At 40.2% G+C, this 57671-nt stretch carries 50 protein-coding genes and 1 riboswitch (1 of these 51 running past the window's edge); of the genes, 10 read left to right on the top strand and 40 right to left on the bottom strand.

Annotation, left to right across the window (positions count from 1 at the left end; all coding sequences use genetic code 11):
• A protein-coding gene (locus tag A4245_RS02330; RefSeq protein ID WP_067725296.1) for a DmpA family aminopeptidase crosses the window boundary here: on the top strand, nt 1-434 show its final stretch. It extends 553 nt beyond the left edge of the window; only the last 434 of its 987 coding nucleotides appear in the window; the start codon falls outside the window, past its left edge; it ends in the stop codon at nt 432-434.
• A gap of 648 nt (nt 435-1082) precedes the next feature.
• On the opposite strand, the gene A4245_RS02325 is transcribed toward A4245_RS02330, so the two are convergent.
• The 3 genes from A4245_RS02325 to A4245_RS02315 all read right to left on the bottom strand — a co-directional run bounded on the left by A4245_RS02325 (nt 1083) and on the right by A4245_RS02315 (nt 2657).
• Nucleotides 1083-1994 (bottom strand): RluA family pseudouridine synthase, encoded by a 912-nt coding sequence (locus tag A4245_RS02325; protein ID WP_067725294.1) that lies wholly within the window; start codon nt 1992-1994, stop codon nt 1083-1085.
• A 104-nt stretch (nt 1995-2098) separates the two neighbouring features.
• Nucleotides 2099-2329, bottom strand: a complete 231-nt coding sequence (locus A4245_RS02320) for an excisionase family DNA-binding protein (RefSeq protein WP_067725292.1) — start codon at nt 2327-2329, stop codon at nt 2099-2101.
• A gap of 49 nt (nt 2330-2378) precedes the next feature.
• Nucleotides 2379-2657, bottom strand: a complete 279-nt coding sequence (locus A4245_RS02315) for a GNAT family N-acetyltransferase (protein ID WP_067725290.1) — start codon at nt 2655-2657, stop codon at nt 2379-2381.
• A 208-nt stretch (nt 2658-2865) separates the two neighbouring features.
• Between A4245_RS02315 and A4245_RS02310 the strand changes: the two genes are divergently transcribed.
• Complete coding sequence (locus A4245_RS02310) at nt 2866-4551, top strand: methyl-accepting chemotaxis protein (protein ID WP_067725288.1); 1686 nt, start codon at nt 2866-2868, stop codon at nt 4549-4551.
• Nucleotides 4552-4732: 181 nt separating this feature from the next.
• On the opposite strand, the gene A4245_RS02305 is transcribed toward A4245_RS02310, so the two are convergent.
• Nucleotides 4733-5569: an alpha/beta fold hydrolase gene (locus tag A4245_RS02305; RefSeq protein ID WP_067725286.1), complete on the bottom strand. Its 837-nt coding sequence runs from the start codon at nt 5567-5569 to the stop codon at nt 4733-4735.
• A 1118-nt stretch (nt 5570-6687) separates the two neighbouring features.
• Here A4245_RS02305 and A4245_RS02300 point away from each other — a divergent pair.
• Nucleotides 6688-7563 (top strand): ATP-binding protein, encoded by an 876-nt coding sequence (locus A4245_RS02300; protein WP_067725284.1) that lies wholly within the window; start codon nt 6688-6690, stop codon nt 7561-7563.
• A 15-nt stretch (nt 7564-7578) separates the two neighbouring features.
• A complete protein-coding gene (locus A4245_RS02295) occupies nt 7579-9492 on the top strand; it encodes a vWA domain-containing protein (protein WP_067725283.1) in 1914 nt (637 codons plus the stop codon).
• A gap of 117 nt (nt 9493-9609) precedes the next feature.
• On the opposite strand, the gene A4245_RS02290 is transcribed toward A4245_RS02295, so the two are convergent.
• The gene (locus tag A4245_RS02290; RefSeq protein WP_067725280.1) at nt 9610-9825 is read right to left on the bottom strand and encodes a DUF2187 family protein; all 216 of its coding nucleotides are present in this window, start codon (nt 9823-9825) and stop codon (nt 9610-9612) included.
• A 266-nt stretch (nt 9826-10091) separates the two neighbouring features.
• Between A4245_RS02290 and A4245_RS02285 the strand changes: the two genes are divergently transcribed.
• From A4245_RS02285 to A4245_RS02270, 4 genes are all read left to right on the top strand, one after another.
• Entirely contained in the window at nt 10092-10550 is a 459-nt protein-coding gene (locus A4245_RS02285) for an SLAP domain-containing protein (protein ID WP_067725278.1), read from the top strand.
• A 179-nt stretch (nt 10551-10729) separates the two neighbouring features.
• A complete protein-coding gene (locus A4245_RS02280; protein WP_067725276.1) occupies nt 10730-11434 on the top strand; it encodes a hypothetical protein in 705 nt (234 codons plus the stop codon).
• Nucleotides 11435-11766: 332 nt separating this feature from the next.
• Nucleotides 11767-12399, top strand: a complete 633-nt coding sequence (locus A4245_RS02275; RefSeq protein ID WP_067725274.1) for a response regulator transcription factor — start codon at nt 11767-11769, stop codon at nt 12397-12399.
• 253 nt (nt 12400-12652) lie between these two features.
• Nucleotides 12653-13900, top strand: a complete 1248-nt coding sequence (locus tag A4245_RS02270) for a TraB/GumN family protein (RefSeq protein WP_067725272.1) — start codon at nt 12653-12655, stop codon at nt 13898-13900.
• A gap of 96 nt (nt 13901-13996) precedes the next feature.
• Here the strand turns inward: A4245_RS02270 and A4245_RS02265 are convergent, their stop codons facing one another.
• Nucleotides 13997-14971 (bottom strand): N-acetylmuramoyl-L-alanine amidase, encoded by a 975-nt coding sequence (locus tag A4245_RS02265; RefSeq protein ID WP_234402328.1) that lies wholly within the window; start codon nt 14969-14971, stop codon nt 13997-13999.
• A gap of 196 nt (nt 14972-15167) precedes the next feature.
• Between A4245_RS02265 and A4245_RS02260 the strand changes: the two genes are divergently transcribed.
• Nucleotides 15168-15572, top strand: a complete 405-nt coding sequence (locus A4245_RS02260; RefSeq protein WP_067725271.1) for a DoxX family protein — start codon at nt 15168-15170, stop codon at nt 15570-15572.
• Between the two features lie 107 nt (nt 15573-15679).
• Here A4245_RS02260 and A4245_RS02255 read toward each other — a convergent pair whose 3' ends face one another.
• The 5 genes from A4245_RS02255 to A4245_RS02235 form a co-directional block, all read right to left on the bottom strand.
• The gene (locus tag A4245_RS02255) at nt 15680-16465 is read right to left on the bottom strand and encodes an SDR family oxidoreductase (protein ID WP_067725269.1); all 786 of its coding nucleotides are present in this window, start codon (nt 16463-16465) and stop codon (nt 15680-15682) included.
• A 206-nt stretch (nt 16466-16671) separates the two neighbouring features.
• On the bottom strand, nt 16672-16806 hold the full coding sequence (locus A4245_RS20735; protein WP_267886889.1) for a hypothetical protein: 135 nt from the start codon (nt 16804-16806) through the stop codon (nt 16672-16674).
• Between the two features lie 288 nt (nt 16807-17094).
• Entirely contained in the window at nt 17095-17871 is a 777-nt protein-coding gene (locus A4245_RS02245; protein ID WP_067725268.1) for an STAS domain-containing protein, read from the bottom strand.
• Nucleotides 17872-18397: 526 nt separating this feature from the next.
• Nucleotides 18398-18844: an SRPBCC family protein gene (locus A4245_RS02240; RefSeq protein WP_067725267.1), complete on the bottom strand. Its 447-nt coding sequence runs from the start codon at nt 18842-18844 to the stop codon at nt 18398-18400.
• Nucleotides 18845-18865: 21 nt separating this feature from the next.
• A complete protein-coding gene (locus tag A4245_RS02235) occupies nt 18866-19186 on the bottom strand; it encodes an ArsR/SmtB family transcription factor (RefSeq protein ID WP_067725265.1) in 321 nt (106 codons plus the stop codon).
• 311 nt (nt 19187-19497) lie between these two features.
• Here A4245_RS02235 and A4245_RS02230 point away from each other — a divergent pair, with 311 nt between their 5' ends.
• Complete coding sequence (locus A4245_RS02230) at nt 19498-20283, top strand: CPBP family intramembrane glutamic endopeptidase (RefSeq protein WP_067725263.1); 786 nt, start codon at nt 19498-19500, stop codon at nt 20281-20283.
• Between the two features lie 546 nt (nt 20284-20829).
• Here the strand turns inward: A4245_RS02230 and A4245_RS02225 are convergent.
• From A4245_RS02225 to A4245_RS02090, 29 genes are all read right to left on the bottom strand, one after another.
• A complete protein-coding gene (locus A4245_RS02225) occupies nt 20830-21813 on the bottom strand; it encodes a tRNA dihydrouridine synthase (protein WP_067725315.1) in 984 nt (327 codons plus the stop codon).
• Between the two features lie 301 nt (nt 21814-22114).
• The gene (gene rlmD / locus A4245_RS02220; RefSeq protein ID WP_067725261.1) at nt 22115-23494 is read right to left on the bottom strand and encodes a 23S rRNA (uracil(1939)-C(5))-methyltransferase RlmD; all 1380 of its coding nucleotides are present in this window, start codon (nt 23492-23494) and stop codon (nt 22115-22117) included.
• A 179-nt stretch (nt 23495-23673) separates the two neighbouring features.
• Nucleotides 23674-24582, bottom strand: coding sequence for a diacylglycerol kinase (locus A4245_RS02215; protein WP_067725259.1), 909 nt, complete (start codon nt 24580-24582; stop codon nt 23674-23676).
• 154 nt (nt 24583-24736) lie between these two features.
• Entirely contained in the window at nt 24737-26167 is a 1431-nt protein-coding gene (gatB, locus tag A4245_RS02210) for an Asp-tRNA(Asn)/Glu-tRNA(Gln) amidotransferase subunit GatB (RefSeq protein ID WP_067725257.1), read from the bottom strand.
• Nucleotides 26167-27633 carry an Asp-tRNA(Asn)/Glu-tRNA(Gln) amidotransferase subunit GatA gene (gatA, locus tag A4245_RS02205; RefSeq protein ID WP_067725255.1) on the bottom strand — a complete coding sequence of 489 codons (1467 nt, stop codon included), beginning with the start codon at nt 27631-27633 and terminating at the stop codon, nt 26167-26169. Before gatA ends, gatB begins: the two co-directional genes overlap by 1 nt.
• A gap of 83 nt (nt 27634-27716) precedes the next feature.
• Nucleotides 27717-28013: an Asp-tRNA(Asn)/Glu-tRNA(Gln) amidotransferase subunit GatC gene (gatC, locus tag A4245_RS02200; protein ID WP_067725252.1), complete on the bottom strand. Its 297-nt coding sequence runs from the start codon at nt 28011-28013 to the stop codon at nt 27717-27719.
• Nucleotides 28014-28193: 180 nt separating this feature from the next.
• Nucleotides 28194-29717 carry a sodium/proline symporter PutP gene (gene putP / locus A4245_RS02195; protein ID WP_067725250.1) on the bottom strand — a complete coding sequence of 508 codons (1524 nt, stop codon included), beginning with the start codon at nt 29715-29717 and terminating at the stop codon, nt 28194-28196.
• 535 nt (nt 29718-30252) lie between these two features.
• On the bottom strand, nt 30253-30396 hold the full coding sequence (locus A4245_RS19990) for a hypothetical protein (RefSeq protein ID WP_157087638.1): 144 nt from the start codon (nt 30394-30396) through the stop codon (nt 30253-30255).
• Nucleotides 30397-30421: 25 nt separating this feature from the next.
• A complete protein-coding gene (locus A4245_RS02190; RefSeq protein WP_324609836.1) occupies nt 30422-31699 on the bottom strand; it encodes a helix-turn-helix domain-containing protein in 1278 nt (425 codons plus the stop codon).
• Nucleotides 31700-32145: 446 nt separating this feature from the next.
• A complete protein-coding gene (locus A4245_RS02185; RefSeq protein ID WP_067725246.1) occupies nt 32146-33249 on the bottom strand; it encodes a CamS family sex pheromone protein in 1104 nt (367 codons plus the stop codon).
• A gap of 12 nt (nt 33250-33261) precedes the next feature.
• A complete protein-coding gene (gene ligA, locus A4245_RS02180; protein WP_067725244.1) occupies nt 33262-35265 on the bottom strand; it encodes an NAD-dependent DNA ligase LigA in 2004 nt (667 codons plus the stop codon).
• Nucleotides 35266-35280: 15 nt separating this feature from the next.
• On the bottom strand, nt 35281-37500 hold the full coding sequence (pcrA, locus tag A4245_RS02175) for a DNA helicase PcrA (protein WP_067725242.1): 2220 nt from the start codon (nt 37498-37500) through the stop codon (nt 35281-35283).
• 19 nt (nt 37501-37519) lie between these two features.
• A complete protein-coding gene (gene pcrB / locus A4245_RS02170; protein ID WP_067725240.1) occupies nt 37520-38203 on the bottom strand; it encodes a heptaprenylglyceryl phosphate synthase in 684 nt (227 codons plus the stop codon).
• A gap of 338 nt (nt 38204-38541) precedes the next feature.
• A complete protein-coding gene (locus A4245_RS02165) occupies nt 38542-38838 on the bottom strand; it encodes a YerC/YecD family TrpR-related protein (protein ID WP_067725238.1) in 297 nt (98 codons plus the stop codon).
• Between the two features lie 23 nt (nt 38839-38861).
• A complete protein-coding gene (locus A4245_RS02160; protein WP_067725236.1) occupies nt 38862-39929 on the bottom strand; it encodes a DUF3048 domain-containing protein in 1068 nt (355 codons plus the stop codon).
• A gap of 88 nt (nt 39930-40017) precedes the next feature.
• Complete coding sequence (locus A4245_RS02155; RefSeq protein WP_199860638.1) at nt 40018-41760, bottom strand: adenine deaminase C-terminal domain-containing protein; 1743 nt, start codon at nt 41758-41760, stop codon at nt 40018-40020.
• 274 nt (nt 41761-42034) lie between these two features.
• Nucleotides 42035-43282 carry a phosphoribosylamine--glycine ligase gene (gene purD / locus A4245_RS02150; protein WP_067725234.1) on the bottom strand — a complete coding sequence of 416 codons (1248 nt, stop codon included), beginning with the start codon at nt 43280-43282 and terminating at the stop codon, nt 42035-42037.
• 61 nt (nt 43283-43343) lie between these two features.
• Nucleotides 43344-44876, bottom strand: a complete 1533-nt coding sequence (gene purH, locus A4245_RS02145) for a bifunctional phosphoribosylaminoimidazolecarboxamide formyltransferase/IMP cyclohydrolase (protein ID WP_067725232.1) — start codon at nt 44874-44876, stop codon at nt 43344-43346.
• Nucleotides 44877-44886: 10 nt separating this feature from the next.
• Complete coding sequence (purN, locus tag A4245_RS02140) at nt 44887-45453, bottom strand: phosphoribosylglycinamide formyltransferase (protein WP_067725230.1); 567 nt, start codon at nt 45451-45453, stop codon at nt 44887-44889.
• Nucleotides 45450-46469: a phosphoribosylformylglycinamidine cyclo-ligase gene (gene purM, locus A4245_RS02135; protein WP_067725228.1), complete on the bottom strand. Its 1020-nt coding sequence runs from the start codon at nt 46467-46469 to the stop codon at nt 45450-45452. The genes purN and purM overlap by 4 nt, the downstream gene beginning before the upstream one ends.
• A 539-nt stretch (nt 46470-47008) precedes the next feature.
• Nucleotides 47009-48418: an amidophosphoribosyltransferase gene (gene purF / locus A4245_RS02130; RefSeq protein ID WP_067725226.1), complete on the bottom strand. Its 1410-nt coding sequence runs from the start codon at nt 48416-48418 to the stop codon at nt 47009-47011.
• Nucleotides 48394-50622: a phosphoribosylformylglycinamidine synthase subunit PurL gene (gene purL, locus A4245_RS02125; RefSeq protein WP_067725224.1), complete on the bottom strand. Its 2229-nt coding sequence runs from the start codon at nt 50620-50622 to the stop codon at nt 48394-48396. The genes purF and purL overlap by 25 nt, the downstream gene beginning before the upstream one ends.
• Nucleotides 50606-51286, bottom strand: a complete 681-nt coding sequence (purQ, locus tag A4245_RS02120; protein ID WP_067725222.1) for a phosphoribosylformylglycinamidine synthase subunit PurQ — start codon at nt 51284-51286, stop codon at nt 50606-50608. Before purQ ends, purL begins: the two co-directional genes overlap by 17 nt.
• Nucleotides 51283-51534 carry a phosphoribosylformylglycinamidine synthase subunit PurS gene (gene purS, locus A4245_RS02115; RefSeq protein WP_067725220.1) on the bottom strand — a complete coding sequence of 84 codons (252 nt, stop codon included), beginning with the start codon at nt 51532-51534 and terminating at the stop codon, nt 51283-51285. The genes purQ and purS overlap by 4 nt, the downstream gene beginning before the upstream one ends.
• Entirely contained in the window at nt 51531-52244 is a 714-nt protein-coding gene (purC, locus tag A4245_RS02110) for a phosphoribosylaminoimidazolesuccinocarboxamide synthase (RefSeq protein WP_067725218.1), read from the bottom strand. Before purC ends, purS begins: the two co-directional genes overlap by 4 nt.
• A gap of 14 nt (nt 52245-52258) precedes the next feature.
• Entirely contained in the window at nt 52259-53551 is a 1293-nt protein-coding gene (gene purB / locus A4245_RS02105; RefSeq protein ID WP_067725216.1) for an adenylosuccinate lyase, read from the bottom strand.
• A complete protein-coding gene (purK, locus tag A4245_RS02100; protein WP_067725214.1) occupies nt 53548-54678 on the bottom strand; it encodes a 5-(carboxyamino)imidazole ribonucleotide synthase in 1131 nt (376 codons plus the stop codon). Before purK ends, purB begins: the two co-directional genes overlap by 4 nt.
• A complete protein-coding gene (gene purE / locus A4245_RS02095; RefSeq protein ID WP_067725212.1) occupies nt 54665-55156 on the bottom strand; it encodes a 5-(carboxyamino)imidazole ribonucleotide mutase in 492 nt (163 codons plus the stop codon). The genes purK and purE overlap by 14 nt, the downstream gene beginning before the upstream one ends.
• 286 nt (nt 55157-55442) lie before the next feature.
• A riboswitch (purine riboswitch) is annotated at nt 55443-55544 on the bottom strand.
• Nucleotides 55545-55714: 170 nt separating this feature from the next.
• Complete coding sequence (locus A4245_RS02090; RefSeq protein WP_067725210.1) at nt 55715-57223, bottom strand: class I adenylate-forming enzyme family protein; 1509 nt, start codon at nt 57221-57223, stop codon at nt 55715-55717.
• Between the last annotated feature and the right edge of the window lie 448 nt (nt 57224-57671).

The raw sequence follows: 57671 nt of genomic DNA, 5'->3' as shown, positions 1-57671 counted from the left end.
GTTATACAGTAGGCTGCCTTGTTTTAAGTAATTTCGGCAAAAGCGATGATGCCTTATTTGCAGACTTGGGCAAGAAAAATCAGGACACGCCTGAGGGCTCCATCATGATGATCATCGCTACCGACGCTCCGCTATATGATCGCCAGTTAAACCGGCTCGCCAAGCGTTGTGCTGCAGGACTTGCCAGAACCGGAAGCAATATTGATCATGGTAGTGGGGATATTGCAATTGCCTTTTCGTCAGCAAACAAGTACGATCACCATTCTTCTACAGTTTTGGAATCTTTATCCTTTGTACGCGATGACCACCCTATCATGAATCAATTATTTCAAGCAGTCGCAGAATCAACAGAAGAAGCAATTATCAGTTCAATGAAACATGCTGATACAACCAAGGGCAGAAAAGGAAGAGTGCTCGAAAAAGCTCCATTATAACGGACTGGGACAAAAGTGGTCAGTTATAGAAAAATCCGAAACTATGGTTAGAATTCTTGAGTCAGAATTCGAATTAGTTCCGGATTTTTCTTTTAATAACTCAGCTTTTGCAACATTAAAAAAATCAAACGGCGTAATTATTTTACTATATAAGCCTTGCATTTTGTGTAAACTTTAAGTAACTGCTGGTTGATTTCCGCTGCGGACAGTTGCGCACCTTAGGGCACGGCCTCAGCCTCCTCGAGAAAACCACTCTGCGGGGTCTTCGGACACGTGCTATTCCCGCAGGAGTCAACTGTCCTCCGCTCCTATGAACTGCCATAAAAGAGCGAATTCATTATTTGGACAATATAACAGCTCTGGGAAATACACGGAGACTCCTCGAAAATGCATCCGCATTTTCTGCGTGCGATGTAAAGCTGCCGAAGCTTTCCTTGTCCTACGGGAAGAAAGGTATAGGTGAGACACTGAAATGCGTGATTCTTGAAGGGGTTCACCAGCCGCCTTAGGATGCGCGCAGTGTATTTCCCCGAGAGATCGCCGAAGCCACTTGTCTTAGCTTTGCTCGCACTTTATCTCAAATGCGAAGTAAGCCTAACGGTTAATTCAAAGTCAACTTAGGCCGTTTATCTCCAAGCCTCGTTTTAATTATCTTGATTTAGCCAAAAACGACGAAGGAACATCCGCTTCAAACCGCATAAATTTATTTGTCGCCGGATGATTAAATGACAATACTTTTGCATGCAGTCCAAGTCTTCCAATAGCATTACGCCGCTTCGATCCATATTTTTTATCACCGACAACAGGATGGCCCATATCTTGCATATGAACTCGAATTTGATTCTTGCGTCCTGTTTCAAGCTGCACTTCCAACAGAGAGAATTCCTCATTTGACTGGATACGTGTATAATGCGTTATTGCGTGCATTCCATCATTAGGTGTTTGACTCGAATACATCAAACGCGTCTTGCTTTCTCTCAGCCAGGAAGAAATATAACCTTTTTCCTTCATTACCTGACCTTCAACCAATGCAACATAAGTGCGTTCTTTAACAATCTCTTTCCAGTTATCCTGCAATTTCCTTTTAACCTGTTCACTCTTGGCAAACATCATTACACCTGAAGTATCCTTATCCAACCGATGAACGACGAATACTCTGTTTTCCGGATTTTCTCTTCTTACATACTCCATTAATTGGTGAAGTGCTGTCTGCTTCTTTTCTTTTTCCGTCGCAATCGATAATAAACCAGCTTCTTTATTAATAACAATGATATCCTCATCTTCGTATAATATCGACATACCAATTAAAACGTTTTCCTTAATAGCTGCTTTATTCTTCAGAATGTTTACAGTCTGACCAGGCCGCAGCCTATAATTGTATTTCGTTTCTATGTGATCATCAATAGTCACTTGACCCCTTGCCAAGATAGACTTTACTGAATTTCTGCTTCTATTGGACATTACCTTCAATAAAAACGTCAGCAGTTCAACCGGTTCATCTACTTCATATTTTAATGACTTTGCTTCTTTTCTGTAGTTTGTGTATTTTTTCTTAACCATACTAGTTAGCTCCTTAAAAAAATGTTAAGATTATGCCGGTATTATGTCCAGCTTAACCTTAACATTAGATGGAATTTATTTGAAATGCAAATGTTACTCTATCATCAATCTTCGTCTTTCACATCGATATCATCAGGTATCGGCTCACTCAAGAACTCTTCAATCATCAGTCGATACTTTTCCACTTGTTCAAAGTGGGTGGTAAATTGTGATTTATTGATAAGGTACTGTTCACCATCATGAATCGCGCGAATACGCCCCTGCAATACTAAAGCAGATACTTTCGTTTCGTCCATGGATAAATATTCTGCGGTTTCCTGAACAGTTAGGTACATGACCTTCAGCACCTTTCATCATTTTTTTGTAATTTTGGATTCAAAACTATTATTTGCTTAAAACATCATGATATTCTTCATTTTTTTCTATCTTTTCCTTAGCATAAGGACATAAAGGCAGTATTTTTTTTCCTGCTTCTCTTGCATAATGTACGACATTTTCCACTAGACGCCCTGCTATACCTTGGCCGCGAAGATCATTCGATACATAGGTGTGATCGATGACTATTCTTTTCTCTCCAGATTCCACAAAAGTTATTTCTGCCAATGGATTCTTTATGTTATCCCCTACATAGAATTTATTTGCCCCTTTGTTTATAATAGTCATGTTATTCCTCCTAATAATTGAGAATCATCTATATATTATACTCTTTTTTTTCTATTATTGGAATGGGTGTAAATTATCTTGTATTTCCTTTTTTCTCCAACCACCTATTCAAATAGTTTAAAAACTTAACAGTAATTTAATATTTCTTCTGATATAATTAATTAGTAACAGTACAAATGAACTACTCAAAAAGGAGAAAACGGCAATTATGAAACGATTTTCCAGTAACTTTCTTTCAAAGGCAACATTGCGTACTCGATTATTAATCCTATTTATTTCTTTAATTGTTATCTCAATTGTCTCAGTGGGGACCGTTACATACATACAGGCAAAAAATCTCACATTGAATACTATGGAGGACAGATTGACGAGAGAGACACAATTAATGGGATATATAGCAGAGAATCTGCAATTTTTATATGTTAGCGATCCCGATTATTTAGTTCAACAGCTAAATGTAAATATCCGGACACAGCAAAAAGAACTGGAAGAGGATGGAATCGAGTCCGAGTTTTTATATATTGTTGAAAACGAGGCGATCCCGTTTACAGTCAGTACAGATTCATTACCCCAGATATCAGAACAGCTTGTTGCAGATATTGCAGAAATCGAAAATGGGCAGATCACCAGAGAGATTGAAGGCGAACAATATACCATATCCTTCCAGGAAATGGAGGAAGTCGGTGGTATTTATGTGCTGCTTGTACCTAACAGTTCTTTCATGGCACCAGTAGATAATATGGGCTATTTTATCATTTCAATCATTATTGCAAGTGTGCTTATCTCAACTTTACTGCTTACGCTTTTCGTCAGAACATTGACGAAACCGCTCACCGTCTTGAGGAACACGATGCGCGAGGTACGCGATGGCAATCTGAAGCAAGCACCAAAACCCAAAACTACCCTGCCGGAATTCATTTCCTTACATAAAAGCTATGATGCCATGATTGATCAAATGCGATCTATGTTAAATGAACTGAAGGGTACAACGGTTGAATTAAACCATACAGGGGAAGAGTTAAAAACTTCCTCAAATGGCGCCCTTCAGTCAAGTCTAGATCTGACCGAATCGATTAATGTTGTCAAGCAAGGTGCAGAACAAACCGCAAGCAGTTCCGAAAGCAATGTCACCAGTTCCATGGCGATGAAACATAAAACAGAGATTATGATGGAAAATATGGACAGCGTTTTTGCAAATGCAGAGAACATGAGTACTTATGCAGAGAGTGGCGATAAAAACATATCGAAATTAATCAGTACCTTTCAAACATTTGAAAAAGACTTCAATGATCTGACTGCAACAGTCCAGCAGGTAAATGATTACTCTTTATCGATATCAAAGCTGGTTGGATTGATTCAGGGGATTGCTGAACAAACAAAACTATTATCACTTAATGCGGCCATAGAGGCAGCACGGGCCGGAGAGGCTGGTAAAGGTTTTTCAGTTGTGGCAAATGAAGTTGGAAAGCTGGCTGAACAGTCTTCAACTGCGGCGTATGAAATTACCAGTGCGATCACCAATATGGAAGAAATTACTCAAGACGCAACCAAAGAATTTAAGCAAATGCTTAAAAAGACAAGTACTAATTTATCGATTGCATCTGATTCAAAAGCTTCCTTTGACAAATTAATGACCAAAATTACAGAAACAACGAGTAAACTTCATCATACACAGGAAGAACTGAAAGAATTGAAAAAGGAACTACCTAAATTGGAACTATCGGCTGAAGATTTTGCTTCCATTTCACAGGAAACGTTAGCCAGCGCTGAAGAAATGCTTGCTAGCAGTGAGCATCAATACAAACAAACAGAAAGCACTCATGAAATTGGACTAAAGCTGATGAATATATCAAGCTCACTGTCAAAGATTACCAAGCAATTTAATGTGGATTGATCCAATGGTTCCAATTGCCCCCCAGTAAGAGCCGTCTAGCTATAAGGCTCTTACTGGGGGCTTAGTTTTCGTACCAATAAAATAGGTTAACCCGTTATATTCATTAATCGCCTTGCTAACTTTAGTGCAAATAAAACCGGCTTTGGAAATGTTTGTTGCTTTATAGGCACCGTATTTCCAGTTAAGTGTTGATTTCCATACCATTGAAGATCAAAATTTGTTCATAAACATCTTCCGTTCGCTCTTCCGTTACTAAATGTCCGGTTTTCTCGTAAGTAATCAGCTGTGCATTTGGTAAATCTGCTGCTAAACGTTTACCAATCCCAATCGGGACAACCCTGTCTTCCTCTCCCCAGATCAACAATGCAGGTGTTTTGATTTCCCTCAATTGATCTGTGCTTAAATCCCCTTCCCGATGACGCAGTAATCTTACTAGTGATTTATAGAAATTCTCTTCTTTTAATGGACTTTCATACTCCCTAATATGATCATCCGTAATCAATGTATGATTGAAAAATACATTTTGCAAGCTTTCTCTAACGGTCTTGTTTCTGACTCTTCGTTTAATTGCCAGATTGAACAATGGCAAATAAGTACAGTAGATCATTAATCGGTTTGCACTTTTCAAATATCCGGAACTGTTCAGTAAAACCAACCTTTTTACCTTTTCAGGTATGATCCTTGCAGTATATAAGGCAATTTGTCCTCCCATTGAATGACCAATAATGCAAACGTCTTCAAGATTAAAATAATCAATACACTCAGCAACTAACTTAGCATAATTTTCATACGTATAAACAAACGATGTAGATTTCTCGCTTTTTCCAAAACCGGGTAAATCTAAAGCTATAATTGAAAAATGTTTCTCCAGCATTGGAATAAGTTGATTAAATGTGTAAGTCGAGGAGACAAACCCATGGATCAATACAAGCGGTGGTTTACCGTTAAGGATAACTTCGCAGTACACTTTTACATTGCCTAAATAGATATTCGTTTTCGCATAGTTTTTTGAATTCATTATGTCACCTCTATCTACCGTGCGATCATTCGTATTATTTACGTTTATAAGCGAAACATGTGCAGTCTTTATTAGAAATCTTGGTTGTCACCAGCTCTTTTGGTGACAGCCTTCGTTGCACTTATGCAGACTGGTAGGTTAATGCTACATGCTAAAATAATATCCGTGAAAGTTTTCCCCGATATCCTCGACAATAATCCACCATTCTTCTCGCATTTTGGATGAGACCTTGCATAGCATTGCATCTCTTTCTTTATACTTCTTTAACTAGTCATTCTAAAGTCACAAAAAATTCCCTTAATATTACCAATTACCCTATCCATTAACAAATCACACTTCAATACTAGAAAGAGTGTTAATTTTTTGCTCGACTTTTCCAGCCTCGCATTTTGTGTAAAATGCGAACTAACTACCATTTGTGTTAAAACCTTGGCAAGAACAATGGAAGCAAGTTACTTCGGCGACCGCTCTGGGAAATACACTGCGCGCATCCTAAGGCGGCTGGTGAGCCCCTTCAAGAATCACGCATTTCAGTGTCTCACCTATGCCTCTCTTCCCGTAGGACAAGGAATTCTTCGGAAGCTTTACATCGCACGCAGAAAATGCGGATGCATTTTCAAGGTGTCTCCGTGTATTTCCCAGAGCTGGTTAGAGGATTTGTTATAATTACTACACTAGTAACAGCTAAAATAAAATCATACGCCTATACCAGTCCGGGATCGCTCCGGGCGGTGACTCCTCGGAAATACAAATCAATTTCCTTCGTGCGATGTGAAAGCTAACGAAGCTTTCCTTGTCCTGCGGGAATAGCACGTGTCCGAAGACCCCGCAGAGTGGTTTTCTCTTCGGGGCTGAGGCCGTGCCCTAAGGATGCGCATCCGCCCAGAGCGATCCCGGACGGCGACAAGAGGACAGTTTCGGTGATATATCTCCAGTTACTTCGCATTTTAAATCAAAGCATATAAAAGTCTTATAGTTAATCCATAATCATCTCAAGCAGTGTATCTCCAATCCTTCTAATTCTTACAGGGTTTATTTGTCAATATCACTCCGCGAAAATTCAGTGTTTTGTTTTAAAACAGCAGGAGGATTACAATGGTTATGAAAGGAGTTTTATGATGGACATTAATTATAATTTACCAACAAATATAAGTAAGCTATTGGATACCAACCGCAACTATCAGACAAGTGCATTCGAGGAATTGATCAGACAGGATGGGTATGTACCTCCTGTGATCGATTTATTAATAGATGCGATTTCTGCTTTAAGTATGGGGAAAAATGTTTTACTTAAAGGTCCAACCGGGGCTGGAAAGACAAAGTTTGCCGAGACATTGTCTTATTTATTCAACCAGCCAATGTTCAGTGTCAATTGCTCGGTCGACCTGGACGCTGAGAGTTTACTTGGTTTTAAAACGATAGCATATGAAGAAGAAAGACAGGTGATAGAATTTATACCTGGCCCTGTAATTAATGCCATGAATTATGGCAATTTCCTGTATATTGATGAAATAAACATGGCAAAGCCGGAAACGCTGCCCCTAATTAACAGTGTGCTTGATTACCGCAGAACGATAACCAATCCGTTTACAAATGAAATCATAACAGCAAAAGATGGTTTTGGTGTAATAGCCGCTATTAATGAAGGCTATATTGGAACTGTTCCACTTAACGAAGCACTTAAAAACCGTTTTATCGTTATCGAGATTCCTTATATCGAAGGGGATCAGTTGAAGCAATTAATTCAGACAAATACAAGGTTGGCTGATGAAACGGCGATAAACTTATTTGTCAAATTATCCAAAGACCTCATTACTGCTGTTCATCAAGGGAAACTATCCGAAGATGCTGCATCGATTCGCGCCTTATTGGATGCTTGTGATTTGAGTGTCATCATACCACCAAAAAGAGCGATTCGCCGTTCTATTGCTGATAAATTGGAGGAAGAACGAGAAAAAGAATTTGTAATGAATCTGACAGAAACATTATTTTAGTTAGGAGAATGCTGGATGTATCGTTTCCATGATGCAAAGGTGGACACAGATCTTTTTATGCAGCTGCAAGACTTGACTACAGTTCTATCCGGCAATCCAGAGCTGAGTTTTGAACATAATTATGGATCATTTATTGATTTGACTAATCACAAAATAACCGGAAGCAGGTTTTGGGATAAATCAAAAGAAGAGATAAAGGAAGCAGGGCTAAGAACGGATGTCCTTTTACGGACGATCGGGACGCTGCATTATTCAAATGTGCCCTCGATGAAGTCCTATTTGGAAAACATCAGTGTACTCAAACTCCCGAAATTTTCCAGTCAATTATTTGCACTTCTCGAGGATATACGTCTCGAGGAAATTGTTAAAAAAGAGCGCCCAGGTACAAAAAAGTGGTTTGCTATCCGTCGACAACATTTGAAGCATTATTTTGAAAACCAGTTATCTGCCAATGTTACGAGAGGTTTTGCAACAGATGAGTTATTTTGTCTGCTCTACCTATCAATCCAGTCTGATAACCCAGACCCGGTTTTCCCACGCGCCAACGAAAGCCAAATTCATCAGCTGAATAGCTTGAAATCGCTCATCTATTCGGTCTTTGATGCGAAAGCAACGCAAGATATTGTACGCATTGCCGAAAAAATCACATTCCATATTAGCCGTGATTACGAGGATTCCGTCAATAAATACTTTATTTTTCCAATCAGTCATATTGAAAGTTACACAAAAAATACGCTATTTGATGAACTTACACGGACAGATGAATTGGTCAACCAAGACAAGGAAGATATTGACGAAGAGAACAGCGAATACTTTGATGAGGAATTTTCCACTTGGCATCGGGAAAATAAGAACGGTGAACGAAAACAAAACTTCCTGCAATTCGAGCTGGAGCAAGGCACGAAAACAAGCATGATGGGTGGCGGAGCCAGAGAAACGGAGGATGCAGATCAGGCAATGGCATCCATTCAGGGCGCTTCAGGAGAAAGCAAGGAAAAAGATTACTCCAAAATGGAAGCTCTGGATAAAAAGGAGGAGTCGGCAACCGATCAAGGCAACGAGAATATTTTTGGGGAAGAAAACAATGATGCGGTAAATATCATCCAACATGCAAGCTTCCCATCGGATGAAGACGGGCAGCTCTATCAGGAATTTGTACGGGCTATTGAGTCATACAAACGAAAGCTTGCAAATACGATCAAAAAGACAATTGAGCATAAGAAAAACACACCAAGAAAAGACCTTTTGGCAGGACGCCTATCCAAAAAGCTGCTCCCTATCGTCCTCGAGGAAGACCACAGGATCTTTTATAAAAAAGATCTTGAATCAAAGGACTTTGATGCAGCATTCACTTTACTTGTAGACTGCTCGGCTTCAATGAAAGACAAAATGGAGGAAACGAAAAGAGGTATTGTTTTATTTCATGAGGTGTTAAAGGATTTAAAAATTCCCCACTCTATCATCGGTTTTTGGGAGGATGCAAATGAAGTGAAGGAAAATTACCAGCCAAATCACTTTCACGTCATTCACTCCTTTTCAGATTCCCTTTATAAAAATAATGGACCTAAGATAATGCAATTGGAACCCCAGGAAGATAATCGGGACGGATTCAGTATTCGAGTTGCCACGAAAGAACTCGACTCAAGAAGGGAAAAAAATAAATTTCTGCTTGTCTTTTCAGATGGGGAGCCTGCAGCTTCAGGCTATGACCAAAACGGTATTGTCGATACACATCTTGCAGTGTCCGAAGCTCGAAAAAAGCAAATCGATGTTATTGGAATGTTCTTGGCAAATGGGGAGATCGGTGAAAGAGAAGATGAGACAATGAAAAATATTTATGGAAGAGAACGAGTTATGGTTCCAGGTGTTGGCGAATTGCCGGCTCATTTTGCCCCACTGTTGAAAAAGCTGTTGTTAAAGGCAATATAGTCGAGAAAGACCCTTCCGCTTATGTGGAAGGGTCTTTCTGATTTTTATTTTAATATGCAATTCTAGTGGAATCACTGTGGTTGGAGGTGCTGCAGCTATCGAACTTGCTATTGTTCACTATTTTTGCTTCTTATAATTTTTATGATTAACAACAGTCTTGATTGGCTCTCCGGTTACAGGATGGGTCCCAATCTTAACGATTACAGAATTTTCCCTTACCGTCAAAACTGTCCCCTTTTTTCCCTTTTGTTCGCCTTTGACTACCTGAATCGTTTCGCCCACATCCGCTTGTTTTATAGCTTTCTTCTTTACCTCTACGTTTTCTTCTTCCATTTTAATCCTCCTTGCCAATGATGTACTATCGTTGATGATTTCAATTCTTGTTATCCTTCCACAACGAACAATTCCTGATTCACCTCTAACAATATTAACATAAATTTACATATCACTGTCATTTCGACATATTAATTTTCTGGTTATCACGTGTTGCTTTTATATATTGGCGATTCCATATGGAAATATTACTGCTTATTCATAAACTTTTCTATGGATCCATGTTATAAAGAACTTACAGGAAAAAATAGAAGAGGTGAGATCGTATGCAAAAACTTCGGTTTGAAGCATCATGGGACAAAGCCCTACCAGATAGAGACCGCAAAGCTATTGAGAACGCTTTTTCACAATACATGGCGGCCGCCAGTCCTTCAGAGCCTTCAGGCAAATACCCTCATTACAGTGAAGCTGAAAGGAGAAGTCCAAAGAACCAACAGGCAAGCAAAACGGCTGTTGATTTTGTGCCTTTATGGCAGACAAAGAATTACCGAGGCGAATTATTGATTACTGTACTTGTTCATAATTTCAGTGATGAAGTATTCAATTTCAATCAGACAAAATTACGATATATGGAAAACGAAGAAATTATCGCAGAGCATCCATTTACGATACCACAGCTAACATTGGCTCCGGAAACGAGTATGCCTTGGGCGTTTATTTTCCCGGCAGAAAGTATAAAGGCAAGGTACGACTTAGAAAATGGAAAGTTGGAAATCGTTAATTAGCTAGATCTTGCTAAAACTGCTTGGATTCCGGACATTCTTCCCCCCTTTCCGGCTTTTTCGGTCTTCATTTGTAATGTACCATCCTGCAGAGTCAAACCAAATTGTTTATGTCACTTTATAAAAGAGGATGAATACAATGTGATATATATTTTGAATTGACTTACAGGAGGGTCTACAGCATGAAAATGTCTGCACAATCAGCTGCAGGAAGATGCATTGAGCAGTTTTTCCCTGATTGCCACGTCGCTTTTTTGGCAGGCAGCAGTGTACGAAAAGAGTTAACGGAGCATTCCGATTTAGATATTGTCATTATCGACGAAACACAGTCTTCCTCCTATCTTCATTGTCTTCACTTCTGCGATTGGGATATGGAACTGTTTGTATTTAATAGAGCTTCCTTATCCTTCTTTTTTGACATTTGCCGTATTGAAGGATTACCGACGATACCCCATATGTGTGTGGAGGGGACCATTATAAGGGATGATGGATCGGCAGAGGAAATCCGAAATGAAGCTGAAAATTATTTGCAAGATGGTCCTGCACCGATAAATAAAGAAAAAGAAAACTATTTGCGGTATACCATTACCGACTTGCTGAACGATTTAGACAGCTCAATCAGTAATCAAGAGAAGGTATTTACCGCCAATAAGCTTTTTGATTTAGTCACTGAATATACGTTAAAAGTAAATGGGCAGTGGCTCGGCCATGGTAAATGGATGTACCGTTCTTTACGTAACTTTGATGCATCTTTTTCGGAAAGAATATTGGAGACTTACAACATACTTATTAAAAACGGAGAAAGCAAACCCTTTATCACAATGATAGATGAAGTGTTAGCACCCCATGGAGGACGGCTATTTGAAGGATACAAGAACTTCATTTAGTCGCCTTTTCACTTTTATACATATTACTGTGATTCCAACAAAAACTTTTCTTAAAAGTAGAAAGCCATTCTTTTCAGGTTGGAAATTTATTGCCGTCAGGATCGACTTCGACAGCATTTCAACTATCCTAAACTAATGGACTCCGTATAAACCGACAGCTTTTTAATTTTTCAAAAATAAAGATATATTATATTTAGGTTACAGGATTATGTTAATTTAAAGTGAAATCGCTCAGAACCTTGAGAACTGGATTTTTTAAAGATAAAATTAATAAGAATACTACTATGGTTTTTTCATTGCATTACATAATAATACATAGGAGATGAAAAAATTTGTGTAAATTAACTATCTTAGAGGGAAAGAAATTATTGGGATGTAATTTTAATAACTCTTTAATCAATCACACCAATTACAATATCACCCTTCTAGGGCCATCAAATATTAGTTTTTTATATAAAGAAAAGTATACTGCTGATAATGATCTTATTCTTTTGGATATGAGCAGTGACATAGACTTGGAAAACCTAATTAAACATTACGCAAATTCAAAAGTAAAAATCGGTGTGATTCTCTCTGAAGTCGAAGTAATGCATTTAACCCATTTGCTCGGGTTAAATTTAGATGGATATTTTCTTGCAGATATGGAAGTCGAGGAGATTGTGGCAGGCATTAAACTTATAGAAACTGGCTATACATACGTCCATCCTCGACTAACTACACTGCTTCACAAGGAATATGTAAGATTATCCAACACACTCAAGCATCGACCAAAAGGATTATTAACCTCACGCGAATGGCAAGTATTGGCAGAAATTTCCAAAGGGCATAGTAATGAGAAGATTGCCGCGAATCTTGATATTTCAGATAAAACGGTTAAAAATCATGTAACCTCTGTGTTACGGAAATTGAATGTCAATGATCGCACGAATGCCATGCTGCTCGCACTCAAAAATGGTTGGATGTAGAAGAAATAGCACGACTTGGGACCTGGAAGTATGAACGTCATGTTTATGCTTGCAGGTTTTTTCATGTCTTAGTTGATTTTACTCACGAATGGCCACTCTAGAAACCATCTAACTTCGTATGGCAGCATTTATAACTGAAAAACCAGCTTCCTCCTATTTCCACTATTGTTAAGAGCAGAAAAATAATTCATAATAGACAGTGAATTGAGCTGATTCTTTTTACATAATTTTAGAGGAATAAGGTGAGGAATGAATGTGGCAATTACGTAGTTTGCTGATGGTTTTACTGGTTTTCGTTATGGCTGCTTGCCAGGTAGAAGAAGCACTTACGTTTTCTGACGAGCAATTGGAGAGTGCATTACGGGAAGAAATCGGTAAAGCAGAAGGTGTGCTTTACCCATCGGATTTTGAAGGAATTGATGAGCTTGACCTATCTGATTCAGGAATAGAAGTGCTTAATGATATGGAGCATTTCGATGATTTGAAGACATTATCACTTCAGGATAATCAGATTTCCGACTTTACTGCATTAAAGGGATTAACCAGTATGGAAGAAGTCGATGTGTCCGGTAATCCAATCGATGGCGATGAAAGACAGAAAGCCATACTGGAAGAACTTAGAGAGCAGGGAATTGCTGTCCACTATACGGAAAAGGCCGAAGTAGTCGGCAGACCTGATGGACCAGGCGGTTTTTTATGGAAGGTGGAAAATGGGGATACGACTGTCTATTTGCAAGGTACCGTACATGCAGGCACGGAGGATTTTTATCCTCTGCATGAGAAGATTGAACAAGCTTACAACGAATCTGATGTAATTGTCCCTGAGATTGATATTACAACCATCAATCCAATTGAAATGCAGAATATCTTAATGGAAATCGGTGTGTACCAGGACGGAAGCACAATAAAAAATCATATTAGCGATGAATTATACTCTGAGCTGGATAGGACGATGGAAGAATTGGAGGTGCCTTTACAATTATTTGAAACGTATAAACCTTGGATTTTATCTTCTACTGTCCAGCAGTTAATGACGGAGCAGCTCGGCTATATTTACGGTGTTGACGAATACTTTTTAGTTAGGGCAGCCGAGGATGGAAAGGAAATAATAGCTTTGGAAACTGCAGAGGATCAATTAAATATCTTTGCGGATACTTCTGAGGATTATCAAATCCAAATGCTTGATGAGTCTTTAATGGACATTGAGGAGTATGATAAAGAATTGCAGGAGTTATTTACACTCTATAAAGAAGGCGATACAGATAACCTGTTAAACACATTAAAGCTTGATGGTGAAGAAGCAACAGAGGAAGATCAAGCATTTATGGAGGCTTTAAACGATAAGCGCAACGAAGGAATGGCGGCGTCTATCACCGAATTTCTTAAAGAAGATAACGGTCAGACATATTTTGTAATCGTCGGAAGCCTCCACCTAATCCTCGAACCACATATCATATCAATCCTGGAAGAACAAGGCTACCAAGCCCAGCATATCCATTAGGTGCCTGTCACTCCCCGAATTTTGTCGATTAATTTTTAGCGGTATAGAGAAAGCCAGGTCCTTCTCAGTAAAGATTGGGACCGGGCTTTTTCATGCTTAGAAACCGATGCTTGACCAATCAAATAAAGACCCTGGATCTGTTTTTCTGTTCGGTGCATACTCATCATGACCGATAACATGCTCCCTGTCCTTTTCAATTGCTGGATTACGTAGCAATATGTCATCCAGCAACAGCTGAAGAGATTTATATTGTGCATCTGTATAACCGATATGCCCGAGATTAATGGAATCATAGAATGAATCCGACATCATTGTGTTCATTTCCTCTTTTGTACCGATTGCCATTATCTCAATCCCGATCGAGTAGTCGTTTAATCGGTCTTTATAATTTGGGTAACCTGGCAGTTCTCCCTTCCCAGCATGGAAGGCCACCCTGTCTTCTGGGACTAATTCATAAATCTCTCCATTTCTTCCAATGATATAATGCGCAGAGACACCATACGCTATAAAAATATCACGGGTATCTTCCAGTTCATATGGTTGATGAGGGTTTTCGAGTACATTGCTTGAAAAGTGCATGACCACATGTGTAATAGGTTCTGTTCTTTCCTTCGAGTTTTCCTCAGGAAGAAGAGCATCTACAACAGGGACACCTGCCTTCACAGTCTCTTTTGCCGAAACTTCCTGCTGCCCCTTCTCCTCCTCCACCTCATTTTCCACTGGTTCAGTTTCGATTGCTTCACTCAATATATTCTTCTCTTTTTCACTTATGGACTCGTCCTTATCGTCTCTCATATGTATTTCTGATTCTGATTCTTGTTCTTTTAATTGCCTCTCTTGAAATTCGGTTGCTTCCTGTTGTTCTTCTGTTTCAACCTGTTTGAGGTTTTTACGAATCTCTTGTTCTTTTTCTTCGTCCGTTTCCTGAACTTGACCTTCTTCTGTTTTCACATCGGAAATTTCCAATGGGGCTTCTTCCTCCGTTACCGTAACTGCAATCCCTTTTGTACCGCATGCGCTTAAGCATGCAATAACTACCAGTATAAATAACAAGTATGTTTTTTTCTCCATTTTATCCCTTTCCTGCTTCCTAGAATGTTAATCACATATTATATCGGCAGAAAGCTGGGTATTTATTACTATTTCATTCTATTAATCAAAAAATTGGTATCCTATTATTTTTAAATCAAATGATTACTTGACATGATTAAGTAATTATTATATAGTTACTTACATAAAATAACCATACTTAAAGGAGGAAACGAACATGACTAAAAGCGAAATTGGTACAGTTATTTTACGTGTAGTGCTAGGGTTGACATTCTTCATTCATGGACTAGACAAGTTTCAGGGAGGAATAGAAAATACGGTTGGATATTTTGATTTTCTTGGTATTCCTGGATTCTTAGCATATGCTGTTGCATTGATAGAATTAATAGGTGGACTTGCAATGATACTTGGTATCGGAACAAAAATTGTTGCCGTATTATTTATTGTTATTATGCTGGGAGGAATTTTCATAGCCAAACTGTCTGCAGGATTTCTTGGTGATGGCCAAGGTGCAGGATATGAACTTGACCTGTTATTACTCGCTATCTCCATTTATATGATTCTTGCAGAGAGCAATCAGCTATCATTGGATAATCTGATTAAAAATAAAAGAAACGCCTAACTAAATCTTTAAGGTTTGGGTCAGTGAAAGCTAATTCATCCTGTAAACGAAGGCACCCTATCTTAACGGAGTATATCCTAAGAAAAGGTGCCTTCTGTTATTTATTGTTAGATTCCCATATCCCATCGTTCTTTTTCTGTTTTTTTCAGTTGGTCTTCCGTTTCCTGAGGATAGACAGTACGGAACTTATGGTGATCAGCTGGAATAATTTCGATCATCTTTTCAATCATATCTTCCGGATTAAATTGATCTTTCAATCCTTCCTGTTGTTTTAATATATCTTCTTTACGGGTAAAATTCCTTTCCTCATCATACCATTTCCATATCTCTTCTCCGCTGCGGTCATTAAAACCTGTGTCAAATGCACCTGGATTGATTGTAGCCACTTGCACACCGAAGTTTTCCAGCTCTTTCTTCATTGTCTGGGCAATCCCTTCAATAGCATGCTTTGTTGCTGTATATGGACCAACATATGGTGTTGCCGAAATACCTGCCATGGAACTCAGAAAGATAATCTTGCCACTTTCTTTTTCCACCAGCTTCTGAGCAGCAATTTGTACGGTCTCAAGCGTTCCGAACACGTTCACTTCAAATAACGCACGAAACCGGTCCATTGGGATTTCCGCAAGTGGCCCTCCCTCATTGATTGCAGCATTTGCCACAAATACATCGAAATCATATGCTTTTATCTGATCACGATTGCGTTCGTTTGTAATATCCAATTTGAATACTTCCATTTCCACATTCTGTTCGTCCGCTACCCGCATCAGGTCGGTCTTCTGGGAAGTCAGTTCCGTAGTGGCAATGACATGATGACCTTTCTTTGCAAGGCCGAGTGCGGTGCCTCTCCCAAGTCCACTGCCTGCCCCAGTAATAAAAACAGTTTTACCCATTGGGTATCCCTCCTGCATAAGTGCTTTATCATACTTGTTCCCATGAGTCTCCAGAAAAAAACATGTGTATGATTACAAGATGAGCAAGCTTTAAAATAGAAAAAATCCGAACTAATTCGAATTCTAACTAAAGAATTCTGAATCAGACTTCGGATTTTTATATACCTAAGCTGCTTTTGTCCCAGCCTCATTACCCAATGGCTATTCTACGCAGTGAAGTTTGGAAGCGTATTTTTAAGTGCACCGAAAGCTTGCTGTAATTGTGCTAGTTTTTCTTCATCTGTTAAATTATCCAAGTCACCTACTGAACCAGCTCGAATACACAAAGGACCAATATTCAATTGGATTAACCCTAAAAGTACAACCGTAGTCGTACACGGAATGTTTATACATAGAAGGTCACTATCTTCACAAACAGTTCCTTCAGGGCATGTTGGACACTCCTGCTCTTCTTGCAGAACTACATTATCGTCGTTTTTTTTCCAAATGATTTCCCTCCCTTCTGCTAAGATACAAATTATACTATGTAAGTCACAATTTACCCGATTGGATAAGTTGTACAGTCTTTGGAAAATCACATTATAAGTCTATCTTTTGTCAGAAAAAAGGTCATTCAGATTTTACGTACTTTAGTTAATGGAGCTGTTTTCCTGTAGGTTGATAATATATTTCAACCCATCGTGGGCATCACTAAAAGTAGCTATATTGCTTAACGCACCAATTCTAACTGCTAAGTTTGGCTTAATACCAACTATAATGCATTGCACTCCTATTAATTTTAAACACTCGTATAATTTTTGAAGTGTTTGTCTTACACTGTCATCAAAATTATTTATCCCGCTGAGACTGACCATAACAAATTCTACCTCGTTTGAGATACATTCCTCCAACACAGCTGGTATTATTGTTTCTCCCCGACTTACATCAAATTCCCCCACTAGGGTAAGAGCTATAGTGTTATCCCAAATATTCAGTATTGGAGCAGATAATTCCCTGACTTTTTCCTGTAACCTCTTTTCTTCATCCGCTTGGCTAGTAACATCCATAAGCATCACCATGTAACCTTCAATCTCCTCATTTTGGTGCTGTAAGCTTTTTATTGGTGTCACTACAATATCAGCAATAAATTTGTTTTTAATATTGATTCTGGCTCTATGACCATTTTCCAATCCGGACATCACTTGACGCTGGTGTGCAGGTTCTTTATGAAAGAAATCCATGCTTAAGCCAATCAAGTCATCTGAGTTGGAAGAACCATACAAAGGAGCAATTTTATTAAGTGATTGTCTGGCATATGAATTTAACCAAATAATTTTATAGTTCACATCAGCAATAATAATATTTTCTCCAATACTATTTAAAGCATCTGTGCCAGTTATATTTATGGGTAATGATCTATTGGTCATAATTTTTCCACCTTTTTTTACAAAACTTAAATATACCTATTTGATGCTAGCTTTATTGAACCTGTTCCATTTAAGTACACAGTTTCACTATATCTATAACATATACCCAGTCTACCATATATTCAAAATACTTTTTAACAGCCTAACCCAAATTTATGATAGAATCCATCCATGCTTGCTCCTTCTTAATTCTTATATCAGGTTCTTTTATAACAGGGAAAAAAGATTTAAAAGGAAAGAGATTCTTTGATATAAGAACTGAAAACAACTGAATGGAAATTTCACCATGAGTCTAGAACAGGCAGAAGTGTGGATAAGTGCTATATAAAGAAAAAAGACTGAACCCATTAGTGAATTCAGTCTGATTTCAAATTGATTTGGCGATGGCACAACCGGTTGGATTTGTCGTTGCAAATGATTAATCAGAATATGCTCGCTCACTGTTCGGTGTCGATTTCCAATAATCTTTAATATTCGCGTTGCCCAATCTTTCACTAAAGGGGATAACTAAAAATGGGAGGTACATTTAGATAAATTCAGACTTTTCATTATCGAAAAGACTTTTCAAGACATGTAAGTTCTGATTTACGGCTTTCTTTATGTTGTTTTTCATAATCCCGATCATGATGCCTTTCATTCCTGATGAAATAATTTCGGCCTTGTTGGTTAATAATGTCCCTTGGCTTTGCTGTTCCAATTCATACGCCATCCTATAAGAAAAGACTTTTCCAGATGCATCAAAAGTCAATCTTTCGTTTGGCACATATTCGGTGATTACTATTTCCTCAAAAGACTGTAAACCCATCCCTCTTAACAAATGATACTTGGAACCAACAATACCTTCAGTTGATTTTACTTTTGTTATTTGTTGAACTGCATAATTCCAGACGGTGAAGTTTTCCATTTTTGCAAGGTAATGAAATACGTCTTTTGCATCGGATGAAATCATCAATGTATTACTGAATCGAGCCATGAAACTTCCTCCCTTTTTGATTCAAGCCATATTCATCTGCCTTTCTACTTCTTCGATTAAACCTTTTAAACTTTGTAATTTTTTCCTTGCATCTAAATAATAAATATTATTTTTCCCTTGTCTTTCCATTTTGATAACTTCTGCATCTTTGAGAATTTTAAGGTGATGTGATACTGCTGGCCTCGAAATATCAGCTAAAGCGGTTATTTCACTTACATTTAGTTTTCCTCTTTCTCCTAAAATAATAATTATATTTTGTCTTATCGGATCACCTAAAGCCTGTAACAATGCTGTGTTTTCTCTAAAAATATCCATGAGTGATCTATTATTTGGGCTTACCATGCTAATTCCCTTCTAACGTCAATAAGTTTAAACTTATGAACCTATTATATCATAGAGAAAAAATATTGTGAGAAATATCAATCTTTTGGATGAATGTATGAATAACTTTTCCTTTCCGGTTTTTATTTACAAGTATAAATATAAGTTAAAGTTTCAAGATATTCGGATTATTGTGTGGAAAAAATATTCTAGCTTACCTTATAATAGAGAAGAAAAGTTAAGCATCAAAGATTTGAAACAGTTATCAAAAGGTAACCAAAAAAATTCCTGCGTGTGGGGTTAAGAATTAATTAAAGATGGAGTGTTACCAGATGTCAATATGGATACAGATTTTGTTGTTTGCAATACCAGGCATTCTCGTATATTATGGTGTCTTTTATGGTACTCCGAAAATGGTGAGGAAAGGTATCCCTTTAATTTATTCTTTCTGGTTTTGGTTGTGGATCCCAGTTCTGCTGTTATTACCTTTATCCATAGGTTTGTATATCGTTCTCGAAGGTGGAACTTTAACCATTGAAACCATTCAGCAACGGTTCCGTTTAAATCCTATAAGCAGAAATGATTGGCTTTGGGTTGGTTTGGCCGTTATATTAACTATCGTCTTTGACCAAGTTCTGGAACCAATAGGAAAGGTATTAGCAAAGTATAAACTATTATCACCACCCAGCTATCTACCTGCACCATTTAACCCCCTAAAAAAATTCGATATTCCTCCAAGAGAGTTTTTTGGTGTTCCATTAAAAGGTAACTGGAAGCTACTAATATTATTTATACCCATTCACTTACTGGCAATGTTCAGTGAAGAAATGATGTGGCGAGGATATCTTTTACCGATACAAGAAATAATGTTTGGAAATATGGCTTGGGTAATTAATGGGTTTCTATGGGCTTGGGTGTTACATATTGCACTGAAATGGCACGTTATCGGAATGATTCCTAGTATGATGGCAGCCCCATTAATTGCACAATATACTGAATCTACGTGGGCTTCTTTTGCGGTTCATGCCATCGGGAATGCCCCTTTGTGGATAATACTTCTAGTGGGAATTATAAAAACAGCAGAAACATCAGATGAAAAGCAAGAGATAAATTTATAGGTATGGCACTTCCTAGTAACGAAAAAATAGAGAAAAGAATATTCCACATTATCTTCGGGACCAAAAGCTTTATCTATTTCCTATTTTTTCCAATCATTCTTAGTCGGCTTGGCTTAATTGATAAAAAAGTTATAAAGTAATTTGCCCTTCTGTTTACGCAGCCACCATAAATCATTATTATATGAAAATTTATGATCTCCTAGTTTAACTCTTCCACCAATTTCATTTGTTCTTGACTAAAACCCCAATTATTATCCCATCTTGGATATAATGAAAGTAATGTAATTTGTATTTAATATAATCGTTTACATGTAGAATCATTTGCTTGATTAGGAAATACAAAGGTTAAACAAGCTCCAGCAGAAAGTGTAATAAGGTAATAATAGCTCCCCATATGATTCTCCTTATTTAATTTTTATTTCTATTTTCCTCTGTATTTGTTTCGTTATTATTAGCGTATTTTAAGTCTTCCTGCTAAAGCTTGCACTGTGGAATCCCACGTTCCTACCGATCTGTGATTTCACCTTGCATTGAATTGGGAAGCTTCTACTGTCCCCCCGCCACGTCAACATTCTTTCGCTCAAAGTTATCAAGCAATGCACGCACTTCATCTGTTGACTCTGTACTCATCAACTGATTTCTTAACTCACCCGCTCCTCGAATCCCACGGACATATATCTTAAAGAAGCGACGCAAGGGCCTGAACGGACGGGCTTCTAATTTCGAATATTTATCAAAGAGATCCAAATGCAACCTTAAGAGATCAAGCAATTCTTGACTACTATGATCTTTCGTCTCCTTTTCAAAGGCAAATGGATTCTTAAAAATGCCACGCCCAATCATAATCCCGTCCACACCGTATTGATGAGCGAGCTGTAAGCCGGTTTGACGGTCAGGGATATCTCCATTAATCGTCAAAAGAGTATTTGGTGCCACCTGGTCACGAAGTTTCTTTATCTCCGGAATCAGTTCCCAATGAGCATCTACTTTACTCATTTCCTTTTTTGTACGAAGATGAATGGAAAGATTCGCAATATCCTGTTTTAATATGTGCGTTAACCAGTCGTGCCATTCGTCTACGTTCGTGTAACCAAGTCTTGTCTTCACACTTACGGGCAACCCTCCCGCTTTCGCTGCTTCTATTAGCTCTGCTGCTACTTCCGGACGGCGGATCAGACCGCACCCTTTCCCTTTCCCTGCCACATTAGGGACTGGACAGCCCATATTGATATCGACACCTCGAAATCCAAGCTCGGCCATACCAATACTCATTTGCCGAAAGTGTTCAGGCTGATCTCCCCATATATGGGCTACCATTGGTTGTTCATCCTCTGTAAAAGTCAAGCGCCCACGCACACTTTCTTTCCCCTCTGGGTGACAATAACTTACAGAGTTTGTAAACTCGGTAAAAAACACATCAGGTCTGCCAGCTTCACTCACCACATGGCGGAAAACAACGTCTGTCACATCTTCCATCGGTGCCAATACAAAAAATGGCCTTGGTAAATCACGCCAAAAATTATCTATCATATTCAATCCAAATCCTCTCATTATGTTACCTGGTCAAAACCTAGTCTCAAAATTAATAAGCAAAGATATCTTTGCATCTTTTACTTATACCATGCTTAAGCACTTTTTATCAATCTATATTTATTTTAATCATTATACACTTTAATATTTACAAGTATTGAAGGGGACATGGAAAATCCCGGGTTTCAATTGATAAGAACCGGGAAATTATAGGATCCAACCCAGAAAATCGAAAATGTTTATTTTTACGAAAATCAGGGTTGGAATCGGAAATGTTTATTATGTTTGCGGGATGTTTAAATTAACTAGACACCCGCTTCTCCAGCCACGCTACAGCTTCAACATGAGGTGTCTGGGGAAACATATCAACAGGCTGGACTTCTTTTGTCTCATAACCGCCATCTTCAAGAATCCGGAGATCACGGGCCAATGTTGATGGATTGCAGGACACGTATACAATTCGCTTCGGCTCCATATCAAGCATTGCCTGCAGAAAGTCTGCGTCACAGCCTTTGCGTGGTGGATCGACGACAATAACATCTGGATCAAAACCGTTTTTCTTCCATTCCGGCATTACGCTTTCCGCTTCGCCCACAAAGAATTCGGCATTGTCTATAGCATTTAGCTTCGCATTGTTTTTGGCGTCATTGATTGCCTCTGGGACTACTTCTATTCCATATACTTTTTTCGCCTTTTGAGCAAGGAACAATGAAATGGTACCAATACCGCAGTAAGCGTCAATAACGGTATCATCGCTGCCAATTTTGGCATATTCCAATGCCTTGTCATAAAGTATCTTTGTCTGACCAGGATTTACCTGGAAAAAGGATTTTGCCGAGATTGCAAATGTGATGTCACCGATTTTGTCATATATATATTCTTCGCCCCAGAGTACTTTTGTCTTGTTTCCTAAAATGACACTTGTACGCTGATCATTGATATTTTGGATGATTGACTTGATTTGCGGGAATTGCTCTGTCAGTTCTTTGATAATTAATTCTTTACCAGGTAGCTTATTAGATCGTGTAATCAATACAACCATTGCTTCGTTCGTCGCATAGCCTGTCCGCACCATAATATGACGCAATTCGCCACTGTGCTTTTCCTCGTTATATGCTTTGACGCCGAGGCGATTTGCAATCTCTCTGGTTGTTTTCACAATTTCATTGATAGTTTCATCCTGAATGCTGCAGGTGTCCATATTTTCGAGAATTCGGTGGCTGCGTTTTTGATAGAACCCAACAATGAGTTCTCCGTTCTTTTCCCCGACAGGAATCTGTACTTTATTACGGTAATTCAGTGGATTCTCCATTCCGATTATTGGATGTACTGGGACATGATCAAGATGTGCAACCTTTTTCATCACGTTTCTCACTTGATTTTCTTTCATTTCCAGCTGCAGCTTGTAGCTCATATGCTGAAGCTGACACCCGCCGCAGTGGACATGGCAGGAAGCTGTGACACGTTCAGGACTTTCGGTTTTGAGCTCAAGCAATTTGCCGAAGCCAAAATTTTTATTTGCTTTAACTACTTTAACAATCGCTTCTTCACCGGGTAAGCCGTTTGGTACAAATAATGGATAGCCATCAATTTTCGCAACGCCATTTCCTTCGTGGGTCAAGTCCTCGAAGGTGAATGTTAATGTATCGTTTTTATTTACTGGAGCTGTATGTTTAGCCATTTGTATATCTTCCTTTTACGTACAAGTTTATGTGGTACCTATCTTACCATATTTTCTCCGGGAAGTTGATAAATTACCCGCTTGGATCCCATTCGACAAATTTCGGGTGGTGCCTGGCACTGTTCGGTTTTTGACAAAATTCGGGGAGTGACAGGCACCAAAAAAGGAAGACCTCTTACTCAGTCTTCCTCTGTCTCGATGAACGCTTCGGGGACACAAAACTCGATATGGCGCTGGAGGTTTGTGAATTTGCCTGGCAGCAGGCCACCGTATTCTCCGTCGATATTCAACTGCATCTTTTCATCGTTGTGTACTGTTATATTTCTTGCCTGTGTGTAGATGATATTCTTGCTTTTTAAATGCTCCCCTCTAACAGCGAGGGTTGCTATTTGGATGAATTCTGCAAGGTTGATTTTGCGTAAAATCAGCAAATCAAAATATCCATCATTCATTTTTGCGTCAGGAGCAAGTTTTTCGAAACCGCCTACTGAATTTGTGTTGGAAACCAGAAACAGCATGATGTCCTCTTCCATTACCTGCCCATCATACTCAATCTTAACTCTGGTAGGCTTCAGGGATGGGAGCATCTCAATTCCCTTCATATAATACGCCAGCTGTCCAAGCATTGTTTTCAGCTTACTTGGTACATCATAGGTTAACTCGGTCAATTTTCCACCACCGGCAATATTTATAAAGTAGTGGTCATTCACTTTACCAATATCAAGGAACATTGATTTCCCGGAGACAATAATATCAACTGCGCTCTTTATATCTCTTGGAATATGTAATGCCCTGGCAAAGTCATTTGTTGTCCCAGATGGAATGATCCCAAGCTTCGGTCGACCTTCCCGTTCTGCGAGCCCATTTATAACCTCGTTGATTGTCCCGTCTCCACCAGCTGCCACCACTAGATCATAGCCACGTTCCACAGCGATTTTTGCTGCTTTAATGCCGTCGCCTTCACAGGTGGTTGCATGTGCAGAGGTTTCATACCCAGCTACTTCCAACCTTTCCAGAATACCAGGCAGTGCTCGTTTTATTGCTTCGCGCCCAGATGTTGGGTTATATATTATTCGGGCCTTTTTCATTTTATTTCCTCCCCCAAATATAATGAAGGGTTACTTTGATGTTAATTTTTCTTAATGTCTATCCATATCATAGACCTTTTCCATCGATTTGAAAAGTTTGAGACTGACATATTTGAGGCTGCCATTCCAAGAAATGGCAGCCTAGAAAAATGATTTATCTTTTTTCCAATTCTTCTGCAAGGATTTTGTTTACCAATGGCGGGTTTGCCTGGCCTTTTGTTGCCTTCATGATTTGACCAACGAGAAATCCTTTGGCCTTCCCTTTCCCACTTTTGAAATCGATGATAGATTGCTCGTTTTCATCAAGAATTTTATTGACGATTTCTTTCAGCTGTTCAGGGTCCGAAATTTGGACAAGACCTTGATCTTTTACAATCTGTTCCGGATCGCCACCTTTTTCAACCAGCTCTGCGAATACTTTCTTCGCAATCTTGGATGAAATGGTTCCATCTTCAATCAGCTTAATCATCTTAGCCAATGCGTCCGGTGTAATAGCCAATTCCTGCAGTTCTTTGTAATGCTTATTCATGTATGCAGAGACTTCGCCCATCAACCAGTTGGAAACCTGTTTGATATCTCCTCCGTGCTCAACGGCTTCCTCAAAGAAATCAGACATTTGCTTGGATGCTGTCAGTACATCTGCATCGTATTCCGATAATCCAAGCTCGGAAACATAACGCTCTCTTCGGGCATCCGGAAGCTCTGGAATTTCACTGCGTACACGCTCTTTCCATTCTTCATCAATATATAATGGAACAAGATCTGGCTCAAGGAAATAACGATAGTCATCAGAACCTTCTTTGACACGCATTAGAATGGTTTCTTTTGTTTTCTCATCGTAACGGCGTGTTTCTTGTAAGATTTCTCCACCTGAAAGCAATACCTTTTCCTGACGTTTCTCTTCGAACTCAAGACCTTTTTGTACAAAGGAGAAGGAGTTCAGGTTTTTCAATTCTGCTTTTGTACCGAACGCTTCCTGTCCAATCGGTCTTAACGATATGTTGGCATCACATCTTAGTGAACCTTCCTGCATTTTCACATCGGAAACACCAGTATACTGAATGATGTTTTTCAGTTTTTCCAAATAGGCATATGCTTCTTCTGGTGAGCGCATATCCGGCTCAGATACGATTTCGATCAATGGTGTCCCTTGGCGGTTAAAATCGACATAGGAATAACCGTCTTCGCCATGTGTCAGTTTACCTGCGTCTTCCTCCAAATGAAGGCGGGTAATGCCAATTTTCTTTTTCTTGCCATTGACTTCGATTTCAATCCAGCCATGTTCACCGATCGGCTTGTCAAATTGTGAAATCTGATATGCTTTCGGGTTATCCGGATAGAAATAGTTTTTACGGTCAAATTTCGTGTCAGTTGCAACTTCACAGTTTAGTGCCATTGCAGCTTTCATAGCGAAGTTCACCGCCTCTTCATTCAATACCGGCAATGTTCCTGGGTACCCAAGATCAATCGGGTTTACATTTGTATTTGGGTTTGAACCAAATTCATTGATGCTTGGGCTGAAAATTTTAGAATTCGTTTTTAATTCTACGTGAACCTCTAGTCCAATAATCGTTTCAAAATTCATTAGTTGGCACCTCCAAGCTGAGGTCGTTTTTTATGATGGTCTGTTGCCTGCTCAAATGCATGTGCAGTACGGTAAACTGTGCTTTCGTCAAAATACTTTCCGATAATCTGCAAGCCGATCGGGAGACCTTTTTCAGATAATCCACATGGAATGGAGATTCCCGGTACACCTGCAAGATTGACAGGGATTGTCAAAATATCATTTGCATACATCGTTAAAGGATCATCGGTTTTCTCGCCTACTTTAAACGCTGGAGTAGGTGTAGTAGGTCCGATGATTACATCATAGTCTTCAAAGATTTTATCGAAATCATTTTTGATCAATGTACGCACTTTTTGCGCCTTTTTGTAATACGCATCATAGTAACCGGAGCTCAATGCAAATGTTCCAAGCATAATTCGGCGTTTTACCTCTGGACCGAATCCTTGGCTGCGGGATTTTTTGAACATATCAATCATGTTTTCGGCATTTTCACTGCGCACACCATAGCGGACACCGTCAAAACGGGCCAGGTTGGCAGAAGCTTCGGATGATGACAATAAGTAATAGGTTGCTACAGCATATTTGGAATGCGGAAGGGATACTTCTTCCCATGTAGCGCCAAGTGATTCATATACTTTTAATGCTTCAAGCACAGATTCCCTTACTTCCGGTGCTACACCTTCTGCTAAGTATTCTTTCGGAACGGCGATTTTCAGGCCGCTTACATCGTTTGTAAGTGCCTCTGTATATTTTGGCACATCTACATTTGCACTTGTCGAGTCCATTTCATCATGCCCGGAAATTACTTCAAGCACACGTGCATTGTCCTCTACGGAGCGAGTGATCGGTCCGATTTGATCCAATGATGAAGCAAATGCAACAAGACCGAAACGGGATACACGGCCATATGTAGGCTTCATGCCTACTACGCCACAAAATGCTGCAGGCTGGCGGATTGATCCACCAGTATCAGAGCCTAGTGAGAATAGTACCTCTCCGGCTGCCACTGCTGCTGCGGAACCTCCACTGGAGCCCCCAGGGACGTGGTCCGTGTTCCATGGATTTCTTGTCGGGTTATAGCTGGAATTTTCGTTGGAAGACCCCATTGCGAATTCATCCATATTCAGTTTCCCAATGTTTATGATCTTTTCTTTATCGAGCTTTTGAACAACGGTCGCATCGTATAATGGATCGGTAAAGTTATCTAGAAATTGACTTGCACAAGTAGTACGCAAGCCTTTCGTCATAATATTATCTTTGATTCCGCCCGGCATGCCAAACAGACTTGCCGATTGGTTCTGAGCTTCGTCCAGTTCTTTGGCTTTTTCTCGTGCATTTTCTTCATCCAACGTTAAAAAAGCATGAACCTGGCTATCTACTTCATGAATCCTTTTATAGGACTCGTCCACCAGATCCTGCACCGTAATTTCTTTATTATGTAGCTTTTCTTCCAATTCTTTAATCGTATGGTCAAATAATGGCATCTATGTGACCCTCCCTCTTCTTAGTTAACTTGGCATATGTATGCATTTTCGGCAAATGCCTTCTGCAGATAGAAGTTACATGCTTAGCTATCTGCCAATATCGATGGAACACGGAACTGACCGTCCTTTTGATCAGGTGCATTTTTCAGTGCATCCTCTTGTGTGATCCACTCTTTTGGCTGATCTTTGCGCATAACATTTTTCAGGTCAAGTACATGTGTAGTTGGCTCGACACCATCAGTATCCAATTCATTCAGCTGTTCAGCGTAATCGATGATCGAGCTTAATTCTTTTGCCATCTTTTCGACTGCTTCATCTGTAACAGCAAGCCTTGCCAGATGTGCCACGTGTTTCACTTGCTCTTTTGATATATCTGCCATTAGGTTATACCTCCATATCGAAGTTTTATATAGGTTACTTCATTTTCTCATTTCACTATTATAACACTATTGATAATAGCAGAGATAGTCACTTATAGGCAAATCATGTCATAAGAATCCCAAATTTTGACTAAGTAAAGCAAAAAACCACCTCTATTACTAATAGAAGTGGTTCTTTGATTATCTTTCTTTAGTGATTTCGACTGCTTGATTAAACTCTGCTTCAACTTCTGGAGCAGGTTTGCCCAAGAGACTGACAATAATGGTAACGATAAGACTAAGGATGAACCCAGGAAGCAATTCATACAGATCAAAAATCCCGCCTTCAAGCATATCTCCCCAGATAATGACTGTAAGAGCACCAACAAGTATACCTGCAAGCGCACCATTTCTCGTTACTCCTTTCCAGAATAGGGAAAGGATGATTAATGGTCCAAACGCTGCACCAAAACCTGCCCAAGCGTAACTTACAAGATCAAGTACTGAGCTCTCTGGATTCATTGCGATAATAACAGCAATTAATGCAATTACTACTGTAGCAATTCGTCCGACCCAAACAAGCTCTTTGCCTGAAGCCTTTTTACGGAAAATCGCTTTATAGAAATCTTCCGCTACAGCTGAAGATGATACAAGCAACTGAGAGTCAATTGTACTCATGATAGCTGAAAGGATTGCCGCTAATAGAATTCCGGCAATTACCGGGTGGAATAATAACTGTGAAAATGCGATAAATATTTTTTCAGGGTCAGCCAGCATTTGGATTCCGTTTTCAGTTCCAACTTGAATTCCGAAACTGCTTAATACTGACACATCTTGTGTGCTGATAAATGCCAAACCGATAAACCCGGTAAAGATTGCACCATATAAACCTAGTACCATCCATGCAGTACCATAAAAGCGAGCTTTAGGTACATCTTTCGCTGAACGTAACGCCATAAATCTTACCAGGATATGTGGTTGGCCAAAATAGCCAAGTCCCCATGCCATCGATGAAAGAATGGCAATTATACTTACACCTTGTACCATATTCAGGTGAGTTGGATCAATTTCTCCCACAGCTTGTACTGCTGCGTCCCAACCTCCCATTTCATTTAAAGCTACAATCGGTACAACAATCAATGCAAGGAACATCAGTATCCCTTGAATGAAATCAGTCCAAGCTACAGCAAGGAAACCTCCGAGTAATGTGTACCCTACTACGACAATAGCTCCAATCCACAATGCGGATTCATAGGAAAGACCAAAAGATGCTTCAAAGAGTTTCGCTCCCGCTACCATCCCTGAAGAAGTGTAGAATGTAAAGAACAGTAAGATTACTAACGCAGATAAAACGCGGAGAATATGTGACTTATCTTTAAAACGGTTTTCGAGAAAATCCGGAAGTGTGATGGCATTATCCGATACCTCTGTATAGACGCGCAAACGTTTTGCGATGAATTGCCAGTTCAGATAGGCACCAATCGCTAGTCCTATTGCCATCCAGGCCTCTGCCATCCCCGTTGCATATACCGCACCAGGCAAACCAAGCAAGAGCCATCCACTCATATCCGAAGCACCGGCACTCAATGCCGCTACACCAGGCCCCAGATTTCTGCCTCCTAGAACATAATCCGATAAATTATTAGTTCGGTAATACATAACTAAACCAATTACAAGCATTCCAAGTAAATATACGATAAAAGTAATTAATGTTGTAAGACTCACTCTTTATTTTCTCCTCTCTGTAAACAATGTAATGATGGATAATAATAATACGATCGGCATTGGTACAAATAACCAAAACCAAGTTACTCCCCTAATTGCATATTCCATCCTTTCTACCTCCCATGATTTAAATTCTTTTTCTATTTTTATTTGACTTCTCCGCGAGTGGGACCCAACTATGATTTCACAGATTAGGATTAATTTCAAGCGGAGAAAGTTGATATACCGCTATTTACAAGCTTTTTCACAATTATAATTTGGGTATATTCAGCCATATATTTTTATAAAATTGGATATAGCGACATTATACGGATAGAAGTCGCAGATAACATAAAATGCTACAATTTCATCCATATAACTGCTTTTACCTACACATTTAAAGTGAAAAAAATTTTTTTAAAAAAATATCCTGCAAAGCTTAATTTTCCCTAAAAATGCAAAAAAATACCTGAAACAGGTTCCACGCCGTTTCAGGTCAATCCATCATATAGTAATAGGGTAAAAAACAAATTGATTAAAAACTGATTATTACTGATTAGAATTGTACAGTAGTACTGCTTGTTCCGTAGATAGTTGGTTCTCTATCCATTGTTAAATCTGTTGCATTATTATCCTGTACGAATGCAAATCCACCAACCAATAGAGCAACTAATGATAGTCCTGCTAATAGCTTCTTCATTTTACTCCCCCCTTTCCAAGTGAAATTAAATATTAGAAATTTGCTCATAGGCAAAGTTAGCCTCTTTGTAATATTTCGCTGCATCCTTATATTTGAATAGCTTCTCATAATGTTTAGCTAATAATTCTGCATAAATCACTATGCTGGCATAATCCTTATGAAGTTTTAGGTAAGGGATAAATTCCTTGGCTACTAGAGTTTCAAACTTGTCAAATTTTTCGCTAAGTAAATAATTGTATGTGTAAATTACATAATAAAAAATTTTATAAGGCTCCATATCTTGAACTTCCTCAATCAATTTTAATCCATATTTGATACTATTTCGTGCCTCTTGGTAATTTTTAATATTATAGTATTCCCTTACCAATGAAGATACTGAAGCTAATCTTTCAACAATATCAACTTCACAATCAAATATTATTTCTTTATAATGCTTAATTGCTTCAACAGAATCTCCCTTTGTTGAATATAGATAGCCTAGATTTTGGTTGGTAAGCTGAATTAACTGTTTATTTTTGTCAAGTTTTCCAAGATGGAGTGCCAAGTTAAAGTTTTTGATTGCTTTATCATATAACTTTATTCTTCTATAGGAAATTCCCAGAACGTTATGACACTGTGCACATCGAATAAAGTTATATTGTTTCATGAATATATTTAAAGACTTATTAGCATAATCTATAGCTTCTAATGTATTTCTCAATTTACTTTGAGTGATTGCTATAATGTATTGAAGATCGGCAATTTCATTTTCTTCTATCTCTAGTCTGCTAATTCTTTCTTCAGCTAGCTTATAATAATACATTGCTTGGTTTTGATTTCCCGAAGAAGAGTTATAATTCCCTCTAAACTTAAACCAATAATACTGCTGTAAATTATCGAATGTACCTGAAATCTCACTCAGCTCATTGATCTTTTTCAGTGCCTCATCATATTCACCCAGAATCAGATAATACCTGATCTTATGAATCTCAAACATCATCAGGCTGTCAGAAAGGTTTTTATCCATCATTTCCTGGATTTCTTTATATGTTGCAATAACTTCATCTTTGTCACTAACCTCAAACAACATGCTGTACCATTGCTGGCATTTCTCTTTAATAGCTTCTTCCTGATTGTTGTCCACTTCAATACCTAGGCGATTACACAGTAATTGTATGATCTCTGGGCTTGCCTGGGTTTTTTGGTTTTCAATTTTTGATAAATAGGATACAGATACAATCCCTTCAGAAAGTTCACCTAAAGTCATTTCCTGTTTGGTACGCTGCAGTTTTATAAATGACCCTATCTCTATCAAAATACCCACCCTATCATCAAATTCAGAAATATTTTAATTAACCTCATTATATCATAGTTTCCAAGAATTCATATTGGGAAAATCATAGGGGTTAACCGTGTTTTAAGTCATAAAAAAGTTTCCTGTTTTCCTGATATAGGAAAACTCCTAGCGATTTTACGAATTTTCAAGCTGAAAAATGGTAAATTGGTAATATGATGTATATCACACCACCAAAGGCGGAATATTAAAATAATTAAAGCCGAATGAATGCCGCGTTAAACCAGACGGCATTCAATTCATCTTATAGTGCTTGTTCAAAAAGGGGATAATAATCACAAGCTGCTTGACTGTTTTAGCGTGAACAAACGACCACCTCGGAAAGTGTATTGCTTTTCCAAGGAACAAAGAAAGCAAGCATCCTGCGAAATTCAATCTATCCTTTTTACCGGCCTTTTTGAACAGCTCCTTATAATCTAATGGTATATGTGTACAGTAGGTGTCTCATCACCTGCATTACGGTAAATCAGGCTTTCCACCTTCTGACTCGAAGTGACATTGATTTCAAGATCATAGTAATTCGGGAACATCTCCTGAACGAGTCCATATGCATATTGGGTAAAACCAAGAACCTCAGCTTTTCCATAAAATTCTATCGGTATTTCAATGGTAAGTTTCTGGAGTTCTTCATCAATGTAAAACCCTTCGCCAATCAATCCAACGTAATTAGGAAAGAATTGTGCAATTTCGTTTCCGAAGCTGGAAACGATTTCCTGATCATCATAATATTTTTCTCTTCCTTCAGTGGATGGGAATAGAATATTTTCTTCATTCACAGATTGCCAATTCTCTACGGCACTGCTGCCGCCTGGAACGTTCGCTTTAGCGACAAAATTCCCTGGTACGGGAGAAGCCTGTTCTTCTTCCTGGTAGATGGCAACCATAATGGGTACTTCCATCATCCCATCCATTTGGCGGATTTCCTGGACAATCGTTTGGGCAATCTCATTTGCCTGGGAGAGCATTTCTTGTTCAGATATATTTTCATAATAATATGGCCCACCTGTTTCCGTCTGAAAACGATAAACAGATTTCATAGCAATCCCGAGGGACAGGCCTGCAAGTTCCACGGTTTGGTCTTCATTATGTCTCATGTAATTTTGTTCAAGGATGTGGGATAGATATCGAGGGTTTTCCCGATACGTATCTTCATCGGCTCCCTTCTCCACTACCGGGTTAAGCTCATCGATCCACGAGTATATTGTACTTGAATCTAAGTACTGTCCTTCCTGAAAATATAATTCGTTCGGGTCATATACTTCTTTGGACAATCTCCGGAGACCTTCTTCCATCTCGTCAATATCGACACGGTTGGCCATCTGGTTAACAATTACTCCCCTTGCCTGACTTGTTTTGTAAGGGAGGATCATTCGGTAGTTTTCATCAGATAATTGATAACTCGGAACAATCGACGTTTCCTGCTCCGTCGTATCATTTTGCAGAACTTCTTCATTTGAATCTTGTACACAGCCTGTTATAAAAAGGAGTGTACCTAATAATAACGCACTTATTTTTTTCAAGTGAAACACTCCTTACCCTTCCACAGCCTCTTTCAGTTGCTGTTCATTCCATATTTCTATATCCAGCTTTTGTGCCTTGTCATATTTGGAACCAGCATCTTCCCCGGCAATCAGAATGTCTGTTTTCTTGCTGACACTACCAGTAACGGTTCCCCCCATGGATTCAATCAGTTCTTTTGCTTCGTTTCGTGAAAAATCCTCCATTTTACCTGTCAATACAACTGTTTTTCCGGTAAAAATCGAATCACTTTCCATTTCCGCTTTTTTTGGACCCTTGTATTCCATGTTAATCTTCAGTTCGCGTAAGTCATTCAAAAGTTCCGTAACTTTGTCTTCAGAGAAATATTGTACAATCGAATCAGCCATTTTATCACCGATTTCATCAACTGCAATCAAATCATCAAAGGTCGCATGCTGCAGCTTATCCATTGTTTCAAATTTTATAGCAAGGGTTTTCGCCGCCTTCGCTCCAATAAAACGGATTCCAAGACCGAACAATAGCCTTTCAAGAGAATTTTCTTTCGATGCTTCAATTGCCTCAAGCAAATTCGTGACAGATTTATCGCCCATTCTTTCCAATTGCAGCAGTTCTTCACGTTCTAGACGATACAAATCTGCAATCGTATGGATGAGCTTTTCCTGGAAAAGCTGAATAATCACTTTTTCTCCCAATCCATCGATATTCATTGCATTTCGGGAAACAAAGTGAATAAGGCCTTCCATTAATTGTGCAGGACAGTTTGGATTGATGCAACGCAATGCCACCTCTTCTTCAAGTCTGACCAATTCACTGCCGCATGCAGGGCATTCGGTTGGCATATGGAATTCCTGTTCTTCACCTGTTCGCTTTTCCGTTACTGCACGCACCACTTTTGGAATAATGTCTCCAGCTTTCTTGATCACGACAGTGTCGCCGATTCGAATGTCCTGTTCACGGATCAAATCTTCATTATGAAGGGATGCCCGCTGGACAGTCGTTCCTGCCACTTTTACCGGATCAAGGATTGCAGTAGGTGTGATCACGCCGGTTCTGCCGACGCTTAACTCAATGTCCCTTAGTTTTGTAATTGCTTCCTCTGCAGGAAACTTATAGGCAATTGCCCAGCGGGGACTTTTTGCGGTAAATCCCAATTCTTTCTGTTGATCGAGATCGTCTACTTTGATGACTATCCCATCTATTTCGTAGGATAACTTAGGACGTTCCTCTGTCCAATAAGACACAAATTCGAGAACTTCCTCAATTGTCTCACATTTTTTCCATTCCGGATTTGTTTTAAAGCCAAGCTCTTTCAGCTTTTCAAGATGTCCACTATGGGTAGAAATCGTGCTGCCTTCCCATTCACCGACACCATACAGAAAGATATCTAGATTCCGCTTGGCAGCGATTTTTGGATCAAGCTGTCTTAATGATCCCGCTGCAGCGTTTCTAGGATTGGCAAATGGTTCTTCCTCATTCTTTTCTCTAGCTTCATTCAGCGCAAGGAAGGACTTGTGTGGCATATAAGCTTCACCGCGTACTTCCAGTGTACCTTGCTCTTTGATTGTTAATGGAATACTGCGGATTGTTTTAAGGTTATTGGTAATATCTTCGCCTGTTGTACCATCACCGCGTGTTGCCCCGCGGACAAACTTCCCATTTTCGTAGGTCAGGGAGATGGCAAGACCGTCAATCTTGAGTTCGCAAACGAATGTCACGGGCTCATCTGTTCCACTGCTTGCCCGTCTTGCGAAATCTCTAAGTTCCTGTTCATTGAAGGCATTTCCAAGACTCATCATCGGTACATTATGCTGTACCTTTTTAAATGCATCCAATGGCTCCCCACCAACGCGCTGGGTCGGTGAGTCGTCTGTGATGAGTTCTGGGAATTCCTGCTCCAACCGTTGAAGCTCCCGCAGTTTCTCATCATATTCTGCATCGGGGACAGTTGGCTGGTCCAGAACATGATATTCATACCCATATTGATTCAGTAGTTCTACTAATGCTTTTATTTGATTTTCTGCTTTTTGTTTATCCATTACCAAGGCAGCTCCCTATTCTTTCGTGATTGGCGCAAATTCAGCTAAGAGTCGTTTGATGCCGACAGGAGCCGGGAATGCGACATCCAATTCCATTTTATCCCCTTCACCCTGTACCTTAACAACCGTTCCAACACCCCATTTTTTATGGTTCGCCTTATCCCCCGCAGACCAATCCTTGCTTTCGGTGCCAGTTGTTTTATGCATACGTTCTGCCCTTCTCTTTATTGGGGCTGGTTTGTCTTTAGGCCGTTCAATCGACCTTCCGAACATGGAGTTTCTTGCCTGTTCAATACCATCTATCAGTTCTTCGGGAATTTCATTGATAAACCGGCTGATTGGATTCATGTTCGTTCTACCATAAAGTGTGCGCATCTTGGCATGGGTTAGATATAATTCCTTTTCCGCCCGGGTAATACCGACATATGCGAGGCGGCGTTCCTCTTCCATTTCTTCATCATCCATCATGGAACGGCTATGAGGGAAAACATTTTCCTCCATACCAATTAAAAAGACAACCGGAAACTCCAATCCCTTAGCTGCATGCAATGTCATTAAAGTAATTTTTTCCGCGTTTTCAGGATCTTCTTCATCAACACGGTCAATGTCTGCAATTAGAGCGAGATCTGTCAAAAATGCGATCAGTGTCTTGTCTTCGCTTGTTTCTTCAAAATCCTGTGTTACTGTCATAAACTCTTCCAGGTTTTCCAAACGGCTCTGTGCTTCGATTGATTTCTCATTTTTAAGCATTTCCTCATAGCCTGTCCGTTGCAGGACCGCTTCAACCATATCTGTCGCAGTAAGAAATTCCTGCTGCTGTGTTAATGTTTTAATTAAGTTACCGAACTCTGCCAGTGCATTAGCCGCTTTCCCAGAAACTCCCGTAAAATCGACCTCTTTCACTGCTTCATACATTGAAATATCATGCTGTGCTGCATGTGCACGAAGACGCTCCACAGAAGTCTTCCCAATCCCGCGTTTCGGTACATTGACGACACGCTCAAAGCTCAGATCGTCATCCGGATTCGTGATCAGCCGGAGATATGCAACCATATCCTTGATTTCTTTGCGGTCGTAGAATTTCTGTCCACCAACCATTTGGTAGGAAATACCGGATTTTAAAAAGGTATCCTCTATCGCACGGGATTGTGCGTTTGTACGGTATAAAATGGCTACGTCACCGGGGGTGTACCCTTCGTTTCTCATCAGTTCCTGTATCTTATCCGTCACATACAGGGCTTCTTCCTGTTCTGTCGCCCCCTGGAAGTAATTAATCTTTTTCCCGTCTGCATTTTCGGTCCAAAGATTTTTAGGCTTGCGCCCGGAGTTATTTCCAATTACTTTATTTGCAGCAGCAAGAATGGATTTCGTCGAACGATAATTTTGTTCGAGGAAGACCGTCCGTGCTTTCGGATAATCCTTTTCAAAAGATAGGATATTCGCTATATCTGCACCCCTCCAGCGATAGATCGACTGATCCGAGTCACCGACAACACATAGGTTCTGATAACGGCTTGCCAGCTGCTTGACAAGGAAATATTGCGCATGGTTCGTATCCTGATACTCATCAACGTGAATATACTGGAAACGCCGCTGGTAATATTCCAGCACCTCAGGCACTCGTTCAAACAGATGGATCGTCTGCATGATTAAATCGTCAAAATCGAGGGACTGATTTTTCCGCAGCATCTTTTGATAGCCTTCATAAACCTTTGCAACCTGTACATCATAAAAGTTACCAGCATTCTTGGTAAACTCCACATCGGTAATCAGCTCGTTTTTTGCCGCACTGATCTGCCCGAGCATGGCACGAGGGTCAAACTTTTTCGGGTCAATATTTAAATTTTTAAGCACCTGCTTCACAACAGACAGCTGATCACCACTGTCGAGAATGGTAAAACTGCTGTTGTAGCCGATCCGGTCGATATCCCTGCGCAAAATCCGCACACACATCGAGTGGAAGGTGGATACCCACATATTCTCTCCCTGTCGGCCGACAAGCCTGCTCACACGATCTTTCATCTCTCTCGCAGCCTTATTCGTAAATGTAATGGCAAGAATATTTCTTGGAGAAACTTCTTTTTCTCCCATCAAGTACGCGATACGATGTGTTAATACTCTTGTTTTTCCGCTCCCTGCCCCAGCCATGATCAATAGTGGGCCTTCTGTATGTCTGACAGCTTCCTGCTGCTCTTTATTCAATCCATTTATCATTTCGTCAATCGTCTGACTCATTATTACACCGTCCTCTGAATCATTTTACTGCTTTTACTGTTTTTAAAGCTCCTTTAATATCTGTATAAATACTGTTCCCAACGATCACCACATCCGCACGTTCTTTCATTTCTTTTGCCTGCTCGCTGTTCTCAATTCCGCCGCCATAAAAAAGCAGCGTATTTTCAAGGCTGTCCTTCACTTCCTGGACAAGTTCAGGATCGCCATATGTACCGCTATATTCCATATAAAAAATCGGAAGGTGAAATACATGCTCTGCCATATATGCGTAAGCTTTAACATCTTCTGCATCGGGAAGATAGCTGTTCGTATGTTTGAAAGCCTTGGCATCTTCATTTAATATGCAGTATCCTTCAAAAAAGATTTCACTGTATTCCATCATATCTATATATTCCTTTATTGCTTTATGCTGGATATCCATCATAAATTTCTTTTCCCTGGAGTTCAGCACCATCGGAATAAAGTAATAATCAAAACCTGGAGTGAGTGCTTCCTCATCCGAAACCTCCAGAATACATGGAACGGTGTGTCTGCGACGTATGCGTGACAGCAAATCAAGCACACCATCCAATGTAACATTATCTGTTCCGCCTACAATCACAGCATCTGTTCCAGATTCGCAAATCATATCCAAATGCTCATCCGATATATCTTTTGCCGGGTCGAGTTTAAATATATGTTTCCATTCGTTTATTGTTTTCAAAAGTTTAATCCTCCATCAACGTCATTCATTCGTTTATTATACCAAAAATATCTGGCGGAATTTAGGGATATGGTTAATCTTTTTTGGCAGGCAGGAAAGTTTAGTATTTCCTGCCTGCGTAATTGCAGTTTGATGATCTGTCGGCGATACGTGCGCAACTTATCGGCGGTTTTTTCTATTTATCGGCGACTTTACTGCATTTATCGGCGATAAGGCAGGTTTATCGGCGGATAGAGTGCATTTATCGGCGATTCCTTCCCATTTATCGGCGAAACTGGCATCCAGAGGTAATTTCACATAAAAATTAGAAACCGCCAACCCGGTTGGGCTTGCGGTTTCTATTTATTTCCATTTATTCTTCCCAATACCATCTGATACCCATCACTTCCATAATTAATACAGCGGCGGACACGGGAAATAGTGGCAGTGGATGCTTTTGTCTCTTGCTCTATTGCACTGTAGGTATTGCCTTCTGTCAGCATTTTCGCAACCTGTAACCGCTGCGAAATCGACTGAATCTCAGACATTGTCGCTATATCATCAAAGAAGCGGTAGCATTCTTCCCGGTCTTTTAATGATAGGATAGCATCGAACAGTTGATCCAGCTGCTCTCCGCGTAATTTATCGATTTGCACAGAAAACCCTCCTGATTGTTATACTAGTTTGAAAAAGTTACGGATTGCTGCATTCCAGGGTTTGTCGGTACAACATTGATCCATGTTTTCCCAGGAACAAAGCCAACAGTCTGGCCATCTTTCACTGGAACAATTCTTCCATCCCTGTTCTCCCATTGGACTTCCTGAGCCTGACCGTTTTGAATTAAATAGCCATTTCCACCTGTTTCAAAATCGATTGCTCTTCGTCCGACATCATCTATTACTTCATGGTGAGTTTCCACTATAAATATATTTTCTATTTTAACGGGGTCTTCTGAAGTAAGCTCAACTGTCCGTTCCCCATCACTGGATCTGAAGTAATTTCCATTCGTTTCGTCATAGGAATATTCCACAATCCATGAGGGGTTGTTGCTATAGACAATCTTGACATGCTCAGCCGCATCACCTGACAGATTCTGGACATCTTCATCCGTCAAAAATTCCATTGGTTCGTGGGAGACTTTGGTTTCATATCCTTTTCCACTTGCAACATCATAGGCCGCATCGAGAAGCAAATAGGAATTGTGGGGCGCTTTACGGAAGGACTCCCTTTTAAATAGATTACCATCATTATCATAGGTCGCGCCATCCAGATAGTTGATGCCGCGACTTTTGATCATGTCATTTACAAAACCTGCAGCTCCATGATACACATAAAGCGCATTATATCCATTTGCCAGTTCGAAATAATATTCTCTGGCACTTCTCACCGGCCCAACAACATCCGGCAACTCACTCTGGTAAAAAGCAAGCAATCGTGTAATCATACCCTCTGCTAGAATCTCAAACACAATATCAGCTTCAGACAATCCGGACTGTGGTCTGGCTGCTGAATGATTGTTTATCATAACACTTATGATACGATTATCAACTGTTTCATCTGTTCCAATACCTGTAAGCGGAAAAACATTTTCATTTTCTTTGACCACTTCATCAGTCTCCGTCACGGTTTTTCCACCATCACGGTCATTTTCTTTAGTTTCATTATCACTTGTGGATAGTTCATCTTTCGAACAGCCGACAAGTAAAACAACAAAAACTGCAAGTAACATCAAAAATAACTTTCTCATCCCAACACGCTTTCTCTTTTGTAGTGTATGTTCAAAAAGCAGTTAAACATTAAACTGCCTTTTATAGTTTGACCTATTCCATTATATGCTACCTCATTGTCGCTGGGAAGAGAATTTCTCTATTTTTTACATCCATTAACCCTTGTGGCGTGACACGTAAAAACGGCAAATGTATTGTTGACAGAAACAGCAAGCTGTGTAAAGGATCATCGAACGCATAACCAAATTCATTTAGGCATTTTTTTAGCTTTCTCTCTTTGTCTATCATGTTTTCCATTCTATCATCTGACATTGTCCCACCAAGATTAAGAGGGATTTCCACCAGAATCTCTCCTTCATGAGCAAGCACAATTCCTCCACCGATCTCCTTCAATCGCTTTGAGCTAAGTAACATATCTCTTTTATTTTTGCCAATATATATATAATCACCGGAAGCAGAAAATGTGCTGGCCAACGCCCCCAACCCTGGAGCAAATCCACGGATAGCTGTATTTACTCTCCATTTCCCATTACTATCCATAAGAAGCAAAAATTGATCTCCCTTTGTACCTGTCAAATCTTCCACTGCGATATCCGTATCGACCGTATATGGCTTTACAATAACATTATTGACCATCTCCATACCTACAGGGGCAGAGAACTGCAGGTCACCTTCATCAAGTTCCCAGTCGACATTTACTGGCCCCATACCAAGCTGTTTCCAGTCGATTGTTGCCTGACAATCCTTTGCCTCGGAATCCTTCACAATCCATTGCCCCTTTGCCAGTACACTCACCGGATGTGGGTTGGATTTATCTTTTAAAAAGTTTATATGAGCGATTCTACCCGGAGCAATGCTGCCAATCTGTTCATCGAGATGAAAATGCCTTGCAGCATTATAACTCGCCATGCGGTATGCATCCTCCAGTGGTATTCCTTTTTCGATTGCAATTTCCAGACAGACATTCATAATGCCTTTTTCCATAAACTCTGGTGGTGAACCATCCATTGTCATCGTCAGATTATCAAATGTTTCCAAACCAGCTTCCAAAATTTCCTCAATAAGCTTCGGTAAATCCGCTCTGATGGAAGAATACCGCAAGCCTACACTATATCCCATCTGCAGCCGGTTTAAAACCTCTTCCCCTGTCATCGATTCATGGTCGGCGCTCACACCAAGCAGTTTCATTTTTGTCAATGTCTTTTCCGATGCTCCCGGAAGATGTCCTTCCACCGGTTTTCCGAGCCTTTTTGCCTCCTGAATCCAATACAGCAATCGGTCATTTCCATCAAGCAGACTTGGCCAGTCAGTCAGTTCTCCCCCCTGCACGACATTCGGGTGTGAAAGCCAGGAAAGGACATCATTCGTATTGAAATATTCTTCCTCATCATGCAATGCTGTCTGCGAATCAAATCTCGCCCACCAGTACATCGAAACTGGAAGTCTGCTAAACTCGCTCAAAATAGAAAACGCTTTCTTTTTGTCCAACAAAAAAACCCATGTTAAATTATCATTTATTAATGCAGTTGTACCATACTTTGCAGCATTCAGAGCAATTTCCTCCGGATTTGACAGTAAAAACGGATGTGAATGGGGTTCAATATAACCAGGCACTAAATACTTTCCAGCACAATCTGCCACTTCCACGTTTTCCATATTCTGCGGCAATTTATCACCAACATATACGATCCGTTCGTTAAAAATCCATATATTCGCTTTCAGCCATTTCTTTGTATATACATTCAAGTAAGTCGTATTGGTCAGTACAAGTGTTGGTGCTTCCAGACCATCAATTACTTTAACATGTTGTCTAAGTTCTCGATTTCTCCAATTCAATCCATTCTCTATCATAAGCCAACTCTCCAATAAGTCATTTTCTTTATTCTATCATAAGTTACGCTTCCATTTGGTAAAGTTTTTGTCAAATTAATTAAATTTTTTAAATAAAGTGCATGCTGGTTAGAGGCGAAGAAACTGTTGCATGTTCTGATTAAAATGTATTGGCGCAAACTATTCCTATTTTCCCGTGACTACATAAGTCTACCCGCAATTCACCCTACTTACACTTTTCTGCCCAAAAATATAGAACCATCCCCTAAGAAGAGAAGATGGTTCCATGTATGATTTACTGCTTGCCAATATCTTTTCTATAGAAAAATTCCTCGGTAATCGTCGCACTTTCAAGAATTTCATAAACACGATCTGCAGCAGTTTCTAAGTCAGCCGCTTTGGCACCTGCAAGCAATACTCGCCCACCATCAGAAACAATGGTGGCACCTGCCTGTTTTGTTCCTGCATGAACGATAAATGTATTCTCACCTTGATTAAATTCGGGAATCGGAATCTCTTTTTCGTAGGATTCCGGATATCCAGTGGAAGCCAGTACCACTCCGGCACAAGTCTGATCTTCCCACCTAAGTTCTGGATTTTTACCATCCAGTACATCTGCAAAAACCTGGAAAAGGTCATTTTTCAATAATGGCAAGACAACCTGTGTTTCCGGGTCACCAAACCGTGTATTAAACTCAATAACTTTTGGCCCTCTGGAAGTCATGATTAATCCAGCATAGAGGATTCCGGTAAAGGCACGATCTTCCTGCATCATTCCATCAGCAGTCTTTTGCAAAATATACTCCATGGAGAAATCCAGATGTTCACGCGTTACATCCGGAACTGGGGCAAAGGCACCCATCCCGCCTGTATTCGGCCCCTGATCATTGTCAAATGCACGTTTATGATCTCTTGCGGTCACCATCGGATATACCTGATTTTCATGTACAAAAGCCATCAGAGAGAATTCTTTTCCTTCCAGAAATTCTTCAATGACTACGGTTGCCCCTGCACCTGCGAAAGCTTTCGAAACGAGCATATCATCCACAGCCTGCAGTGCTTCTTCTTTTGTCAACGCGACGATAACACCTTTTCCTGCAGCAAGACCATCTGCCTTTATAACAATTGGTGCACCTTTTTCTTCAATATATGCCTTCGCTTCCTGTGGATCGGTAAATACCGCATAATCCGCAGTCGGTACATCATATTTCTTCATAAACTCTTTTGCAAAGCTTTTGCTTCCCTCAAGAAGAGCCGCTTCCTTCGTTGGTGCAAATACACGCAAACCAGCTTCCTTAAAGCGATTGGCAATGCCCGCATTCAGTGGATTCTCAGGGCCCACTACCGTTAAATCAATTGCATTTTCTTTGGCAAATTCAACTAACCCGTCGATATCCATTTCGTCAATGTTTACGCAAACCGCCTGCTCCTGAATCCCGCCATTCCCTGGGGCAGCATAAAGTTTGCTGACCTGGTCACTTTCGGCAAGTTTCATCACAATACTATGTTCACGTCCACCCTGTCCGACTACTAACACATTCATGGAAAAGCCTCCTTTTCAAAGCATCAGGAAGTACCAGTTTGGTAACTTCCTGATGTAGATTTTAATGTTTAAAGTGACGCATCCCTGTGTATACCATTGTAATTCCATGTTCATCACATACATCGATGGAATCCTGATCGCGCTTGGAGCCGCCTGGTTGAATGATAGCGGTAATGCCAGCTTCTACAGCTGCCTCCACTGTATCCGGCATCGGGAAAAATGCATCTGAAGCCAATACAGCGCCCTTCGCCTTCTCCCCTGCCTGTTCGATTGCAATTTTGGCAGAACCGATTCGATTCATTTGTCCAGCACCGACACCAATTGTCTGGTTATCTTTCGCAAGTAAAATTGCGTTTGATTTTACATGTTTAACAGCTTTCCAGGCAAATAACAGATTTTCAATTTCTTCTTCTGTCGGCTGACGTTTGGTGGCAACGTTCAAATCTTCTGCAGTAACGGTTCCATTGTCACTGTTTTGAATTAATACTCCCCCATTGACAGTAGTCAGCTTCTTCGTTGCTGTCTCACTAGTTTTCAATTCCAGTTCAAGCAGTCGAATATTTTTCTTTCTTGTCAAAATTTCGAGTGCATCCTCCTGGAATCCTGGTGCGATAACAATTTCAAGGAAGATCTCACTTAATTTCTCTGCGGTGGCAGTATCAATTTCCCTGTTGCATGCTACGATTCCTCCGAAAATGGAAATTGGGTCGGCATCATATGCACGCTGGAAAGCACCGGATAGTGTTTCAGAAACACCGATACCACAAGGATTCATATGTTTAACAGCTACTGCCGCCGGGTCATCATATTCCGCTAAAATTTCCAATGCTGCATTTGCATCCTGAATATTGTTATAAGAAAGTTCCTTGCCATGCAATTGTTTCGCAGTAGCAAGACTCATACTTTTATTGATTGGATTTTTATAGAATGCTGCCTGCTGATGCGGGTTTTCACCATAACGCAGGTCTTGTACCTTTTCATATGTAACGGTATACGTTTCAGGGAATTCTTCCTTCGTTTCTCCCATGAAATACTGGGCAATCATCGCATCATAATTGGCAGTATGACGGAACACTTTCGCTGCAAGCTCTTGTAATAGATCGAATTCCAATTTGCCTGCCTGCACTGCCTGAAGTACTCTTTCATAATCAGATGGATCTGTAACAACAGCTACATCTTCAAAGTTCTTTGCAGCAGAACGAAGCATTGTCGGACCGCCGATATCAATATTTTCAATAATTTCTTCTTTAGATACGCCCTCTTTTTCCAATGTCTGCTTGAAAGGGTACAGATTAACAACAACCATATCGATTGGTGCGATATTGTTTGCTTCCATTTGCTTCATATGGTCCGGATTGGAACGTTTTCCAAGCAATCCACCATGGATTAATGGGTGCAATGTTTTCACACGACCATCCATAATTTCCGGGAAACCTGTAATTTCATCTACTGCTTTCGCTTCGATACCGGCATTCACCAATGCACGTAATGTACCACCAGTTGAAATAACCTCATATCCTGCTTCAACAAGGCCTTTGGCAAATTTCTCAATATTCGTTTTATCAGAAACACTGATCAGTGCTCTTTTACTCATTGCAAATCCCTCACTTTGATTGTAGAAGTTGATTGATTACACGTGGATACAGCTCATGTTCCACTTTTTGTATTCGTTCCTTTAAAGATGCCTCTGTATCTTCCTTCAATATGTCAACTGGCTCCTGGGCAATAATGGGTCCTGTATCAATTCCCTCATCAATGAAGTGAACCGTCACTCCGGTTGCGTCAGCATTGGCTTTAAAGGCCTGTCCAACAGCATCCATACCCGGAAAATCAGGAAGAAGGGATGGATGGATATTTACGATTTTCCCTTCATAAGCTTCCAGTAATGTTGAACCTGCAATCCGCATATAGCCAGCAAGGAAAATCCATGTAATCCCTGACTCTTGAAGCTTTTGTACGATCAGTTTTTCATACTCCGATTTGGAAGCGAACTGTTTCGGCTCAAATACGAATGATGGCACACCATACTTTTTTGCTTTTTCCAGCACGCTTGCATTGGGTTTATCGCAGACTAGCAGTACAATGTCACAGGCGAGATCATCCGTTTCCATTATCGCCTGAAAATTGCTCCCTGTCCCCGAAGCAAACACTGCTGCTTTCACTTTACTCATAATGTAAAATGCACTCCTTCGTCTGCAACAACTTTGCCGATTACTGCTGCATCCTCACCATTTTCCTGCAGGATTTCAAGTGTCTGATTGACATCTTTTTCCGAAACAACAAGCGCCATTCCAATTCCCATATTGAATACACCATACATATCCTTTTCAGGAATATTTCCTTTTTCCTGGAGGAAGCTAAAAATCTCGGGAACCTTCCAGCTTTCCTTCGCCAACTCCACACCTAAACCTTTTGGCATCATTCTTGGGAAGTTTTCATAAAATCCGCCGCCGGTGATATGGGAAATACCTTTTACATTCGTTTCTTTTAAAACTGCAGCCACTGGCTTCGCATAAATTTTTGTAGGTGTCATTACCGTATTGCCAAGCGTATCTGATAGACCTTCGTAGCTTTCTTTCAAGTCCATATCTTCAATAATCTTGCGGACGAGAGAATAACCATTTGAATGAATGCCACTGGAGCTTAGACCAATTACACTGTCTCCAGCTTCAATCGTTTCTCCGGTCACAAGCTTTGATTTTTCGGCAATTCCTACAACAAAACCAGCCAGGTCATATTCATCTTCCTTGTACATTCCTGGCATTTCAGCTGTTTCTCCCCCGATGAGCGCTGCTCCTGCTGCAACACATCCGTCAGAGATTCCAGCTACAATCTGCTCAATCATTTGTGGCTCGTTTTTCCCGCATGCAATGTAATCAAGGAAAAATAAAGGCTGTGCTCCTTGGGCAACGATGTCATTGGCACACATTGCCACAAGATCAATCCCAACTGAATCGTGTTTATTCGATTCAAAGGCAAGTTTTAATTTTGTTCCTACTCCATCTGTTCCTGAAACCATGACTGGTTCTTTATAGTTAAATCCGGAAAGGTCAAATAATCCGGCAAACGATCCGATTCCACCAAGTACTTCTGGTCGAGTGGTTTTGGCTATGTGCTTTTTCATTCGTTCCACAGCTTCATAGCCTTTTTCCACGTCTACTCCAGCATTTTTATATACGTCTGACATGCTTGACACATCCTCTATGATTGATTATTAATTAGCAGGCTTTTTTCCAAGGCTGTTTTCTTGAAGATGGGATTGCGATACGCCCCACCGAAAAGATTGTTGTTTTTGTTCAAAAATGATAGACTGCGACGCGGAATAGGCAACTTCGGCTACCATTTACTATCCTTGCAGTAGCTAATGATGAAGCATTTTTTATCGTTTTTTAAAAATGCTGGATGCGCTGAAAGTAAATCAAATGTATTGATCGTTCTTGCGCAGAATTCTTTTTTAAAAACTCCATACCAGCAGCCCGTATACACGAAGCTCCTGCGGGAAGAGAGGCATCGGTGAGCCCCCGCAGTGCGAAAGCACGAGGAGGGCTTACCAGCCGCCCGCGGAAAGCGAAGTGTATACGGGCTGCGGTTGCCGAAGTAACTTATTTTCATTATCAGGTTAGATATCTAACATAGTTATTATGTCGCACTTTATATCAACTGCTGCAATTACAAAGCAACAATCATCACAAAATGTGCATTCAATAGGTAGAAAACAACTGCTGATTAACATCTGGTATAGTTGATTTCCGCTTCTCCTTCTTCCATCACAGGATATTCTCCTGTCATGCATGCCATGCATACACCCTGATTAATTGTTTTATCTTTTACAATTGCTTCTTCAAGACCTTTTGCCGATAAATAGGCAACACTGTCAGCTCCAATGATTTCGCAAATTTCTTCCACCGTGTTATTGGCAGCGATCAATTCTTTTCTTGTGGACATATCGATGCCGTAGTAACATGGGTTCTGAATAGATGGGGAGGCAATACGTACATGAACCTCTTTTGCACCTGCATCCTTTAACATCTGCACAATGCGTCGACTTGTCGTTCCTCTTACAATCGAATCATCAATCATGACAATGCGCTTGCCTTCCACAATTCCGCGAACTGGTGAAAGCTTCATCTTAACACCTAATTCTCGAAGTTCCTGGGAAGGTTGGATGAATGTCCTTCCAACATAACGGTTCTTAATAATACCCATCTCATATGGCAAGCCACTCTCTTCAGCATATCCGATCGCAGCCGAAATACTCGAATCCGGTACACCGACTACCATATCCGCATCTGCAGGAGCTTCCTTCGCCAGTTCGACCCCCATTCGTTTACGGGAAGCATGAACATTAACATGGTTCAAATCACTATCCGGTCTGGACAAGTACACATATTCCATTGCACACATTTTCCTGCCATAACGTGGAGCGAATCTCGTTGATTTTATGCCTTCATCGCTGATTGTCACAAGTTCGCCAGGTAAGACTTCTCTTTCAAATGTTGCCCCAATCTGGTCAAATGCACATGTTTCGGATGCAACTACATAAGCATCACCAAGTTTCCCGATAGATAACGGTCGAATACCAGCTGGATCAAGTGCTGCATACATTTTATCTTCTTTAAGAATCAGGTAGGCATAGGCACCAACAACCTGATTCAATGCATTTGAAATGGTTTCTTCATTTGTTTTATTGCCGTTCCGCTTAATCAAATGGGCAAGCACTTCTGTGTCCGAAGAGGTTTGAAGGATACTTCCTTCATTCTCCAGCTCCCCCCGCAGTTTATGTGCATTCATGAGGTTACCATTATGAGCGAGTGCCATACCACCTGTTTGGGAACGGAATAATAAAGGTTGAATATTTTCTAATCCTCTGCCACCCTGTGTAGGATAGCGCACATGTCCGACAGCCACTCGCCCGCTCAAATCATCAAACTTGGCATGTTTAAAAACATCGTTGACAAGCCCCATGCCTTTATGTGCTTTTAATTCTTTCCCATCACTGACTACAATTCCGGCACCTTCCTGTCCGCGATGCTGCATGGAATGTAAACCGTAGTAAGTCAATTCTGCTGCTTTCTCATGTCCCCATATTCCAAACACACCACATTCTTCATTTATGCCTTTGATTTCAGCAAGCATGGGATAGCTCCCCTCCATAAGTTCTCAAGTTGTTTTACATCGTCATGAATAACTGCTGTGCCATTAACCGATACTTCCAACGTTCCATCATTTGTTACGACACCAATTTGCTTGGCATCTGCAATTTTATTTTCAAAAGAAGCTTTATTTTCTTCTTTTACAGTAACAAGGAATCTTGATTGGGTTTCACTGAAAAGTTCAACAGTCGCTTCACCGGTAAGTTTTACATTTGCACCCAATCCACTGTCTGTAAACACACTCTCTGCCAATGCTACTGCAAGCCCGCCTTCTGCAAGGTCATGTGCGGATTCAACCAAACCGGACTGGATTGCATCCAATAATTGCTTCTGTCTTGCTGCTTCTATATTCAAATCAATTTTTGGTGCCTTGCCTTCATATTTTCCATGGACCACATTCTGCAGCTCACTTCCGCCAAATTCAGCTTCCGCCTCACCAATCACATAAACCGCATCTCCAGAAGTCTGGAAATGGCTTGGTGTAATATGTTCCAATGATTCATGAAGCCCAACCATACCAACTACAGGAGTTGGGAAAATTGATTTTCCTTTTGATTGATTGTATAAAGATACATTTCCACTGATAACCGGGGTACCTAACGCTTCACATGCCTCACTCATGCCTTCCACACTTTTCTCCATTTGCCAGAATACTTCCGGGTTAGTCGGATTGCCGAAGTTCAACCCATCTGTCAAACCTAGTGGTCGAGCACCAGAACACACGATATTGCGGGCTGCTTCTGCAACAGAAATTTTCCCGCCAGTTTCCGGATCCAAATAAATGTAACGTGAATTACAATCGGTCGTTATTGCAAGGGCTTTGTCTTTTCCTTTAATCCGGACTACAGCAGAGTCAGAACCAGGTGTTACAACCGTGTTCGTCTGTACCATCGAATCATATTGATCATAAACCCATTCTTTACTTGCGATTGTTGGTTGTTGGAGTAATGTTCTCAACATCTCTTTGTGGTTCCCTACTTGCGGGATGCTGTTTTCCATTTGCTGGAATTCTTTAAAATATGCCGCTTCCTGTGAAGGCATATGGAATACTGGTGCATCATCTGCAAGAGAGTCCACTGGAATATCAGCAACTACTTCCCCATGATGCTTGATTCGGAATACTTTTTCCTCGATTACTTCACCGACAGGGACAGCTTTCAACCCATATTTTTCAAATATATCAATAATCTCCTGTTCACGCCCACGCTTAACACAGAGCAGCATACGCTCTTGTGATTCGGAAAGCATCATTTCATATGCTGTCATGTTTTGCTCGCGCTGTGGAACAAGATCCAGATTCATTTCCATTCCTGTTCCAGCTTTACTTGCCATTTCACTGGCAGATGAAGTCAACCCGGCAGCTCCCATGTCCTGCATCCCAACCAATGCGTCGGAATGAATCACCTCAAGACAGGCCTCGATCAGGAGTTTTTCCATAAATGGATCGCCAACCTGAACTGCCGGACGATCTTTCGCAGCATCCTCACCTAAATCATCTGAAGCAAAGGTTGCACCATGAATTCCGTCACGTCCTGTTGGAGGACCTGCATAAAGAATCGTATTTCCAATTCCTGCTGCAATTCCTTTTTGGATTTCATCATGGTTGATCAATCCGACACACATTGCATTAACGAGTGGATTGTCTTCATAGCTGTCATCAAATTGAACTTCCCCGCCAACTGTCGGAACACCGACACAGTTTCCGTATCCGGCAATGCCACCGACAACTTCAGAAAACAGATATTTCGTACGATCCGTATTTAAATTACCGAAACGAAGGGAATTCATTGAAGCGATTGGACGAGCTCCCATAGAAAATACGTCACGAATAATCCCGCCAACACCTGTTGCTGCACCTTGGTAAGGTTCTACTGCAGAAGGGTGATTATGGCTTTCCACTTTAAATACAACTGCCTGGTTATCGCCAATATCAATGATTCCTGCACCTTCACCAGGTCCTTGGAGTACATGGGGGGCTTTTGTCGGGAATTTTCTTAAAAGCGGTTTTGATGTTTTATAGCTGCAATGTTCCGACCACATGACGGAAAAAATCCCTGTCTCTGTGAAATTCGGAAGTCTTTTCATAATATCCTTAATCATGTCAAACTCCTGATCACTCAGGCCCATTTCACGATATAATTTATCCTGTTCTATTTGCTCTGGACTGATATCATGCGTTTTTAGCATAGGTGTCCCTCCAATTCTGAACCATTGACTGGAATAATCTTAAGCCATCGTCACTGCCAAGCAATTTTTCAACTGCTCGTTCTGGGTGCGGCATCATACCGAGTACATTACCTTCTTTATTAATTATTCCTGCAATATTTTCTACTGATCCGTTCGGGTTATTTTTATACGTAAATACAATCTGATTGTTCGCTTTCAAATCGGCAAGTGTCTCCTCATCACAGAAATAATTTCCCTCGCCGTGTGCGATTGGAAAACGTACAACTTCACCCTTATCATAACCGGAAGTAAAAGGAGTTATTTCATTTTCTACAACCAATTCTTCCTGATGGCACATGAAGGATAGTTTTTCATTACGCATTAAAGCTCCAGGTAGTAATCCCGCTTCTGTCAAAATTTGGAACCCATTGCAAATTCCCAGCACCGGTTTACCTTGTGCTGCATGTTCCTTGATTTGCTTCATTACGTTAGAAGTGGATGCAACTGCTCCCGAACGCAAATAGTCTCCATAGGAGAAGCCGCCTGGTATTAGAATTCCATCATACTTTTCCAAATTACTTTCATACCATACGAGATCTGCTTCAGCCTGTAATACTTCTTTTACTGCATGGTACATGTCACGATCACAATTTGATCCCGGAAAAACTACAACAGCGAATTTCACAAGCCTTCAGCCTCCTCCACATCAAAGCGGTAATCTTCTATCACCGGATTTGCAAGCAACTTGTCACACATCTCTGTCACACGTGCTTCCAAATTCGGTCCATCTTCAACCTTCAGTTCAATATATTTACCAACTCTTGCATCTTCAATTTCGTTATATCCGAGTGAGTTCAATGATTCCTGGATTGCCTTACCTTGTGGATCAAGAACACCTTGCTTTAATGTAATATAGACAGTAACCTTCCTCATGCTTTTGCCTCCAGCCGTTTTAAAATTTCTTTATACACTTCAATCAAATCTCCCGTACCTTGACGGAAAACATCTTTATCAAGCTTCTCTCCTGTTGCAGCATCCCATAATCGGCATGTATCCGGAGAAATTTCATCAGAGAGTACAATTGTTCCACAAGCTTTACGTCCAAACTCAAGCTTAAAATCGACCAATGTAATATTTATGGATTGAAAGAGATCCATTAATTGTTTATTGATCTCCAGCGCCTTTTCTTTTATTTCGTCTATTTCCGCTGGCGTTGCACTTGTTAAATATAATGCATGTTCATCATTGATCAGTGGATCGCCGAGCTCATCATTTTTATAGAAAAATTCAATAAGAGGTTTATCAAAATGGGTTTTCTCTTCAATTCCGAGACGTTTTGTAATACTGCCAGAGGCAACATTACGAACTACAACCTCCAATGGGATAATTTCCGTTTGGACAACCATTTGTTCTGTCTCATTCAATCGTTCGATAAAATGGGTTTCAATCCCTTTTTCATGCAATGCTGTGAAAATAAGTGATGATATTTCATTATTGAGTCTGCCTTTTCCGTCAAAGGAATCCTTTTTTACTCCGTTGAATGCAGTCGCATCATTTTTATATGACAATACGAGCTGACCGCTTTTTCCCTCCGCCTGATAAACTCTTTTTGCTTTACCTTCATATAATAGCTCGGCTTTCATGTGATCCACTCCTTTTATAGTCCGATTCTTTCAAAGATGACATCCACATTTTTCAAGTGGTACGTATGATCGAAGCAATCATCAATCTCATCCTGGCTCAGTTGTTCGGTAATGACCTCATCAGCTTCCACCAGCTGTTTGAAATGGGTTTCCGTTTCCCATGCCTCCATTGCTTTCGGTTGAACGAGATCATATGCAGCTTCACGGGCCATTCCCTTATCGATCAATTTGAGCAGAACACGCTGAGAGAAAATAACACCATGGGTTCTGTCAATATTTCGTTTCATATTTTCAGGGAAGACAGTAAGATTTTTAACGATATTGCTGAAGCGATTCAGCATATAATTTAGTGCGATCGTTGCATCAGGTAAGATGACACGTTCGGCTGAAGAATGGGAAATATCACGTTCATGCCAAAGCGATACGTTCTCATAGGATGTCAGCATATAGCCACGGATCACTCGTGCCATACCAGTCATATTTTCCGAACCGATCGGATTACGTTTATGCGGCATGGCCGATGAACCTTTTTGTCCTTTAGCAAAACGTTCCTCCACTTCACGAGTTTCTGTTTTTTGCAAACCACGAATTTCAGTTGCAAATTTTTCAACGGACGTAGCAATTAATGCCAATGTAGAAAAGTAGGCTGCATGACGATCGCGCTGCAATGTCTGTGTGGATACAGGTGCAGGTGAAGTGCCAAGCTTCTCGCATACGTATTGCTCGATAAATGGATCGATATTCGCGTACGTTCCGACAGCTCCGGACATTTTGCCAAATTCGATATTTTTCGCAGCAGCTTCGAAGCGTTCCAGGTTACGTTTCATCTCTTCGTACCAGAGTGCCATTTTCAACCCAAAAGTGGTTGGTTCGGCATGAACACCATGTGTACGTCCCATCATTACGGTATGTTTATGCTCGATAGCTTTGTCTTTTAAAATTTCGATAAAGTTGTGCAAATCTTTACGGATAATTTCATTTGCTTGTTTAATTAAATAGGATAATGCTGTATCCACCACATCTGTAGAAGTTAATCCATAGTGAACCCATTTCCGCTCTTCTCCAAGCGTTTCGGATACTGCACGTGTAAAGGCAACTACATCATGACGTGTTTCTTCTTCGATTTCATAAATGCGATCAATGTCAAAAGATGCATTCTCTCTGATTTTCTTGACATCTTCTTTAGGTATGACTCCTAACTCGCTCCATGCTTCACATGCTAAAATCTCAACTTCAAGCCATGCTTTGAATTTGTTTTCTTCGGTCCAGATGTTGCCCATTTCTTCTCTTGTATAACGTCCGATCATCGTGTTGCCTCCTTGAAGTTCTCTATCTGTTTTTCCAATGCTTCTTCATTTTCTGCAATAAATGTTATATGACCCATTTTGCGTTTCTCTTTAGGCTCTGATTTTCCATACAGGTGAATAAAACCATCTCCGGTTTGAGACATTGCTTTCAATGTACCATTGAGGTCCTCACCAAGAACATTGATCATCACCGCCCGCATCAGAAGTTTTATATCTGTCAAAGGAAGTCCGCAAATCGCACGGATATGCTGTGCAAACTGCGAAATATTACATGCCTCTATCGTATAATGGCCGGAATTGTGAGGCCTTGGAGCCATCTCGTTCAAAAAGATTTCCTCTCCTTTAACGAACATCTCAATGGCAAACGTTCCAACAATATTCATCTTGTCTGCGAGTGATTGTGCCGCTTCGTATGCCTTTTTCTCAATGGCAGCATTTATTTTTGCCGGAACCGTTGTTTTGTATAAAATGTGGTCGCGATGTTCATTCTCAGCAATTGGGAAAAAGGTAATCTTTCCGTCAGCAGACCTAGTAAAAACAACAGATATTTCTCTATCAAACGTTATCCATTGCTCGATAATGCAATGTCCGTTCTTATCTGCAAATTCTCGAGCAAGTTCCATATCATCGCTTGAATTTATCTTCAATTGACCTTTCCCATCATACCCTCCACGACAGGTTTTAATAACAGCCGGTAAGGTAAATTCTTTTATGGATTCACTAAATTCTTCAGCATTTGTCACGATGGCAAACTGAGGAATCGGGAGGTTAGTATCTTTCATTAACCGTTTTTCTTTTTCACGGTTTTGTGTAATTTCAAGTGCATATGCACCTTGTGGAAGCTTTCCTTTTTCTTCAATATACGCTGCAGCGTTGAGGTCAACATTTTCAAATTCATATGTGACAACATCACTGATTTCGGTTAGTTCCTTGATCGCTTCCATATCATCGTAGGCAGCTGTGATGTGAATATCTGCTACCTGCGCTGTCGGGCAGTCAGGTGTCGGATCAAGGACCGCAATCTTATATCCCATATAGCGGGCTGCAATAGCCATCATCCTGCCAAGTTGTCCTCCGCCAATAATTCCGATTGTTTGTGGTGGAAGAAGGGTGTTATTTTTCTTCAAGTTCATCCCTCATTTCAGCAACATTTGCTTTCATTTTTTTACGATAATTTTCAAGAGCTTCCTCTATTGATTCATCAAAAGCACCTATGATTTGAGCTGCCAGAATTCCTGCATTTGTTGCTCCGGCTTTGCCGATCGCAACGGTGGCAGTTGGTACTCCTCCAGGCATCTGGACGATTGACAATAAGGAATCCATCCCATTTAACGCCTTGCTTTGTATAGGAACTCCAATGACAGGAAGAGTAGTCTGTGATGCGACCATTCCTGGCAAATGTGCCGCTCCACCCGCTCCTGCGACAATCACTTTTAATCCGCGATCACGAGCTGATTTTGCATAAGCAAACATCTCATCAGGTGTACGATGTGCCGAAATAACATCTTTTTCATAAGGAATGTTCAATTCATCAAGTACTTTACACGTATGCTCCATCGTCTCCCAATCGGAGATGCTTCCCATAATAACGCCAACCTGTGCCATTATATCCCTCTTTTCTTTCTGATTATGTCATAAATCACATTCAAACGTCTCTGATTGGGCGCTTTCGCTTTTGCTGGCAAGTAAAAAGTATAAGACTTTCATACTTGCATAAGGGCAGCTGAGGATTTGCCAAGCTTTATAAAGTCAGCTGCATCACCCGGGCATAAGCGAGCGTCCCTTCGCTTTTTCATTAAAAAAGTCTATTCGTCTTCCTCATAACGAGAGAAGATGAATAGACTTAACATACTTCGAAAAACATATTCAAACAGATCATTGCCCGTACGCGCAACGACTCATCCTCCCTCATAGTCCATGCATTTACGGTGCTGGGTAGAAACTTCTGAGCCATATTCTCAGGAAATATATGAGGTACCGTATTTATTTGTCGGATTAAGCATAACAAATAGCAGGTGAAAAATCAACAAAATAACGAACGATTTTTTAATATATTAAATTAATGTTCGGGTTTTGATGAAAACGATTCACTTTTTAAGGGATATATAGGTACAAGACTATCCATCGGTACGATTCAGTATCATAAGCAAAGCACAGTTTCCATTAGGATACTGTGCTGTCATTAGTATATCTGATATTTTCTTTTAGGGCTGCCTTATTTATTTTACCGACATGTGTTTTAGGCAGCTCATCCAAGAAGTAAAACTTCTTAGGAACCTTATAACGGGCTATTTTCTGATCACAATACATTTCAAGTGCCTTTGGTGTAATGTCACGCTTGGTAACGACAAATGCCACGACCACCTCTCCCCATTTATCATCAGGCAGACCTACAACTGCCGCTTCACCAACAGCCTCATGGGACTCAAGCCAATGTTCGACTTCAAGCGGATATACATTTTCCCCTCCAGTTATAATCATATCTTTTTTTCTGCCGACAATATAGAAAAATCCATCTTTATCCCTTCTAGCCAGGTCACCAGTATGGATCCACCCTCCTTTGATCGTTTCTTTTGTATCCTCCGGTTTATTCCAATAATACTCGAATGCGTGATTTCCTCGTATTAATAACTCGCCAACTTCATCTGGTTCAGTCATCAAACCGTCTTCCCCGATAATTTTTATATCATTGAAAATCATTGGCTTTCCTACAGAGCCAAGCTTACGCAAGGTATCTTCCGTATCAATATAAAAATTATTCGGACCTGCTTCCGTCAGACCATACCCTTCCTTAAAAGCCAATCCTTTTTCAGAAAATGCATGATATATTTTAAGCGGACAAGGCGCTCCACCCGATACGAACACCTTCATATCCGGAAAACTTGACCGCTTAAATATATCTGTCTGAATGATCATGTGATACATTGTCGGCACAAATAATACAACCGTACATTTGTATGTGATAAGATCCTCGACCGCTCTCTCCGGGTCGAATTCAGAGCTAATCACTACCCTTCCACCAACAAGCAATAACGGCAAGGAGTACACGTTTAGTCCTCCTGTATGAAACATCGGCAGGCATGTCAATGTCGTATCATTTTGAGTCAGGTCCCAGCTGATTGTCGTATTCAATGCATTCCATAAAATGGATCGATGGGATAAGACAACACCTTTTGGCCGGCCTGTTGTACCTCCTGTATAGATCATCGCTAAAGGGTCTTCCTCTTTCAATTGTGGTTTGATTGTGAATTGCTTCTCTGTTATTAATTCATTTAAATAATCATTATGCTCGATGAGTATCAGCTCGGGATTCCCATCCATCGATTTTATTTTGTCTGCGAACAATGGATCGATCCCAATTATCTTGGGATCACAGTCCTTTATCACGTACTCTAGCTCAGCTTCAGCCAATCTCCAGTTGAGTGGGATAAAAATAGCTCCGATCTTCATTACAGCAAAGAAGAAATCAAAATAGCTGATATGGTTTGGAGCGAGTATCGCCACCCGGTCCCCTTTACGGATTCCTTTTGAGTGGAAATAATTGGCAACTTCAGCAACACGTCGATGAAGCGCTGCATATGTCCAGGAATCATTTGTATGTGAATCGATAATTGCTATTTCATTTGGTGTCAGGCTAACCCGACTTTCAAACCAATTAATGTCAGACTTCATGCTCCCGATTCCTCCCCCGTCAATTCAAAAAACTTTGACATACTTATTGTTTGAATCAATTATAGAAATCAATAGTTACAGCACAGTTACATTTTAATTTGGGGACCAATTAATTGTAAGATAAACACTTCAGAGGCTATTGCATTGTCGATTTCCTTTAATACTACTGACTTCCAGGTTCATTTCTCAGTGGTTTCAGGCCTAAAGTGACGTTCATCGGCTTGATGAAGTTCTTTTCTCTGTGATTTCAGGGCTAAAGTAATCTTCATAAGCTTGATGAAGTTCTTTTCTCTGTGATTTCAGGGCTAAAATGACGTTCATAAGCTTGATGAAGTTCTTTTCTCAGTGATTTCAGCCCTAAAGTGAACTTCATCGGCTTGATGAAGTTCATTTCTCTTTGATTTCAGCCCTAAAATGACGTTCATAAGCTTGATGAAGTTCATTTCTC

The sequence above is a fragment of the Oceanobacillus damuensis genome, assembly GCF_001618145.1.
GTDB classification, from domain to species: Bacteria; Bacillota; Bacilli; order Bacillales; family Amphibacillaceae; genus Oceanobacillus; species Oceanobacillus damuensis.
This window is presented reverse-complemented; position numbering and strand designations above follow the sequence as displayed.

Bases quoted from the DNA above. Each gene is read 5' to 3' on its own strand.
- purE (WP_067725212.1), bottom strand. From the start codon at position 55,156: ATGGCACAGGTTGGCGTTATTATGGGAAGCATCTCCGATTGGGAGACG.
- A4245_RS02320 (WP_067725292.1), bottom strand. From the start codon at position 2,329: ATGTACCTAACTGTTCAGGAAACCGCAGAATATTTATCCATGGACGAA.
- purN (WP_067725230.1), bottom strand. From the start codon at position 45,453: ATGAGTAAAGTGAAAGCAGCAGTGTTTGCTTCGGGGACAGGGAGCAAT.
- A4245_RS02305 (WP_067725286.1), bottom strand. From the start codon at position 5,569: ATGAATTCAAAAAACTATGCGAAAACGAATATCTATTTAGGCAATGTA.
- purB (WP_067725216.1), bottom strand. From the start codon at position 53,551: ATGATCGGACGTTATACAAGAGAAGAAATGGGCAACATCTGGACCGAA.
- A4245_RS02295 (WP_067725283.1), top strand. From the start codon at position 7,579: ATGTATCGTTTCCATGATGCAAAGGTGGACACAGATCTTTTTATGCAG.
- A4245_RS02260 (WP_067725271.1), top strand. From the start codon at position 15,168: ATGACTAAAAGCGAAATTGGTACAGTTATTTTACGTGTAGTGCTAGGG.
- purH (WP_067725232.1), bottom strand. From the start codon at position 44,876: ATGAGTAAAAGAGCACTGATCAGTGTTTCTGATAAAACGAATATTGAG.
- A4245_RS02245 (WP_067725268.1), bottom strand. From the start codon at position 17,871: ATGACCAATAGATCATTACCCATAAATATAACTGGCACAGATGCTTTA.
- A4245_RS02225 (WP_067725315.1), bottom strand. From the start codon at position 21,813: ATGATAGATAATTTTTGGCGTGATTTACCAAGGCCATTTTTTGTATTG.
- A4245_RS02325 (WP_067725294.1), bottom strand. From the start codon at position 1,994: ATGGTTAAGAAAAAATACACAAACTACAGAAAAGAAGCAAAGTCATTA.
- A4245_RS02265 (WP_234402328.1), bottom strand. From the start codon at position 14,971: ATGGAGAAAAAAACATACTTGTTATTTATACTGGTAGTTATTGCATGC.
- A4245_RS02155 (WP_199860638.1), bottom strand. From the start codon at position 41,760: ATGATAGAGAATGGATTGAATTGGAGAAATCGAGAACTTAGACAACAT.
- A4245_RS02255 (WP_067725269.1), bottom strand. From the start codon at position 16,465: ATGGGTAAAACTGTTTTTATTACTGGGGCAGGCAGTGGACTTGGGAGA.
- purD (WP_067725234.1), bottom strand. From the start codon at position 43,282: ATGAATGTGTTAGTAGTCGGACAGGGTGGACGTGAACATAGTATTGTG.
- gatB (WP_067725257.1), bottom strand. From the start codon at position 26,167: ATGAATTTTGAAACGATTATTGGACTAGAGGTTCACGTAGAATTAAAA.
- A4245_RS02240 (WP_067725267.1), bottom strand. From the start codon at position 18,844: ATGGCTCGATTCAGTAATACATTGATGATTTCATCCGATGCAAAAGAC.
- gatC (WP_067725252.1), bottom strand. From the start codon at position 28,013: ATGGCAGATATATCAAAAGAGCAAGTGAAACACGTGGCACATCTGGCA.
- A4245_RS02280 (WP_067725276.1), top strand. From the start codon at position 10,730: ATGAAAATGTCTGCACAATCAGCTGCAGGAAGATGCATTGAGCAGTTT.
- A4245_RS02215 (WP_067725259.1), bottom strand. From the start codon at position 24,582: ATGAAAAAGGCCCGAATAATATATAACCCAACATCTGGGCGCGAAGCA.
- purC (WP_067725218.1), bottom strand. From the start codon at position 52,244: ATGAAAGCCGAGCTATTATATGAAGGTAAAGCAAAAAGAGTTTATCAG.
- A4245_RS02235 (WP_067725265.1), bottom strand. From the start codon at position 19,186: ATGGTAAGCCCAAATAATAGATCACTCATGGATATTTTTAGAGAAAAC.
- purS (WP_067725220.1), bottom strand. From the start codon at position 51,534: ATGAGGAAGGTTACTGTCTATATTACATTAAAGCAAGGTGTTCTTGAT.
- rlmD (WP_067725261.1), bottom strand. From the start codon at position 23,494: ATGGCTAAACATACAGCTCCAGTAAATAAAAACGATACATTAACATTC.
- ligA (WP_067725244.1), bottom strand. From the start codon at position 35,265: ATGGATAAACAAAAAGCAGAAAATCAAATAAAAGCATTAGTAGAACTA.
- A4245_RS02270 (WP_067725272.1), top strand. From the start codon at position 12,653: ATGTGGCAATTACGTAGTTTGCTGATGGTTTTACTGGTTTTCGTTATG.
- purF (WP_067725226.1), bottom strand. From the start codon at position 48,418: ATGCTTGCTGAAATCAAAGGCATAAATGAAGAATGTGGTGTGTTTGGA.
- A4245_RS02315 (WP_067725290.1), bottom strand. From the start codon at position 2,657: ATGACTATTATAAACAAAGGGGCAAATAAATTCTATGTAGGGGATAAC.
- A4245_RS02090 (WP_067725210.1), bottom strand. From the start codon at position 57,223: ATGAAGTCTGACATTAATTGGTTTGAAAGTCGGGTTAGCCTGACACCA.
- purM (WP_067725228.1), bottom strand. From the start codon at position 46,469: ATGTCAGACGTATATAAAAATGCTGGAGTAGACGTGGAAAAAGGCTAT.
- A4245_RS02285 (WP_067725278.1), top strand. From the start codon at position 10,092: ATGCAAAAACTTCGGTTTGAAGCATCATGGGACAAAGCCCTACCAGAT.
- A4245_RS02230 (WP_067725263.1), top strand. From the start codon at position 19,498: ATGTCAATATGGATACAGATTTTGTTGTTTGCAATACCAGGCATTCTC.
- purL (WP_067725224.1), bottom strand. From the start codon at position 50,622: ATGCTAAAAACGCATGATATCAGTCCAGAGCAAATAGAACAGGATAAA.
- A4245_RS02300 (WP_067725284.1), top strand. From the start codon at position 6,688: ATGGACATTAATTATAATTTACCAACAAATATAAGTAAGCTATTGGAT.
- gatA (WP_067725255.1), bottom strand. From the start codon at position 27,633: ATGCCATTATTTGACCATACGATTAAAGAATTGGAAGAAAAGCTACAT.
- pcrA (WP_067725242.1), bottom strand. From the start codon at position 37,500: ATGAGTCAGACGATTGACGAAATGATAAATGGATTGAATAAAGAGCAG.
- A4245_RS02160 (WP_067725236.1), bottom strand. From the start codon at position 39,929: ATGAGAAAGTTATTTTTGATGTTACTTGCAGTTTTTGTTGTTTTACTT.
- A4245_RS19990 (WP_157087638.1), bottom strand. From the start codon at position 30,396: ATGAAGAAGCTATTAGCAGGACTATCATTAGTTGCTCTATTGGTTGGT.
- A4245_RS02290 (WP_067725280.1), bottom strand. From the start codon at position 9,825: ATGGAAGAAGAAAACGTAGAGGTAAAGAAGAAAGCTATAAAACAAGCG.
- A4245_RS02310 (WP_067725288.1), top strand. From the start codon at position 2,866: ATGAAACGATTTTCCAGTAACTTTCTTTCAAAGGCAACATTGCGTACT.